Annotated in this window: 42 protein-coding genes (1 of these 42 running past the window's edge); 20 read left to right on the top strand and 22 right to left on the bottom strand. The window is 61.6% G+C overall.

Going from position 1 to position 57,671, the window contains the following annotated elements:
• The 8 genes from ACYVKQ_RS20010 to ACYVKQ_RS20045 form a co-directional block, all read left to right on the top strand.
• Positions 1-360 (top strand): hypothetical protein (locus tag ACYVKQ_RS20010; RefSeq protein ID WP_460677132.1); only part of this gene is annotated, 360 nt, incomplete at its 5' end.
• Between the two features lie 32 nt (positions 361-392).
• Positions 393-896, top strand: a complete 504-nt coding sequence (locus ACYVKQ_RS20015) for a hypothetical protein (protein ID WP_460677133.1) — start codon at positions 393-395, stop codon at positions 894-896.
• Positions 897-912: 16 nt separating this feature from the next.
• Positions 913-1,380, top strand: coding sequence for an HAD family hydrolase (locus ACYVKQ_RS20020; RefSeq protein ID WP_460677134.1), 468 nt, complete (start codon positions 913-915; stop codon positions 1,378-1,380).
• Entirely contained in the window at positions 1,368-1,859 is a 492-nt protein-coding gene (locus ACYVKQ_RS20025) for a hypothetical protein (protein WP_460677135.1), read from the top strand. The genes ACYVKQ_RS20020 and ACYVKQ_RS20025 overlap by 13 nt, the downstream gene beginning before the upstream one ends.
• The gene (locus ACYVKQ_RS20030; RefSeq protein WP_460677136.1) at positions 1,852-2,298 is read left to right on the top strand and encodes a 3-oxoacyl-ACP synthase; all 447 of its coding nucleotides are present in this window, start codon (positions 1,852-1,854) and stop codon (positions 2,296-2,298) included. Before ACYVKQ_RS20025 ends, ACYVKQ_RS20030 begins: the two co-directional genes overlap by 8 nt.
• 175 nt (positions 2,299-2,473) lie before the next feature.
• A complete protein-coding gene (locus ACYVKQ_RS20035; RefSeq protein ID WP_460677137.1) occupies positions 2,474-3,640 on the top strand; it encodes a 1-deoxy-D-xylulose-5-phosphate reductoisomerase in 1,167 nt (388 codons plus the stop codon).
• A 148-nt stretch (positions 3,641-3,788) separates the two neighbouring features.
• Positions 3,789-5,114, top strand: coding sequence for an RIP metalloprotease RseP (rseP, locus tag ACYVKQ_RS20040; RefSeq protein ID WP_460677138.1), 1,326 nt, complete (start codon positions 3,789-3,791; stop codon positions 5,112-5,114).
• Between the two features lie 104 nt (positions 5,115-5,218).
• A complete protein-coding gene (locus tag ACYVKQ_RS20045) occupies positions 5,219-5,716 on the top strand; it encodes a DUF6702 family protein (protein ID WP_460677139.1) in 498 nt (165 codons plus the stop codon).
• Positions 5,717-5,805: 89 nt separating this feature from the next.
• On the opposite strand, the gene ACYVKQ_RS20050 is transcribed toward ACYVKQ_RS20045, so the two are convergent.
• Entirely contained in the window at positions 5,806-6,483 is a 678-nt protein-coding gene (locus ACYVKQ_RS20050; protein WP_460677140.1) for a hypothetical protein, read from the bottom strand.
• Between the two features lie 91 nt (positions 6,484-6,574).
• Positions 6,575-8,584, bottom strand: coding sequence for an OmpA family protein (locus ACYVKQ_RS20055; RefSeq protein ID WP_460677141.1), 2,010 nt, complete (start codon positions 8,582-8,584; stop codon positions 6,575-6,577).
• 260 nt (positions 8,585-8,844) lie between these two features.
• Between ACYVKQ_RS20055 and lon the strand changes: the two genes are divergently transcribed.
• The 4 genes from lon (at position 8,845) to ACYVKQ_RS20075 (ending at position 15,114) form a co-directional block, all read left to right on the top strand.
• Positions 8,845-11,349: an endopeptidase La gene (gene lon / locus ACYVKQ_RS20060; protein ID WP_460677142.1), complete on the top strand. Its 2,505-nt coding sequence runs from the start codon at positions 8,845-8,847 to the stop codon at positions 11,347-11,349.
• A gap of 150 nt (positions 11,350-11,499) precedes the next feature.
• Positions 11,500-12,564 carry a type IX secretion system protein PorQ gene (gene porQ / locus ACYVKQ_RS20065; RefSeq protein WP_460677143.1) on the top strand — a complete coding sequence of 355 codons (1,065 nt, stop codon included), beginning with the start codon at positions 11,500-11,502 and terminating at the stop codon, positions 12,562-12,564.
• A gap of 308 nt (positions 12,565-12,872) precedes the next feature.
• A complete protein-coding gene (hslU, locus tag ACYVKQ_RS20070) occupies positions 12,873-14,288 on the top strand; it encodes an ATP-dependent protease ATPase subunit HslU (RefSeq protein ID WP_460677144.1) in 1,416 nt (471 codons plus the stop codon).
• Positions 14,289-14,382: 94 nt separating this feature from the next.
• The gene (locus ACYVKQ_RS20075; protein WP_460677145.1) at positions 14,383-15,114 is read left to right on the top strand and encodes an SDR family NAD(P)-dependent oxidoreductase; all 732 of its coding nucleotides are present in this window, start codon (positions 14,383-14,385) and stop codon (positions 15,112-15,114) included.
• Between the two features lie 58 nt (positions 15,115-15,172).
• On the opposite strand, the gene ACYVKQ_RS20080 is transcribed toward ACYVKQ_RS20075, so the two are convergent.
• The 5 genes from ACYVKQ_RS20080 to ACYVKQ_RS20100 form a co-directional block, all read right to left on the bottom strand.
• Positions 15,173-15,760 carry a hypothetical protein gene (locus tag ACYVKQ_RS20080; RefSeq protein WP_460677146.1) on the bottom strand — a complete coding sequence of 196 codons (588 nt, stop codon included), beginning with the start codon at positions 15,758-15,760 and terminating at the stop codon, positions 15,173-15,175.
• Positions 15,761-15,799: 39 nt separating this feature from the next.
• Entirely contained in the window at positions 15,800-17,377 is a 1,578-nt protein-coding gene (locus ACYVKQ_RS20085; protein WP_460677147.1) for a SusD/RagB family nutrient-binding outer membrane lipoprotein, read from the bottom strand.
• A 58-nt stretch (positions 17,378-17,435) separates the two neighbouring features.
• Entirely contained in the window at positions 17,436-20,657 is a 3,222-nt protein-coding gene (locus ACYVKQ_RS20090; RefSeq protein WP_460677148.1) for a SusC/RagA family TonB-linked outer membrane protein, read from the bottom strand.
• Positions 20,658-20,845: 188 nt separating this feature from the next.
• Positions 20,846-22,384 carry a RagB/SusD family nutrient uptake outer membrane protein gene (locus tag ACYVKQ_RS20095; RefSeq protein ID WP_460677149.1) on the bottom strand — a complete coding sequence of 513 codons (1,539 nt, stop codon included), beginning with the start codon at positions 22,382-22,384 and terminating at the stop codon, positions 20,846-20,848.
• Positions 22,385-22,407: 23 nt separating this feature from the next.
• Positions 22,408-25,596 carry a SusC/RagA family TonB-linked outer membrane protein gene (locus tag ACYVKQ_RS20100; RefSeq protein WP_460677150.1) on the bottom strand — a complete coding sequence of 1,063 codons (3,189 nt, stop codon included), beginning with the start codon at positions 25,594-25,596 and terminating at the stop codon, positions 22,408-22,410.
• A gap of 1,018 nt (positions 25,597-26,614) precedes the next feature.
• Here ACYVKQ_RS20100 and ACYVKQ_RS20105 point away from each other — a divergent pair.
• Together ACYVKQ_RS20105 and ACYVKQ_RS20110 are read left to right on the top strand one after the other, a co-directional pair.
• Entirely contained in the window at positions 26,615-29,851 is a 3,237-nt protein-coding gene (locus ACYVKQ_RS20105; RefSeq protein WP_460677151.1) for a SusC/RagA family TonB-linked outer membrane protein, read from the top strand.
• A gap of 29 nt (positions 29,852-29,880) precedes the next feature.
• Complete coding sequence (locus ACYVKQ_RS20110; RefSeq protein ID WP_460677152.1) at positions 29,881-31,350, top strand: SusD/RagB family nutrient-binding outer membrane lipoprotein; 1,470 nt, start codon at positions 29,881-29,883, stop codon at positions 31,348-31,350.
• A 101-nt stretch (positions 31,351-31,451) separates the two neighbouring features.
• On the opposite strand, the gene prfB is transcribed toward ACYVKQ_RS20110, so the two are convergent.
• The 8 genes from prfB to ACYVKQ_RS20150 all read right to left on the bottom strand — a co-directional run bounded on the left by prfB (position 31,452) and on the right by ACYVKQ_RS20150 (position 39,726).
• A protein-coding gene (gene prfB, locus ACYVKQ_RS20115; RefSeq protein ID WP_460677153.1) for a peptide chain release factor 2 occupies positions 31,452-32,529 on the bottom strand; the annotation gives its coding sequence in 2 pieces (ribosomal slippage) (positions 31,452-32,477 and positions 32,479-32,529; 1,077 coding nt in all).
• Positions 32,530-32,685: 156 nt separating this feature from the next.
• On the bottom strand, positions 32,686-33,750 hold the full coding sequence (locus tag ACYVKQ_RS20120; protein ID WP_460677154.1) for a branched-chain amino acid aminotransferase: 1,065 nt from the start codon (positions 33,748-33,750) through the stop codon (positions 32,686-32,688).
• A gap of 67 nt (positions 33,751-33,817) precedes the next feature.
• A complete protein-coding gene (locus ACYVKQ_RS20125; RefSeq protein ID WP_460677155.1) occupies positions 33,818-34,372 on the bottom strand; it encodes a cob(I)yrinic acid a,c-diamide adenosyltransferase in 555 nt (184 codons plus the stop codon).
• A 144-nt stretch (positions 34,373-34,516) separates the two neighbouring features.
• Positions 34,517-35,239 (bottom strand): ABC transporter ATP-binding protein, encoded by a 723-nt coding sequence (locus ACYVKQ_RS20130; RefSeq protein ID WP_460677156.1) that lies wholly within the window; start codon positions 35,237-35,239, stop codon positions 34,517-34,519.
• Between the two features lie 10 nt (positions 35,240-35,249).
• Positions 35,250-37,967 (bottom strand): tetratricopeptide repeat protein, encoded by a 2,718-nt coding sequence (locus ACYVKQ_RS20135; RefSeq protein WP_460677157.1) that lies wholly within the window; start codon positions 37,965-37,967, stop codon positions 35,250-35,252.
• A 3-nt stretch (positions 37,968-37,970) separates the two neighbouring features.
• The gene (gatC, locus tag ACYVKQ_RS20140) at positions 37,971-38,258 is read right to left on the bottom strand and encodes an Asp-tRNA(Asn)/Glu-tRNA(Gln) amidotransferase subunit GatC (RefSeq protein ID WP_460677158.1); all 288 of its coding nucleotides are present in this window, start codon (positions 38,256-38,258) and stop codon (positions 37,971-37,973) included.
• A 34-nt stretch (positions 38,259-38,292) separates the two neighbouring features.
• On the bottom strand, positions 38,293-39,108 hold the full coding sequence (locus ACYVKQ_RS20145; RefSeq protein ID WP_460677159.1) for a lysophospholipid acyltransferase family protein: 816 nt from the start codon (positions 39,106-39,108) through the stop codon (positions 38,293-38,295).
• 51 nt (positions 39,109-39,159) lie between these two features.
• Positions 39,160-39,726: an NUDIX domain-containing protein gene (locus ACYVKQ_RS20150; protein ID WP_460677160.1), complete on the bottom strand. Its 567-nt coding sequence runs from the start codon at positions 39,724-39,726 to the stop codon at positions 39,160-39,162.
• 530 nt (positions 39,727-40,256) lie between these two features.
• Between ACYVKQ_RS20150 and ACYVKQ_RS20155 the strand changes: the two genes are divergently transcribed.
• The 3 genes from ACYVKQ_RS20155 (at position 40,257) to ACYVKQ_RS20165 (ending at position 49,261) form a co-directional block, all read left to right on the top strand.
• Positions 40,257-48,155 (top strand): T9SS type A sorting domain-containing protein, encoded by a 7,899-nt coding sequence (locus tag ACYVKQ_RS20155; protein ID WP_460677161.1) that lies wholly within the window; start codon positions 40,257-40,259, stop codon positions 48,153-48,155.
• Positions 48,156-48,312: 157 nt separating this feature from the next.
• Positions 48,313-48,561 (top strand): hypothetical protein, encoded by a 249-nt coding sequence (locus ACYVKQ_RS20160; protein ID WP_460677162.1) that lies wholly within the window; start codon positions 48,313-48,315, stop codon positions 48,559-48,561.
• 124 nt (positions 48,562-48,685) lie between these two features.
• Positions 48,686-49,261, top strand: a complete 576-nt coding sequence (locus ACYVKQ_RS20165; RefSeq protein ID WP_460677163.1) for a ribonuclease HII — start codon at positions 48,686-48,688, stop codon at positions 49,259-49,261.
• 134 nt (positions 49,262-49,395) lie between these two features.
• On the opposite strand, the gene ACYVKQ_RS20170 is transcribed toward ACYVKQ_RS20165, so the two are convergent.
• From ACYVKQ_RS20170 to ACYVKQ_RS20180, 3 genes are all read right to left on the bottom strand, one after another.
• Complete coding sequence (locus tag ACYVKQ_RS20170; RefSeq protein ID WP_460677164.1) at positions 49,396-49,854, bottom strand: response regulator; 459 nt, start codon at positions 49,852-49,854, stop codon at positions 49,396-49,398.
• A 71-nt stretch (positions 49,855-49,925) separates the two neighbouring features.
• The gene (locus tag ACYVKQ_RS20175; RefSeq protein WP_460677165.1) at positions 49,926-51,461 is read right to left on the bottom strand and encodes a sensor histidine kinase; all 1,536 of its coding nucleotides are present in this window, start codon (positions 51,459-51,461) and stop codon (positions 49,926-49,928) included.
• 22 nt (positions 51,462-51,483) lie between these two features.
• The gene (locus ACYVKQ_RS20180; RefSeq protein ID WP_460677166.1) at positions 51,484-51,852 is read right to left on the bottom strand and encodes a CZB domain-containing protein; all 369 of its coding nucleotides are present in this window, start codon (positions 51,850-51,852) and stop codon (positions 51,484-51,486) included.
• Positions 51,853-52,008: 156 nt separating this feature from the next.
• Between ACYVKQ_RS20180 and gcvT the strand changes: the two genes are divergently transcribed.
• Both gcvT and ACYVKQ_RS20190 read left to right on the top strand, forming a co-directional pair.
• Positions 52,009-53,115, top strand: a complete 1,107-nt coding sequence (gene gcvT, locus ACYVKQ_RS20185) for a glycine cleavage system aminomethyltransferase GcvT (protein WP_460677167.1) — start codon at positions 52,009-52,011, stop codon at positions 53,113-53,115.
• A 123-nt stretch (positions 53,116-53,238) separates the two neighbouring features.
• Entirely contained in the window at positions 53,239-53,958 is a 720-nt protein-coding gene (locus tag ACYVKQ_RS20190; protein WP_460677168.1) for a 2-phosphosulfolactate phosphatase, read from the top strand.
• A 28-nt stretch (positions 53,959-53,986) separates the two neighbouring features.
• Here ACYVKQ_RS20190 and ACYVKQ_RS20195 read toward each other — a convergent pair whose 3' ends face one another.
• Complete coding sequence (locus tag ACYVKQ_RS20195) at positions 53,987-54,313, bottom strand: nucleotide pyrophosphohydrolase (RefSeq protein WP_460677169.1); 327 nt, start codon at positions 54,311-54,313, stop codon at positions 53,987-53,989.
• A gap of 124 nt (positions 54,314-54,437) precedes the next feature.
• Positions 54,438-54,893: a D-aminoacyl-tRNA deacylase gene (gene dtd / locus ACYVKQ_RS20200; protein WP_460677170.1), complete on the bottom strand. Its 456-nt coding sequence runs from the start codon at positions 54,891-54,893 to the stop codon at positions 54,438-54,440.
• Positions 54,894-54,985: 92 nt separating this feature from the next.
• Between dtd and ACYVKQ_RS20205 the strand changes: the two genes are divergently transcribed.
• Positions 54,986-56,476: a hypothetical protein gene (locus ACYVKQ_RS20205; protein WP_460677171.1), complete on the top strand. Its 1,491-nt coding sequence runs from the start codon at positions 54,986-54,988 to the stop codon at positions 56,474-56,476.
• Between the two features lie 3 nt (positions 56,477-56,479).
• Here ACYVKQ_RS20205 and mltG read toward each other — a convergent pair whose 3' ends face one another.
• Together mltG and ACYVKQ_RS20215 are read right to left on the bottom strand one after the other, a co-directional pair.
• Positions 56,480-57,493 (bottom strand): endolytic transglycosylase MltG, encoded by a 1,014-nt coding sequence (gene mltG / locus ACYVKQ_RS20210; RefSeq protein WP_460677172.1) that lies wholly within the window; start codon positions 57,491-57,493, stop codon positions 56,480-56,482.
• A gap of 119 nt (positions 57,494-57,612) precedes the next feature.
• Positions 57,613-57,671: the 3' end of a helix-turn-helix domain-containing protein gene (locus ACYVKQ_RS20215; RefSeq protein WP_460677173.1), read on the bottom strand. It continues 1,420 nt past the right edge of the window; the window shows 59 of its 1,479 coding nt (coding positions 1,421-1,479); its start codon lies beyond the right edge, outside the window; the stop codon is at positions 57,613-57,615.

Raw genomic sequence — 57,671 nt, forward strand, 5'->3', positions numbered from 1 at the left:
CTTGCATCTACATGCTTACGCAGTGTCTCCACTAGCAGCTACACCGTTCTCGAATCCGCTATAGAACGGGGTATGGTATCAGTTGACAGGAACCAAAGGCCATTTGTTATCAGATGCTCACCTGAAGGTGCTACTGCTTATCTGCAGAAGAAACTACTATCTGAGGGCAAAGAGAAAGGATGGGCTAATTTCTTAAGATGGACTCAAATAGCAGGAATCTTAATAGCTTCAATAATCGGATTAATTACATTTGCAATGAATATTGTCAAGACTGATAGCAATTCAACCAAGATACAGCAGCTTGAGTCAGATGTTAGGTTATTAAAAGCAAATTATAAGATTGATAGATCCTCTCAATAAATACATTCTTATTGTTTGGATAGGGTCATAATATGCCAGAAAAAACCTCTTTTATCGGCTCCGATGCTGGGAACAATTCCTGGCAACTGGTCAATCCGCGCAGCTACGGCCGGCAGTGGCGCCGCGAACTGCCCCTGTTGCTGCTGGCCCTCGGGCTGCTGATCTGGGCCGGCCTGATCGGCTACCTCGGGCCGGTGCTGCTGATTGCCGCGCTGGGGCTGCTGTACCTGGTGCAGGAGCGGTACCCGCGGTGCATTACCCTCACGGCCGACACCATCACCATCGAGTACTACCAGCAATTCCGGCCCCGGCAGTTCGTCTGGCCCCGCGCCGAAACGGTGGTGGGGGAGCTAAGCAAGCCCGGCAGCCTGCTCTCGTCGCGGCAGGTGTATGAACTGCGGCTGGCCTACGCGGAGAAGGCCCTCACCCTGAGCACCGCCGACGGCTTCAGCCAGGCCCAGCTGCAGGCGCTGTACGACGAGCTGGAGCCGCCGGTAGAGCTGGACGAGGAGTTAAACGACCCACTGCCGGCCTGATTACTTGCCTAAAACAATGCGCGTTGCCTTTGACCTCGACAATACGCTTATCCGCGGGGCTCACCCCTTTGCGCTAGAAACCCCGCGGCTGGGCTGGCTGGCGCGGTTGCTCGGCCATGAACAGCTGCGGCGCGGCACGGCGGCGCTCATGCGGCACTGCCAGCAGCAGGGTTGGGAGGTGTGGGTATATACCACCTCGTACCGCTCGGCGGGCTACATCCGCCGCCTGTTCGGGCTGCACGGCATCCGGCTGGCCGGTGTCGTCAACCAAACGCGGCACGAGCGGACGGTAACGGCCCGTTGCTCCAAGCACCCGCCTAGCTTCGGCATCGACGTGCTGGTGGACGACTCGGAGGGCGTGCGGCTGGAAGGGGAGCGGCACGGGTTTCGGGTGCTGCTGGTGCGGCCGGAGAATGAGGAGTGGGTGGAAAGCCTGTCGGCGCTGCTGGCGCCGGGGCCAGCAGACGGCGTATGGAAACATTAGGCTGGCTCAACAGCTACGAAGTACACTACCTCCCATTTGTACCTGGTACACAATGGGCCGAGGCGCTACCAAGCCGCAACTGGGTGCTGTTCGTCACGGTTGGCGGGCCGGACCGGGTGGGGTTTGACGAACTGACGAAAGAGTGCCTGCAGCACCATCCGCTCGGCATCGGCTGCGCCGGACCTAGTGCCGCTCTGCTGGAAGATTGGTTTGACGAGGAAATCGTCATGCGAGCGGTGCGCTGGGAAGAGCAACACCAACAACCATTCGATTATGGCCAGGCACCTGTAACCGTTTCTGACGCTGATATTGCGGCAGGCTTCTGGTTTACCACGTTGAACTCGCCCAATCTGTGCGCGGAGGCCGTAGAGCGGGTAGTTTGCGTTGACGTCACCGGCACCCACCACGACCAGTTGGTCGAACTACTGCAGCTGATCAAAGCCGGCTGGCTGCTACCTGATGAACCCGAGCATGATTAAAGAACAACTCCACGCCGCCTGCCTCGCCTTTGTCGAGCAGCGCATGGCTACTTGCCAGGCCGCCATCAACGCGGCGCAGGAATCGGCCAACTCCGAAACCAAGAGCAGTGCCGGCGACAAGTACGAAACCGGCCGCGCCATGGCCCAGAACGAGCGGGACCGAAACGCCGTGCAGCTGCACGAAGCCAAGCAACTGCTCGGCGAGCTGCAGCGCATCGACCCCACGAAGAGCTGCGACGCGGTGCGGCCCGGTGCCCTGGTCGTCACCAGCATGGGCCGCTTCTACGTGAGCATCAGCGCCGGCAAGCTGCTGGTCGATGGGCAGGACTACTTTGCCGTGTCGGCGGCCGCGCCGGTGGCGCAGGCGCTCAGCGGCAAGCGGGCGGGGGAGCAGGTCGTGTTCAACGGGAAAGCCGTTCGGGTGGAAAGCGTGGCCTAAGCAGCGGTTGCCGGGCGTCGTGTCGCGGCCTTAGCTTGCCCCAACCTATCTGGCTCAAGCGGCGGCTAGGAGCCGGGTGCCGGCGCGACCCCGGCGGCTGGCGCGTGATGCCTCGGCCGAAGCGCCTTACCTTTGCCCAACGCCCTTCCCCGGGCGGGCCGCCGAACTCTCCCGCATGACTGCTTCCCATCCCCGCTCCCTGGCCCTGCTGGGCTCCACCGGTTCCATCGGCACCCAGACGCTCGACGTGGTGCGCGCCCATCCCGGGCGCTTCCGCGTGGCGGCACTCACGGCCCAGCGCAGCGCCGATCTGTTGGTGATGCAAGCCCGCGAATTCCGCCCCGCCGTGGTCGTCATTGGCGACGAGGCGCAGTACGCCGGGGTGAAAGCCGCCCTGGCTTCGCAGCCCGAAACCACCGTCATGGCCGGGGCCGCGGCCCTGGCCGAAGTAGCCGCCCGCCCCGACGTGAACGTGGTGCTCACGGCCCTGGTAGGCTACGCCGGGCTGCAGCCCACGGTGGCCGCGCTGCGGGCTGGTAAAACCATTGCCCTGGCCAACAAAGAAACGCTGGTGGTGGCCGGGCAGCTGGTCACGGCCCTGGCCCGGCAGCACGGGTCGGCCATTTACCCGGTCGATTCCGAGCACTCGGCCATCTTCCAATGCCTGGTGGGCGAGGCCCCCGAATCGGTGGAAAAGATCATCCTGACGGCTTCGGGTGGGCCCTTCCGCGGGCGCTCGGCGCAGGAGCTGGCCCAGGTGACCCGGGCGCAGGCCCTGAAGCATCCGAACTGGGAGATGGGCGCCAAAATCACCATCGACTCGGCCTCCCTGATGAACAAGGGCCTGGAGGTGATTGAGGCCAAGTGGCTGTTTGGGCTCCGCGACGAGCAGATCGAGGTGGTGGTGCACCCGCAGAGCATCATTCACTCGCTGGTGCAGTTCCGGGACGGCTCGCTCAAGGCCCAGCTCGGCCTGCCCGACATGAAGCTGCCCATTCAGTACGCGCTGGGCTTCCCCGAGCGCCTGCCCAACGACTTCCCGCGCTTCAGCTTTCTGGACTACCCCACGCTCACGTTCGAGCAGCCCGACGGCGACACGTTCCGCAACCTGCCGCTGGCTTTCGAAGCCATGCGCCGCGGCGGCAACGCGCCCTGCGTGCTCAACGCGGCCAATGAAATAGCCGTGGCCGCCTTCCTGCGCGAGCAGATCGGCTTTCTGCAACTGCCCGAGGTGGTGGAAAGCTGCCTGAGCCGGGTTTCGTACCTTGCCGAGCCATCGTTGGAGGACTACGTGCTGACCGATGCCGAAACTCGGCGGGTAGCTTCGGAGTTGGTGAAGTAACATTCCACAAGGTCCTGCTGTCATCCTGAGCGCAGCGAAGGACCTTAGCCCGTGTGAACGATCAGTACCGGATGGTAACTATCCGGTGTGCCAAGGTCCTTTGCAAGCTCAGGAACACAAACAGAATCAACTGACAACTAAGTAACGAATGGATATTCTGGTAATGGCCGGCCAGCTGCTGCTGGCACTCACCATCCTGGTGGGCCTGCACGAAGCAGGGCACATGCTGTCGGCCAAATGGTTTGGGATGCGGGTGGAGAAGTTCTCCATCGGTTTCCCGCCCAAGGTGTTTGGCAAGCAGATCGGCGAAACCGAGTACATGGTCGGGGCCATCCCGCTGGGCGGCTTCGTCAAGATTACCGGCATGGTGGACGAGTCGCTCGACACCGACGCGCTGAGCGGGCCTCCGCAGCCCTACGAGTTCCGGGCCAAGCCGGCCTGGCAGCGCCTGATCGTGATGCTGGGCGGCATCATCGTGAACGTCATCACGGGCATCATCATCTTCGCCCTGCTCACCTTCAAGTACGGCGAGGAGTACATTCCCGCTTCCGAGGCCCGCTACGGCATCATGCCCAACAAGCTGGGCGAGCAGATGGGCTTCCGCCTCGGCGACCGGATCGTGAAGATCAACGGCAAGCCGTTCGAGAACTTCGATGAAGTGTACGCCCCGCAGGTGCTGCTCGGCAACGGCAGCTACTACACCGTGGAGCGCGGCGCCCAGCTGGTGGACATCAACGTGCCCACCAACATGCTCGACAAGCTCAACGACCCCGCCCAGCGCGACTTCGTGGTGCCGCGCCTGCCCTTCGAGGTGCGGCGCGTGGCCCCCGGCGGCCCGGCCGCCGAAGCCGGCGTGCAGGGCGGCGACAAAGTCGTGCAGATCGGGGAGGTGCCCGTGCAGTTTTTCTACGAGCTGCAGGGCGCACTGAAGCGTTATTCCGGCCAGCAAACCACTGTGGTGGTGCAGCGCGGCGCCGAGCGCCTCACGCTGCCCATGAAAGTGACCGAGCAGGGCAAAATGGGCATCGAGCAGAAGCCGCTGGTGCGCATCGGCCACCGGCAGTACTCGTTGCTGGAGTCGCTGCCGCGCGGCGCCGAAAAGGCCTACGAGTTCATTAGCCTGCAGGTGCAGGCCTTCGGCAAGATGTTCCGCCGCGAAGTGTCGGCCGTGGATTCGCTCGGCGGCCCCATCGAAATTGCCCAGCAGTTTGGCGGCGCCGACGATTTCAGCTGGGAGCATTTCTGGCAGATGACCGGCGCCTTGTCGCTGGCCTTGGCCTTCATGAACCTGCTGCCCATCCCGGCCCTCGACGGCGGCCACGTGGTGTTCCTGACCTACGAAATCATTTCGGGCCGCAAGCCTTCGGACCGCTTCATGGAAAACGCCCAGAAAGTGGGCATGCTGCTGGTGCTGAGCCTGATGGCCTTCGTGCTCTTCAAAACGCCCATCAAGTGGCTTATTAGTAAGTTCTAAGCCGCTGGCCTTTTGATGCCACCTGCTGGTAATGCCGTCTTCCTGACCGAAGATGGCATTACTTTTTCTCAGGCGTTGTTGCCTGTCCGAAACCCTCTTTCTCTATGCGTCGTTTTGCTGCCCTGCTGGGCTTTCTGCTGCTGCTCGTTACCGCGGCCTGGGCCCACGCCTACCACGCCAGCATCATGGAGGCACGCCTGAATGCCAAGACCCAGCAGCTGGAAGTGTCGCTGAAAGTCTTTACTGACGACCTGGAAACGGCCCTCAGCCACGGGCAGCCGCGGCCGGTGAGCATTGCCGAAACGCCGGCCGCCCAGCTGACGCCTTTGCTCAGCGGCTACCTGCGCCGCACGGTGGCCGTGGGCACCCGGCCCGGCGAAGCGCTGCCGCTCAACTACCTGGGCCTGCAGCAGGACAAGGACGCGTATTGGCTGCATTTCAGCGTGAAGCTGCCCGCCGCCACCCGCAGCCTCACCCTGCGCCACCGCCTGCTGATGGAGCAGTTTGCCGATCAGATGAACATCGTGAACCTGGAGGCCGGCGGTAAAAAGCAGAGCGCCTTGTTTCGCGCTGGCAACGAAGAGCAGCAGCTAAGCTGGTAAGCCCCTGCCCCTGAACGGCCGGAAGCCCAGCAGCCGCCCTAGCATGGGGTGGCTGCCGGGCTTCCGGCCGTTCAGGGGTACCAGCAGGGCTACTCGCGCATCCGCTCGCCCAGGCCGAGGCTCAGGCCCAGCGAGAATTCGAGGCCGCCGGGAGCGTACACACTGCGGTAAACGGCCTGTTCCAGCTTGTCCGGCTTGTCGAAGCTGGGGTCCATGTGGTACACCATCGGGTCACCGCCGAGGCGGATGCCGTAGCCGACGGTACCCAGTACCCCCACGCGGCCGGGGCGTTTGCCCGGCTGCCAGCGGACCCCGTAGCGCAGGTGGGCCACCGTGGAAGCCTTCACGGTAAGGGTGCCGATGCGGTACCCATCCTCGTACCAGTCGTCGCCGCCACCCTCGCGCATTTCTACCTCGTTCCAGCCGCCCGAGCGCACGAGGTTCAAGCCAAAGTAAGACGAGACCCGCTTGTTGGGCGCCAGAAAGTAGCGGGCCCCCAGGCCCAGCTTGCTCCCGCTTAGGCCGATGCCCACTCCGGCGTTGAGGTCTAGCTGGCGGGTGACGAAGTGGCTAAGCTCCAGGCCAACGCCATAGGGCGCGCCCCAGCCCGTGGATAAGGACAGCGCGGTGGCGCGGTAGCGGGTATTCAGCGGAGCGGCGGTCGTTTCCGGGGCGGTGGTCTGGGCCTGGGACGTCAGGCTAAGCAGCAGGGCGGCGGCAACCAGGAAGCCGCCGGCCGGCCGGCTCGTAGGGTAAAAACTAATCATGCGGGGAAGAGGATGACGCGGGGCACGGTAAGCTCGGCCCGGTAACAAGTGGGGCCGGGGGCGCGAAAGGTTGTATGGCGGGGCCGAACGGCTAGTTCCAACCGCTGCCCGCGTCCTTGGCCTGTTTCTGCTCCGTTTCGGGCTTTACCAAGCGGAACTCCACCCGGCGGTTGGTGCGCATGTCTTCCTCCGTCACTTCTTCCTTTAGCGGCACAGTGCTGCCGTAGCCCCGGCTTTCGATGCGGTTGGGCTTAAGCTTGCCCTTGACTTCGATGTACTTGCGGATGGCGTCGGCGCGGTCCTGGGAGAGCTTCTCGTTCACGTCCGGGTCGCCGGCGGCGTCGGTGTGGCCGGCAATGCGCAGCTTGGTGTCGGGGTGGTCCACCATGAACACCACGATGCGGTCCAGCGTAGCGTGCATCTCCTGCCGGATGTTGGACTTGCCCGCGTCGAACTCGATGTTGCGGAAAATGAGCGGGATGTTGTAGTCGATGCTGGTCGTCATGATCTTCATCACCGTGTCTGCTTTCAGGTCGAACTGCTTTTCCACCGTAAAGTAATCCGGGCTCTGAATCAGCATCACGTATTTCGAACCGTCGATGAGGTCGAAGTCGAAGGAGCCGTCCGGGCGCACGTACTTGGAGGCTACCTCGATGCCGTTGTCCACGTCGATGATGCTGATGATGCCGTTCAGGGGCTTCTGCGTGACCGAGTCGATGAGCGTGCCTTCCACGTGGGTGGTGGCCAGCGGCTGGGCCTCCATCGGCAGCGGAAAGGAGTAGAGGTCCAGATTCTTCATCTGCTTTTCCTCCGAGCGGGCATAGTACAGGTTCTTGGAGTCCGCGTCGATGGTGAAGTAGTACTCCGAGCCCTTGCCGTTTACCAGCGGCCCGATGTTGATGGGCTCCTGCCAGCGGCCCTGCATGCGGTAGGCTTTGTAGATGTCGAAGTCGCCGAAATTCAGCAGCTGCCCGCGCGAGGAGAAGTACAGCACGTTGTAGAGCGGGTGGTAGAAGGGGCTCACCTCACTCTCGCGGGTGTTGATGATGGGGCCCATGTTCTGGGCCTTGGCCCACTGTCCGTTCTTGAGCTTGTGGGTAAACCAGATGTCGGACAGCCCGAAGCCACCGATGCGGTCGGAGGCGAAGTACAGCGTGTCCTCGGTGCGCGAGAGGGTCGGCTGCGAGTCCCAACCCGTGGAATTCACGTTCATGCCCAGGCTTTGCGGCACCGTCCACTGCCCGTTTTTCAGCCGCGACACGAACAGGTCGCAGTTGCCGTGGCAGGTGGGGCACTCGCAGCGCGAGAAGTACATGGTGGTGCCGTCCTTGCTCAGGCAGGCCGAGCCCTCGTTGTAGGGCGAGTTGATGGGCTTGGGCAGCGGCTCGGCGTCCAGCCACGATTCGCCCTGGCGCTTGGCCACGTACAGGTCCTCGTCGACCACGTTGTGAATGCCGCGCACCTTGCGCTTGGAGGAGAAAATCAGCTGCTCCGTGTCGTCGTTGTAGCTCGGGCCGTAGTCCTCCACCTGGGAGTTGACGCCCGCACCCATGTTGGTGTACACGCCCTTGGGTGGCCGGAAGGTGGCGATGTTCTTCCGGTACTCCACGATGTCGTAGTACGTCTTGAGCGGCACGTACAGGTCCTGGTCCTTCTGCTCCAGCGAGTCGTAGTAGAGCTGAATTTTGGTGACGTCCTGGCGGTGGTGCTTCAGGGCGAGGCGGTAGTAAGCCCTGGCTTTTTCCTCCGCGCCGGTGCGCTCGTAGAGCTGCCCCAGGCGCCAGAGCATCATGTTGTTTTTGTAGAAGTTCTCAATGCCGAACTGGGCCACGTAGCGCTCCAGCAGGTTGCGGGCGGCCGTCCAGTTCTTGCGCTTTTCGGCCTTGGCAATTTCCCGGAGCTGTTTTTTGTCCTCGAAAAAGGCAAGGCGGTTGACGTTGACGAAGTCGGGGGTGGCGTCGGGGCGCACGCGCAGCTGCCGCGTGATTTTGCCGGACAGGGCCCGCTGGCGGTTAGGCGTATTTTTCTGGGCCAGTACGGGGCCAGTCAGCCACAGAAGCCCGAGAAGCAGGAAAAAGAGTAGTCGTATCAAACGAAACATAGTGCGAACAGCGCAGGAGCCCGGCGTGGGAAAGCCAAGGACTCCAAAAATATAGCTTTTCGGTGACGCACCGGCAAATACTTGCCGCCAACGCGCTTAGCGCCGCCTGACAGGCGCCGCCGGCCGTGTGCCGGGCTGGCCGGAGCCGCGCGCGCATTTTGGCGTGGCACGGCACTTGACAAAAGGGTATCTTCGTCCAGCGGACGGCACCTGGGCCGCCTTGGCCTGCCATTCTGGCGCTGCTGACCCCTCCTTACTCTATGCCAAAAAAATCTGATCCGCGTTTGCCCGCCGGCCTGGTCCTCATGACGGATGGACCCGACGAACTGGTGCAAGTCGTGTCGGCCGACCCTGAGCAGGCTGGGCCTGAGCCGGGCGATACGCCGGAACTGCTGCCCATCCTGCCCGTGCGCAACACCGTGCTCTTTCCCGGCGTGGTGCTGCCCGTCACCGTCACGCGCAAGAAAAGCATCCGCCTCGTGCGCAAGGCCTACAAGGGCGACAAGCTGGTGGGCGTGTTGGCGCAGAAAACCGGTAACGCCGAGGACCCCGCGCTGACCGACCTCTACGAGGTGGGCACCATGGCACGCATCCTGAAGCTGTTGGAGCTGCCCGACGGCAACACGACCATCATCATCCAAGGGCAGCAGCGCTTCCGGCTGGCCGAAGTGGTGCAGAGCACGCCCTACTTCACCGCCCGCGTGGATTACCTGCCCGAGCTGATGCCGGTGCGGGCCAACAAGGAGCTGAAAGGCCTGGTGTCCTCGCTGAAAGACGCGGCCACTAAGATGCTCAAGCTCAACCCGGAAATTCCGCAGGAAGCCCAGGTGGCGCTGGACAACATCGAGTCGCCGGCTTTCCTGATTCACTTCCTGGCCTCTAACCTCAACGTGGAAGTGGGCCAGAAGCAGCGGCTGCTGGAAACCAACGAGGGGGTGCAGCGTGGCACCCAGCTGCTGGAAATGCTGCTGAAGGAAATCCAGCTGCTCGAAATCAAGCACGAAATCCAGAGCAAGGTCCACACCGACCTCGATCAGCAGCAGCGCGACTATTTCCTTCGCCAGCAACTGAAGGTGCTGCAGGACGAGCTGGGCCAGGATGGCCCCGACCAGGAGCTGGATAAGCTGCGCGTGCGCGCCAAGGACAAGCAGTGGCCGGAGTCGGTGGCCAAGCACTTCCAGAAAGAACTTGACAAGCTGGGCCGCATGAGCCCCATGGCCGCCGAGTACCCGGTGAGCCTGAACTACGCCGAGTTTCTGCTGGACTTGCCTTGGGGCGAATACACCAAGGACAACTTCAACCTGAAGCGCACCCGCAAAATCCTCGACCAGGACCACTACGGGCTGGAAAAGGTGAAGGAGCGCATTCTGGAGTACTTGGCCGTGCTCAAGCTCAAGCAGGATCTGCGCGCGCCCATTCTGTGCCTCTACGGCCCGCCCGGCGTGGGCAAAACCTCGTTGGGGCGCTCCATCGCCACTTCGCTGGGCCGCAAGTACGTGCGCCTTTCGCTGGGCGGCGTGCGCGACGAAGCCGAAATCCGCGGGCACCGCAAAACCTACGTGGGCGCCATGCCCGGCCGCATCATCTCGCAGATCAAGAAAGCTGGCGCCTCTAACCCGGTGATGATTCTGGACGAGGTGGACAAGCTCAGCTCCGACTTCCGCGGCGACCCGCAGGCCGCCCTGCTGGAGGTCCTTGACCCGGAGCAGAACTCGACCTTCACCGACAATTACCTGGAGGTGGAGTACGACCTCTCGCGCGTGCTCTTCATCGCCACCGCCAACTCGCTCGACAGCATCCACCCGGCCCTACGCGACCGGATGGAAATCATCGACCTGACGGGCTACACGCTGGAAGAGAAAACCCAGATTGCCAAGAAGCACCTTTGGCCCAAGCAGGTCACGGAGCACGGGCTCACCAGCAAGGACGTGAGCATCAGCACCGCGGCCGTGCAGCGCGTCATCGACGACTACACCCGCGAGTCGGGGGTGCGCAGCCTGGAGCGCAAACTGGGGGCCCTGGCGCGCAACGTGGCCAAGCACAAGGCCATGAAGGAGCCCTTCCCGGCCAAGCTGGAGCCCGACGACGTGAGCAAAATCCTGGGCGCCGCCATCTTCGACCGCGACCTGTACCAAGACAACGAAACCGCCGGCGTGGTGACGGGCCTGGCCTGGACGAGCGTGGGCGGCGACATTCTCTTCATCGAAAGCCTGCTGAGCCGCGGCCGCGGCAAGCTCACGCTTTCGGGGCAACTCGGCGACGTGATGAAGGAATCGGCCGTGACGGCGCTGTCGTACCTGCGTAGCCGGGCCGAGGAGCTGGGCATTGACTACCGCGTGTTCGATCAATACGACCTGCACATTCACTTCCCGGAAGGCGCGGTGCCCAAGGATGGGCCGTCGGCGGGCATTGCCATCTTCACCAGCATTGCCTCGGTCTTTACGCAGCGTAAAATTCGCTCCCACCTGGCCATGACGGGTGAAATCACCCTGCGCGGCAAGGTGTTGCCGGTAGGGGGCATCAAGGAAAAGCTATTGGCCGCCAAGCGCGCCGGCATCCGCGACGTGATTCTGTGCCAGAAGAACCGCAAGGACCTGCAGGACATTCCGGCGGATTACCTCAAGGACCTGACGGTGCACTTCGCCGACCGCGTGGACGATGTGCTGCAGGTAGCGCTGCTCGACGAGCTGGTGAAAAATCCGCTGAAGCTCACCGTGCGCGAAGAACCGACCCCGGTACCTTCGCATGAGGTGGAAGTGCAGTAACCGCAAGGACACTCGCACTGGCCGGCCCGGCCCGGGATTTCCCGGGCCGGGCCGCTGCTTTTCAGTTCCGGCCGAAACTCGTCGCGGCCGCATCATAAAACCCGGCCCCGGTGCGTTAGGCTCGCACTTCTCTGTTGTATCTTAGCTACAATGATTCGACCCGTACGCTGCCTGTTCCGTGCTTTGTTGGTATTGCCGATTCTCGGCGGGGGCGGCGTCACGGCTGCGCACGCCCAGATTGGCGGTCAGCACGTTTTTTCGTCGCTGAACCTGCCGCCCACCGCTTACCTGGCCGGGGTAGGGGGCATGAGCGTGTCGGGCCGCAACGCCGACCCGGGCATGCTCTACGGCAACCCGGCCCTGCTCAACGCCGACATGGACGGCCGCCTCGCCCTTAGCTACGGCGGCTACCTCGGCGATATCAAGCAGAGCACCGCCGCGTACGTGCGCAACTCCCAGAAGCTCGGCCGCTGGGGTTTCGGCCTCTCGTACCTCAGCTACGGCGACTTCGACATGTACGACCCGGCCGGCAACCCGCTCGGGCAGTTTTCGGTGAATGATTACCACCTGAGCGTGAGCAACGCGCACACCGTCGGGCCGTTCACGCTGGGCGCTACTGCCCGGCTGGCCGTGGCGGGCATTGCCGGCAACCATTCCCTGGCGACGCTGGTGGACGTGGGCAGCGTGTTCAAGCATCCCGAGAAAGACTGGACCGTGGGCCTGGCAGTGAAGAACCTCGGTTACCAAGTCAAGCCTTTCGACGGCAGCAGCCGCGAGCCGCTGCCGCTGGATGTGCAGCTGGGCACGTCCATCAAGCCCGAACACATGCCGGTCCGCTTTACCATCACGGCGCATCACCTGCAGCAGTTCGACATCGTGTACCTCGACACGATTCGCAGCCGGACCCAGAGCCTTGATGGCACGACGAAAGTGCCCAAGAAAACCATCGGCGACAAGATTGCGCGGCATTTCACGGTGGGCGGGGAGCTGATTCTGGGCAAGGGCCTGAACCTGCGCGTCTCTTACAACCACCTGCGCCGTCGGGAGCTGCGCCTCGACAACACCTCGGGCGGGGCGGGCCTGGCTTTTGGGGCCATGCTCAAGCTCGGGGCCTACCAGTTTGAGTATACCCGCGCCATGTACCACGTATCCGGCGGCGCCAACTACATTACCCTGAGCCGCAACGTGGACGAGCTGTTCGGCAAAAAAGACTAGCCGGCGCTAGCACTGACACTTACTGCGGAGGGCGAAGAGCAAGCCACGCCGTCGACCTGACCAAGGTGGCCACCCCCCGGCCAGCGCCGCCTGAAACCAAAGTCGCTGGTTTTGGGCGGCATGTCTTGTACTGTTTCTGCAGCTGGAGAAAAAGGAAGCGTCGGCTAACTCCTCACACGGAGGCTGCCCGCCGCGTCTGCCAGAACGGCACGGCGCGGGTTTCCGCCATCATTTTTGCAGCCGGGCAACCCTGCCGCAGCCGCGCAGTATCTAGTCGGCAGCGGCGCTTCCTCGTCGCTTCCAGCCCTATGCTCGATTCCGCCACCTTCCTCACGCCGGCCCAGATTGTGGCCGAGCTCGACAAATACATCATCGGCCAGCACGATGCCAAGCGCAACGTGGCCATTGCCCTGCGCAACCGCTGGCGCCGTCTGCACGCGCCCAAGGACATGCAGCGCGAAATTGTGCCGAACAACATCCTGATGATCGGCTCGACGGGCGTCGGCAAAACCGAAATTGCCCGCCGCCTCGCCGCCATTGCCGATGCGCCCTTCACCAAGGTGGAGGCCTCCAAATTCACCGAAGTAGGCTACGTGGGCCGCGATGTGGAAAGCATGGTGCGCGACCTGGCCGAACAGGCCGTGAACCTGGTCAAGCAGCGCCGTAAGGAGGCCGTGCGCGTCCAGGCCGAGCAGGCCGTCGAGGACACCATCCTGGATGCCCTGATTCCACCCATTGCCGGTGTCGGCAGCTCCGTCGTCAAGCCCGGCGTGGGCTTCGGCGGCGCCACTGGCCCCGACGACATGCCGCAATCCGACGCGGAACTGAACGAGCGGACGCGCGAGCGGTTCCGCGAAAAGCTGCGCCGCGGTGAGCTGGAGGAGCGCCACATCGACATCAAGGTGCAGCAGGGCGGCAGCCCCGGCATCGGGCTGATGGGCGGGCAGGCCGGCTTGGACGAAGCCTCGCTACAAGGGCTGCAGGACATGCTCGGCTCGATGATGCCCAAGAAGACGCGCAAGCGCAAGGTCACCATCGCCGAGGCCCGCAAAATTCTGCACGACGAGGAAGCATCCAAGCTAATCGACATGGACGAGGTAAAGGACGAAGCCATTCGGCTGGCCGAAAACGCCGGTATCATCTTTATCGATGAAATTGATAAGGTTGCCTCATCCAACGCCAGCAAAAGCGGCCCCGATGTGAGCCGTGAGGGCGTGCAGCGCGACCTGCTGCCCATTGTGGAAGGATCAGCAGTGAGCACCAAGTACGGCGTCATCCACACCGACCACATCCTGTTCATCGCCGCCGGGGCATTTCACGTGAGCAAACCCTCCGACCTGATTCCGGAGTTGCAGGGCCGCTTCCCCATCCGGGTGGAGCTGCAGAGCCTGACCAAGGAGGACTTTTACCGTATCCTCAAAGACCCCAAAAACGCCCTGACCAAGCAGTACGAAGCTTTGCTCAAGGCAGAAGACGTAGAGCTGTCGTTTGACGACGCTGCATTGGAGCAGCTGGCTTCCATTGCGTTCGAAGTCAACAGCGAGGTGGAGAATATCGGTGCCCGCCGCCTGCACACGGTGATGAGCCGGCTGCTCAACGACATTCTGTTCGACGTGCCCGACCGCATCGGCGCCAATGCCCACATTCAGATAACACGCGAGCTGGTGGAAGAGCGTCTGCAGGGCATGATTCGCAACCGCGACCTGAGTCAGTACATTCTTTAAGCCCGTTCAGCCCAACCGCAAAGCAAAAGAGCAGTCGTTTCGATTGCTCTTTTGCTTTTTACGTACCTCTCGCATCAACTCGTTCTTCGCACGCATGCACTATTACATCATTACCGGCGCGAGCCGCGGGCTGGGCAGGGCGCTGGCCGAACAGGCGCTGTCGCAGCCGGACACCGTTGTTTTGGGCGTTTCGCGGCACGCCACCCTCGACCATCCGCGCTACCAGCACCAGCCGCTGGACTTCTCCGATACCGTAGCGGTGCAAAACAACCTGCACAAGCTGTTCCCGGCCCGCCCCGATGCCCGCAGCCTCACGCTCATCAACAACGCCGGTGTGGTGGGCGAAATCGGCTACTGCGGCGAGCATACCAATGAGCATTACGAGTTCGTGTTCGATGTCAACGTCATCGTGCCGGCGATGCTCATGAACACGTTTCTGAGCGCCTACGGCCACCTGCCCTGCCCACGCCGGGTGCTCAACATCAGCAGCGGCGCGGCGCAGCGCCCTGTCGATGGGTGGGGGGCGTACTGCGCCTCCAAAGCAGCCCTGGATATGCTGAGTCAGGTGGCGCAGAAAGAGCAGGACCTGCGCAACAGCGGCATCCGCATCCATAGCTTGGCGCCCGGCGTAGTCGATACCGATATGCAGGCTCACATTCGCGAGGCTGATCAACACCAGTTTAGCGAGGGGCAGAAGTTCGAAGCATTTTACGCCGATGGGCAATTAGCCGCCCCCGAAACCGTGGCCCGCAGAATAGCGGCGTGGCTGAAGCAGCCAACACCTGCCGATACCCCCGTTGTGCTTCGCATCAACGACCTGCCTTAAAGCAAAAAAGCCCCGGCCTAAATGGCCGGGGCTTTTGTTAGCTGGTAAGCAGCAATGCTTACTGAACGATGGTCACAATGCCTGCGTAGGGAGCTGCTGCTTGCGTACCGCTTACGATGCCACCCGAAGTCGGCGTCAGCACCACACGACGGCCGTCTTTCATCACCAATTCATACGTGAATACGAAAGACTCTTGGGCCGTCAGCGAAGCACGCGTCAGCGGCGCCAGGGGCGCGTCAAATGCCGATCCGGAGCTGGGGCCCCGGCGCTGCATGTTGGCTACCAGATCGTTGAAGCTAATCTCGGTAGTCGTCGGCGCCGGCGGAATCGTGCGCACCAAAACGCGGGGCAGCGTCTGCAGGGCCAGCTGGCCCTGCGCATTGCGTACGATGTTGCGCAGCGACTTATAAATCTCAACCGATTCTACTTTGTCGAGATTGGGGCCGGTTACGTTCGTGGTGAGCGAGATAACCGGATTTGCAGTGGTGCTGCGCGCATCGGCCTGCGTGTACGTAGCCGTCGTCAGAGCCGACAGCACGAGCGGAACTTCCTCAAATTTCGGAAGCGGATCCTTGTCTTCGTCTTTGCAAGACGTCATCGACACGGCAGCGACGCCGAGCCACAAGGCAAACAGTATTTTTTTCATGAAGTCGAAAATTAGGCTGTTAACAAACCGAACAGTTGCTTAGCTCGGGTCCCAGAAAACACGCTCGGTGTTGATGTTGGGCTGAGCCGGAGCATTGGGGTTGGTCAACAAATCATTCAAGCGGTAGGGCAGGCGAACCGGGAAAGGACCGGTCTGCGTGGTTTGAGCGTCTCCATCCGTGTCGGCCAGCGTGATGCGCGGGTAGCCCGTGCGGCGGTAGTCGGTGTAAATGTCGATGCCGTAGCCAAAGCTCGAGATGTACTTCTCGGTCATGATAACTTCCAGCTTGCCCTCAGTCGACGTAGCCGCGTCGTAGCGAGCCAGCGCCGCCGTGATGTAGGCTGTGCGGTCAGCCGTCAGCTGGGTTTGCTGCGCCGTCGTCAGTACCACGCCCGCCGAGTTGGCAATGGCAGCTACTTTGTCGAACGAAGCATTCAGAGCGGCTTGGAAGGCCGTCTTAGCATCCGCCGGATTGTTCAACACCGTCAGGTGCAGCTCGGCCTCAATGAACTTGCGGGCAAAGAACGTCAGGAAGCGCTGCGGCACATCACCCGTTCCCGAGTTCACGTTGGCCACGCCGCCCGCGCCGTTGTCGAAGCGTCCACCGATGGGGTAGAGACCTTGCAGCGTGCGGATGGAGGTATTGTTGGCGCTGGCCTGCGGGCCTACGCTACCGAAGCGAACCGTAACGAAACGGCCATCTTGGTAATCCGCGTTGAGTTCCGCAGCCGTCGTAGCCTTCTGGTTGTAGAAGTAGTACGGAATGCGCGGATCAGTCGGACGGTTTGCGGTGGTGCTGCCCTTCATCAGGTTGAAGAAGTACACCCCAATGTTGTTTTCGCGGCCCGAGTTGGCGTAGTCAGCCGAGTAGCCCGGATGCTGGTTCTGCGGGTTAGTGCTGCGGCCGTAGCGGAATTCAAAGTCGTCGGCCGCCGTAATCAGGTTAGCGTTAGCTGCCAGCAACGGAGCTACGCTCGTCTGCACGTTTTGCACCAAACGAACCTGGTTGTAAAGCTTCAGCTTAAGGGTGTTGCCCAACCGGATCCACTTGGCTGTGCTGCCGTTGTAAATCAGGTCGTCAACGCCCGGACGCTGCGTGTCATCGGTCCGGTTCAGGTTGGCAATGCCCTCATCGATCAGGCGAAACAGGTCGGCATAAATGGCCGCGTCGTCGTCAAACTTGGGCGCAATGTTCTCGATACCCTGGCCTTTGAAAGCTTCAGAGTACGGAATATCACCCCACACATCAACCATTTCGCTGAACATGTAGGCCTTCTGGATTTGGGCGATGCCCACGTAGCGCCAAGCGCGCAACGCCGTCGCCTTGTTCAGAACCTGCTCGTTGTTGACCAGCGCACCGGAGTACAGACCCAGCCACTGGTTGTTGAAGCTGCTGCCGTTCAGGTCGAAGGTGCCGACACGGAAGTTGTTCAGCTGCTGCACAATGGCCGACGTAGGCTGGCTCAGGCCCAGGGTGCTATGCCCCAGGTTGGTAGCCATTGCCGCCTGAGAGGCCGGCAGCACCAGGTTAATGTCGGCATCAGCCGGGTTGATCGGGTCCTTGTTGACGTCAAGGAACTTGTCGCAGCCCGTACCACCTGCCAGCAGCGCCAGCATGGACAAGGTAACGGGGACTTTATTTATTCTCATGGTAATTAAGACAAAGAAAGGAGGATTAGAAATTCACGCGCAGGTTCACGCCGTAGCGACGGGACGTCGGTGCGTTGGTGAATTCAAAGCCTTGAGCGTTAGCAGAGCCGTACGTGCTGGTTTCCGGATCGAAGTTGCTGTGCTCCGGAATGTTCGGAGAATACCACCAGAGGTTACGGCCCGACAAGCTCAGGTTCAAGCCCCGGATCGGGGTTTTAGCCAAAAACTTAGCAGGCAGATCGTAGCCCAGCGTTACTTCGCGCAGGCGCAGCGTCGTACCGTCGAATACCGAGAATTCCGAAGCGCCGTTGATACCAGCAGAACCCGTACCGAAATAGTAATCGTTCAACGAGATGGCGACATTGTTCGGAATCTGCGAACCGTCGGGGTTTACCAGCGGAGCGTTCGTTGCCGGGTTGCCCAGGAAGCCGTTGATGATGACGTTCTTTTCGCGGTCTTCCGTGTCTTTCGTCACACCGCGGCCCAGGTAGGACTGCAGCGTCGTCGAGTACAGGTCGCCACCCTTGCGGAAGTCCAGTACTCCCTCCAACGTCAGGCCCTTCCACGTAAAGGTGTTGATGAAGCCGATGGTGTAGTCCGGGTTCGGATTACCAACGAGTTGCGGATCAATGGCACGCAGCATGCCACCGGTGGTCGGGTTGATGAGCAGGTTGCCGGCGGCGTCGCGCGCGGCTACCGAACCGATCAACATACCGTAGGGCTGACCAGCGCGGTGAACCGCCTGAATGTCACCGAAGTTAGCAGCAATTACCACCTGCTCTACACCTGGACGCAACTCCTCTACGATGTTGCGGTTGCGGGTGAAGTTGGTGGTGCTCGACCAGCGGAATCCACCGGCGTCCACCGGCACCAAGGTCAGGCCTACTTCCACCCCTTTGTTGGAGATGGCCCCGAAGTTCGTGACGAACGTAGTGAAGCCCGTAGCCGACGGCAGCGGAACGTTAGCAATCTGATCGGTCGTACGCTTGTCGTAGTACGTCGCGGCCAGCGTAATCCGGTCATTGAAGAAATTCAGGTCGGTACCTACTTCGAATTCCTTCGAGAATTCCGGCGTCAGGTTCGGGTCGCCCACGAAGCCACCGATGGCCGCACCTGATACCGTGCTCTGGTTGCCCGTGCTCGGCGTAATCGGGAACTGGGTGCCGCCTACGTTGTTGCCGTAGAACGGCTGCAGGCCATACGTGGTAATGAGCGAATACGGAGCCGCATCGTTACCAGCTTTGGCGTAGCCGGCACGAATTTTACCCATGTTCAGGATGCTCGACTGAATACCGAATGCTTCGGTGAAAATCAACGAGGCGCTGACGCTCGGGTAGAAGAAGCTACGGTTGGCCTTCGGAAGGGTCGACGACCAGTCGTTACGAGCCGTGGCGTTCAGGTACACAAAGTCCTTGTAGCCCAGCGTAACGTCACCCAGCAAACCAAACAGGCGACGCTTGCTGAAGCTCGTGCCGTTGTTGATTACCTGGCGGGTGTTCTGAATATCATCGATATCGAACTGCAGGTAAGTATTGCCCGAAACCGAGGAAGACTCAAACTGGCGCTGGTTGATGTTGGCACCAATAATAGCTTTCAGGCTAATGTCTTCTGTCAGATTTTGGTCAGCCGTCAACAGGGCAGTCGATTCCAGTTCCGTGTTGCGGAGATAATCCTGGATTACGTTACCAGCACCTTGGAAGGCCACAGAACCCGGACGTACCGACGTAGTGCGACGGTCACTAAACGTGTTGATACCCCCGTTGAAGCTAAAATTCAGCCACTTCAAGATGTCATAGCCGATATTGGTGGTTGCTGCCACACGGTCGACATTAGACCGATAAGCGTTGTTAGCTACTGACCAGTAAGGGTTGTCGGCTTGGCCGGTGAGCCAGCCGAAAACAGGGGCCCGGGTAACGGGGTTCGTGTTCGGCAGGCCCGTCAGGTCCAGGTTGCGCGGAATGAACATGATCCGCGAGAAGGCCGAGGCGTTACCAATGGCGTTGTTGGCACCGAGTTGCGGACCCTGCTGGTTGCTGTTGATGTAGGTAACGTTACCGCCAACGCGCAATTTGTTGAACTGACCCGAGCCACCGGCGCTGAGGCTGGTGCGGTCAAACTTTGAGAACGGAATCATGCCGCTCTGATCCGAGCGCGAAAGCACCGCCGTGAACGAAGTGTTTTCGTTGGTCGCCGACAGGTTTACCGAGTTTTCGACCAGCTTACCGGTTTCGAAGAAGTCCTTTACGTTGTTCTTGAACGCCTGGTAGGGGTAGCGAGCCGTTGCAAATTCCGGGAAAGCGGCAATGGTGCGGTTGGGGTGAGGCACATCGGCCGGAGCCAGCGAGCTACCGAATGCCGGTCCCCACGAGCCGTTAGCCTCTTGGAAGGCAAATTGGCTGCCCGAGCCGTACTTGTTCTGGTAGTCGGGCAGGTTGGCAATCTTCTCGAACGAGTAGGACGAGTTATAGCCTACGCGGATGCCTTTGTCGCCACGGTTGCGGCTGCCGGTTTTCGTGGTAATCACGATAACCCCGTTGGCTGCACGCGAACCGTAGAGGGCCGCAGCGGCCATGCCCTTCAGCACGTTGATCGACTCGATGTTGTTCGGGTCAATGTCAACCGCACGGTTGGAGTAAGCGGAGCCACGCACCAACTGGCTTTCGGAGTTGCTCTGCGAGTTGTTGAACGGTACCCCGTCGACAATGTACAGGGGCTGGTTGTTGCCCTGCAGCGACGTGTTGCCGCGGATGGTCAGGCGGGTCGAAGAACCGGGAGCACCGTTAGATCCGATGATGTTCACACCGGGGACTTTGCCCTGCAGTGTCCGGAGCACATCCGGTTCCGACTTTTGAACGACGGCAGCGCTTTGGATTTCCGTAACGGCGTAACCCACGGCGCGCGCCTCGCGCTGGATGCCAAGGGCGGTTACCACTACTTCCGACAGCTGCTTGGTGTCGCCGGAAAGACCGATGTTGATCTGGCTGTCCGTGCCGATAGCGCGCTCAACGGTCAGGTAACCTACCGAGCTGACCTGCAGCGTGCCTCCTTCGGCCGGCGCGTTCAGGGAGAAGGTACCATCGGAATTCGTGGAAACCCCGTTGGTCGTTCCTTTTACAAGGACAGTAGCCCCCGGCAAGCCTTCGCCGGTAGCTCTATCCGTAACCCGCCCGGAAATCTGGCGAGTCTGGGCTTCCGCTTGGTGCACAATGGCCGCCAAGGGGATAAGCCCCAGTAGAAGTTTGTTCATGCGACTGTGTAAGTGAGTGAGGTGAGTAAATCTCATTTAAATGTACAAAGGATGCGCTGAATATGTAGGGCGGGTATAAATTTTTAATCAAATTGGCCGCCTTCTAAAGGGGTGCTGGAGCTTTGAAAAGCAAAAAGCCGATCCAGAAAATGGATCGGCTTTTTATTTATAATCAAGTTATTGAAGTCCTAGTAACCGTCGTTTTGTTCAAGTTTGGGGTTACGGGCAATTTCATTGGGCGGAATGGGCAGTACGGCACGCGTACTGCCATAAGGCAGTTCAGGTACCTGGGGGTTGTTCAGATCGTTGCCGCCGTGCGCGGGAACGTTCCGCCCGCGCCGGAAGAGGTCAAATAAACGGTGCCCTTCAAAAGCCAGCTCGTAACGCCGCTCCCGCAGGATGGCTTCAATGAAATCCTGCTTGCTGCTGAAGCTGGCGACCGTGTAAACCGGCGCTGAAGTGGGCTTTGACCGGTTACGTACTTGGTTCAGGGCAGCCAGTGCATCAGCATCGATGCCGTTGGCTTGCTCGGCTTTAGCTTCGGCATAGGTCAACAGCATTTCGGGGTAGCGTACGATGGGAATCCAAGCGGCTACGTTGGACGTGCTGACGGCCGTGCTGCCTTCCAGCAAAGAGGCATACTTGCGCGTCCAAAAGAATTGTCCGCGCCGCTCCAGCAGCTGCAGGCGCCGCAGGTCGGTGTTGGCCGCCGTGTTGGTCGGGTTCGGGTTCGTGGGCGTCGGAGCGGGCCCAGGCAACTGGTTGCGGAACCACGAAACCGAAATATCCCCCGTGCCCGGCGCGTAGTGGTTGCCAATGGCGTGGTTGGTATTCGGGTTGTCGCTCTGCGACATGGCAATGGCGAAAATGGCTTCGCTGGTGAAATACTTGCCGTCGGTCAGCGGCACCATGGTGCGAAACTCGGCGTAGGCAGTGGTATTGAGTTGGTGACGTCCACCGTTGATAACCTGCTCCGCGTACTGACGTGCCTTATCGTATTCGCCTTTGTAGAGGTACACGCGCGAGAGCAGCCCGCGGGCCGCATCCTTGTTGGCACGCATGATGTCGCCTTGCGGATTGGATTCGGGCAGTTGCTGTAGCGCCGCTAGCAGATCCTGTTCCACTTGGTTGTACACTTCGGCCACGGTGGCGCGGGGTGTCAGCAGATTAGGGTCGTAGGCTTCCGTGCCGTCGAGAGCGGTTAGCTGCAGCGGAATGCCCGGGTGTGCACCGTTCGGCTTAAACTTATACGGCTGGGCGTACATGTTCACCAACGTGAAGTGGCAGAGCGCCCGGATAAACTTGGCCTCGCCCATGTACTGGCTGTATGCTTCGGGGGTGAGGCCGCCGCCGCCGCGCTTATCTACTTCGCGCATGAAGTAGTTGGCCATGTACATGCTCTGGTAGCCGCCGGTCCACGCGTCGGCTGCGAAAGCGTCGCTGGTGGTGATGTTGCCGGTAGCCAGGCTGGAAAAGCGGCCGGGTGGATCGACGTCGTCGGAGCGAACATCGTTGTACACGAGGGCCCGGCTACCCAGAAAATCCCGGTTTTGCAGGGCGTCATACATGCCCGTAGCCGATTGGGCAATGCGACCCGGCGAACTGAACGCCTCGTCCGGCGAGAAAGCCGAGGGAGAATCTTGCTGCAGCAGGTCGCAACTGCTGGTACCCGTCAGCAGCAGGCCCAGCAGGGACAAGTGAAAAAAGGAACGCGGTATGGAACGCATGGAAGAAAAAGCGAAGGTCAATATTAAAAATCCAGGTTAACACCCGTGGTAAACGTGCGTACCTGCGGGTTGGCGCGGTTGTCGATGCCGTAGCCGACGTTGCTGGCCAACCCTTCATTACCCGAGGAATTTACCTCCGGATCGGCGCCCGAGTACTTCGTAAATACCCAGGCGTTCTGTACCATGGCAAACACGTTGGCGCGCGACGAGCCAAACTTCTGGCTGACGGTAGCCGGCAACACGTACGACAGGCGCACTTGGCGTACCCGCAGGAAGTCGGCCTTCTCCACAAAGCGTGTGGAAGACTGGTTCACGGTGTTGTCACCTACGTAGAGACGCGGCACCGTGGTCTGCTGGCCGGGTGTCGTCCACCGGTCTTTGATTTCCACGAAGTTGTTGCTGACAAAACTGGTCAGCATGCTTTGACGTGTCTGGTTGTAGAGGTAATTGCCGCCCGAGTATTGTAGAAACACTTCCAGCTGCAGGCCCTTGTAGGAAACGGTGTTGTCGAGGCCGCCAAACCACTTCGGGAAGCGTTGCTTGCCAATCCAAGTGCCGTTGGTCTGCGAGTTGATGGCGCCCACGGGCTTGCCGTCAATGGTGTTCTGGCCGTTGATGGACCAGCGCCTTGCGGCTTCGGCGATGCTGGGGTCGTACTCCCGTACCACGCCGTTTTCGTCGTAGAACAGCGGGTTGCCCGTGTTGGGATTCACCCCGCCGGTCGGCAGAATGCGGTACTCCGTAATGGAGTGGCCCACGCTGGCCCGCGAAAACGGGTTGTATATCACATCGCCGGCCGTAGAAAGCTCGGTGATGCGGTTGACGATGTAGCTGTAGTTAAAGGAAGACGTCCACTTCAGGCCCCGGGGCGTTTCCAGGTTCACCGTGTTCAACGTCAGCTCGATACCACGATTGTACATCTTGCCCACGTTGCGGAACAAGCCCGGAGCCCCGATATTGAAGTTGATCGGAATACCGGTTTGGGCAGCGGCGGGCACGCCCAGTAGCAAGTTGTCGATGTTGTTGCTGAAGTAATCGAAGTTGATGCTTACCCGGTCTTTCATCACCGAGGCATCGAAGCCAATGTCCAGTTTCTTACCTGTTTCCCAGCGCAGCGTCGGGTTGTTGAGCTGATCAATGCCGAAGCCCGGTTGGTTGGTGTACGGCTGCCCGCCGATCAGGATGGCACCGGCGTAAGAGCCGATGCCGGCACTGTTGCCCACCAAGCCGTAGCTGGCTTTCAGCTTCAGGTCGTTGATGAAGCTGAAGCGGCTCATGAACTCTTCGCGCGAAATGCGCCAGCCTGCCGATGCCCCCGGGAAAAAGCCCCACCGCTCGTCGGTGCCGAAGCGTGAGCTACCGTCGCGGCGGGCCGTGAATGTGGCGTAGTACTTATCCGAGAAGGCGTAGTTCAAGCGACCAAACACCGACTGCCACGCCGTCACGTCGCGCGAGCCGCCCTGGTTGGAGCGCTCGGCGTCAAACAAGCCTGAGTAAACGTCCTTGAACTTCGGGTCCGAGATGTACGCGGCCTGGTTAAACGACGATTCGTACGTTTCCAAGTTCTGCTCGTAGCCCAACGTCGCGTCGATGTTGTGATTATCGCCAAAAAGGCGAGAGTACGCTGCGTAGTTCTGCCAAGTGGTCAGGGTATTATCAGCGCGGTTCTTTTGGACTAAGCCCCCTTTGCCTTCTTTACCCCCAAACTCGAAGCCCAAACCGGCGATGCTGGGGTCACTGTATTGATACTCGTAGTTGTTGAGGTAATCGAGGCCGAACTTGGTCGTTACGCTAAGACCCTTTAGCGGGGTGAGTGTAAAGTAGCCGTTGCCCAGCAGGCGGCGCTGCGTGTTGTCATTACGCTGCAGGCTCAGGTTGGCAATGGGGTGGAAGAAGCGGTTGAGCACAAAGGGGTCCATCACCGCCGTGACGTTCCTGCCGTCGCCCACGTACAGCGAAGGGTTCAGGTAGTAGTTGCCGTCGGCGTCGAACGCTGGCACGTTCGGGGGCGCGTTGTAGGCGGCCACGGTGGCGCCGGCCAGGTATTTGTCGGTGAGCACGCCCTGGTTCAAAGCGTGGTTGTATCCAATATTGATACCCGCTTTAACCCACGACTTGGGCGTTACTTCCATGTTCAGGCGGCCGTTGGCGCGGCGCAGGCGGTTGCGGATCAGCGAGCCGTTCAGGTCGGAATAGCCCAGCGAGCCGTAATAGCTGCCTTTGTCGCTGCCGCTGGATAGGGCTATCTGGTAGTCCTGCATGCGGCCGCGGCGGTAAACCTGGCTCAGCCAGTCGGTGTCGTCCTCCACGCCGTCGCCGTCGGAATCCCCGTTGACGATCGGCTCTGGCTTGCCGGCGTTGCGGAACTTCTCGTTGGTGATGTCCCGAAACTCGGTTGCGTTCAGCAGCTTGGGCAGCCGGACGGCTTCCATGAAGCCCGTCGACGCATTAACCGTCAGCTTGGCTTGGCCGCTCTTGCCCTTTTTGGTCGTAATCAGGATGACGCCGTTGGTCGCGCGCGAGCCGTAGATGGCCGCCGCCGAAGCATCCTTCAGCACCGTCATCGATTCGATGTCGTTCGGGTTGATGTCGGCGAGCGGGTTGTAACGCACCCCGTCGGTCATGATGTTCATGTTGCCGAACTCCGTCATCGGAATGCCATCGACTACGAACAGCGGCTGTGAACTGCCGTTGATGGAGTTGATGCCCCGGATGCGCACCGTTACGGCGTCGCCCAAGGTGCCACTGGTGTTGGTGATTTGCACGCCCGCAATGCGGCCGGCCAGGGCTTGGTCGGCGCTCGATACCGGCTGCGACGTCAGCTTACTTTGGTCCAGCTTGGCGAAAGAACCCGTAATGTCCTTTACATCTTGCGACCCGCCGTACCCGGTCACCACCACCTCGCTGGTCATCTTGGTGTCGGTGGCCAGCGCGATGTTGATTTTGGAGTCGTTGCCGACGTTCTTCTCCAGTGTTTCGTAGCCCACGGAGCTGACTCGAATGGTCTTGCTTCCGCCTGGAAGGTCAAGAACGAACGTGCCATCAGCGTTGGTGGATACGCCGATGGTCGTGCCTGGCACCACAATCGTAACGCCGGGAATTCCTTCACCGGTGCTACGGTCAGTGACGCGTCCGGAAATGTTCCGGGTTTGGGCATGTGCTTGGTGCACCAGAGCCGCCAAGGGTAATAGGCCCAGTAAAAGTTTGTTCATGCGGTAAAAAAATGGTTGACGGGTGTGTTGTTAGGGAGGGAGTTGTGTGTGGGTGGTGTCGGTACTTAGGAAACTGAGCGGAGCATGCAGGAGCATAGTCAGCTAGCAAGGTACTTGGATAGGACTAGTAATAAGTCTGCTAATATAGGCAGTTCGAGTGCAATGTCACCAACATGTGAGTCGTATGGTTTGGTGCAGACTTAATCACAGCAGGTATGACGAAAGAGGGTGTTATCGGTAACAGAAATATTATATAACTAATTATATTTCATATTGAACTAATTCGTTCTATGCTTTTGGATAGGAACTTCTTTATCAACTGATTATTGGGTACGTAGTGGCTTCAAATAATTTGACATCTATAAGTATTGGCTAAGAGCTGTACAACTATCGTAATTCTAGTGCGTATAATTGGCCATTTTTGCTTGACGCGGCTGCGTTTCTTGGAATAAGTAAAGTATTGTTCTTGGAATTTAGCACGGGCGATTTGTGGGAATAATTCAATTTATGATCCTGTTCAGCCCTTCTGGCGCGATGAGACATCGAAATAGCTAAGGGATTTGCGGAATTAGCAATATGAACGCCTTTATTACGAGTATTTCTACATGAAATGCGTGTAGGAGCACTAAGAGTAGTAAATGGACTCATAAGCTGTGCTCAAAGCAGATGGGTCTCTTCCGTTGGTGTATTTCAATGATGAATCAGCTCTGTATATGATTTTTATATGCTGTATTATTGTATTAAAATTATAACCCAAATTGGTTGTTGCCGGCGATAATTCATTGATAAAAAAAATATATAATGTTAAGTGATTGATATATAGTGGGTTGTAAAAAAAATTGTTTGGTACTCTGCACCATGGCTTAATACTTAATAATAAGGCGTTTGTAACATCGTAAGAACTGAAAATTCTCTTCCAGAGGGATGAAAAACGGGTTTTGTTGATGGGCATTTATCGGTCGAACATAAAATTGATTATGTTTGGCCACACTCATTCACCATCACTCACATTCTTCAAATGAAAAAACTTCTAGTGGCGTCGCTGCTGGTGGCACCTTTGGTGGTGCACGAAGCGGCAGCGCAGGGCCGATCCATTACGGGTCGTGTTCTTGATGCGTCTAGTGGGCAGGGCCTGCCTGGTGTGACGGTTCTGGTAAAGGGTACCACGAATGGGGCTACGACGGGCGCCGATGGTACCTACACGCTGAACGTAGCTGATGGGGCTACTACACTCGTCTTTTCATCAATTGGTTACTTACCAATAGAGCGGGCCATCGGTAGCAGTTCAACCCTGGATGTTAGCTTAAATACCGATACCAAGCAATTAAGCGAGGTAGTGGTAACGGCTCTGGGTGTTGAAAGAACCCGCAATTCCTTGCCGTACTCAGCAACCCAAGTGGAAGCGGAGACCATCACCAAAGCTCGCAACACAAACTTCATCAACGGGCTATCGGGTAAGGTAGCCGGTGTGCAGATTCGGCAGAGCAATACGCTCGGCGGCTCGACCAACGTAACAATCCGTGGCACGAAGTCGCTGTTTGGCAACAACCAGCCACTGTTCGTGGTGGACGGGGTACCCATCAGCAACGCCAATACCAACACCAGCGACCAGCAGACCGGCCGCGGGGGCTACGACTACGGCAACGCTGCGGCCGACATCAACCCGGACGATATCGCTTCGACCACCGTGTTGAAAGGTGCCGCTGCCACTGCGCTGTACGGCGAGCGGGCTTCGAACGGGGTAATCCTGATTACGACCAAGAAGGGCCGCAAAGGTCTGGGCGTGACTATCAACACAGGTGCTACGGTAGGTCGCATCGACAAGAGCACGTTTATTAAGTACCAGAAAGAGTACGGCGGCGGCTACGGCGCTTACTACGAAGATGCTAGCGGCCGTTTCCTTTCGCGTGACGTAAACGGCGACGGAATCGATGACTTGGTGGTGCCGACTTCGGAAGACGCTTCTTACGGGGGGCGCTTCGATCCGAACCTCATGGTCTATCAATGGGACGCCTTCGACCCGGAGTCGCCCAACTTCGGCAAAGCCAAGCCGTGGGTAGCCGCCAAAAATGGTCCGGAGAGCATCTTTCAGAATGCACTGTCGCTTAATAACAGCATCCTGATCGACGGGGGAAGTGACCGAGGGTTCTTCAAACTAGGCTACAGCAGCATCCGCGACGGTGGTATTCTGCCCAACAGCCAAGTCAACAAGAACATCGTTAACCTCTCGGCTTCGTTTAACATCACGCCGAAGCTGACGACCAGCGGCTCGATCAACTACACGCGCGTAGACGGCCGCGGCCGCTACGGCACGGGTTACGGGAGCAGCAACCTCATGACCAACTTCCGTCAGTGGTGGCAGACCAACGTAGACATCAAGGACCAGAAAGCTGCCTTTGAACGTACGGGCCGTAACCTGACCTGGAACTACACCGACCCGGACGAGCGCACCGCTATTTACTGGGACAACCCTTACTGGACCCGCGAGGTAAACTTCTCATCCGACTCGCGTAACCGTTATTTCGGTAACGTGGCCGCCACCTACAAGGTGACCGACTGGTTCGACATCCTGGGCCGCATTACCCTGGATACCTACGACGAAATTCAGGAGGAGCGCCAGGCCATTACCAGCACCAGCGCCTCGGAGTCGCCTTTTTACAAGCGCTACAACCGCACTTCGCTCGAAGCCAACTACGACCTCATCGGCAATTTCAACAAGCAGATTACCGATCAGATCAGCTTCAAAGGGTTGATCGGCAGCAATATCCGGCGCCAGGAGTTTAACTCGATCCGTTCCAGCACCAGCGGCGGTCTGGCCGTGCCGAACCTGTTTTCGCTCGACAACAGCTTGCTGCCGCTGATTCCGCCCACCGAAAGCCAGGTGCGCATCGGGGTAGATGGTATTTTTGCCAGCGCCACCTTGGGCTACCGCGACCTGTTGTACCTGGACCTGACGGCCCGCCGCGACAAAAACACGGCCCTGCCTTCCAAGAACAACACCTATTACTACCCCTCGGCCGCGTTGGGCTTCGTCTTCTCGGAGCTGATGAAGGACACGCCCTGGCTGTCGTATGGTAAGGCACGCATCAACTACGCCAACGTAGGTGCCGGTCCGCAGACGTACGTGGTGTTTGACCAGTACGTGAAGCCGACGCCGTTCCCGGCCAACAACACGTACGTGCCGCTGTTTTCGGTAAACAGCATCAAGAACAACCCCGACCTGAAGCCCGAAAGAACCCGTGGCATCGAGGCCGGCGTGGAAATGGCGTTTCTGCAAAGCCGCGTAGGTTTCGACCTGACGGTGTACGAGCAGAACACGGTGGATCAGATCATCCCGGCCAACGTATCGGTGGCTACGGGCTACAACCAGCGCTACATCAACACCGGCGAGGTGCGTAACCGCGGTGTGGAGCTGACCGCTTTTGTGACTCCGGTGAAGACCAATAACTTCTCGTGGACTGTCAACGCCAACTGGACCCGCAACCAGAATGAGGTAATCTCGCTGGAAGGCGGCGTGGACAACATTCTGATTGCCAGCTACCAGGGCGGTATTTCGACCAACGCCACCGTAGGCCAGCCCTTCGGTACCCTGCGCGGCTCGGATTACATCTATAAGGATGGGCAGCGCGTGGTGGGCGACGACGGTTACTACCTGCAGACGGCTACTTCCAACAACGTCATCGGCAACCCCAACCCGAAATGGAATGGCGGCCTGGCCAACACGTTGAACTACAAAGGCCTGCAGCTGTACTTCCTGGTGGATGTACGCAAGGGCGGCAGCGTGTTCTCGCTGGACCGCTACTACGGCCTGGCTACGGGCCTCACGCCGGAAACGGCTGGCCTGAACGACCTGGGTAACCCTTCGCGTAACGACCTGGATCAGGGCGGCGGGGTAATTCTGCCGGGTGTGAAGGAGGATGGTTCGCGCAACGATATCCGCGTGGACAACAGCGAGTACGGCCTCTACGGCTACGTGCACAACCCCACGGCTGGCTTCGTGTACGATGCCAGCTTCGTGAAGCTGCGCGAGGTGGCGCTGACCTACTCGCTGCCGTCGTCCTTGGTTAACAAGGTGTCGGCGCTGAAAGGCATCGACCTCTCGCTTGTGGGCCGCAACCTTTGGATCATCCACAAAAACCTGCCCGACGCTGATCCGGAAGATGCTCTGAGCTCGGGCAACTTGGGCCAGGGTTACTCGTCGGGCGCGTACCCCGCAGTGCGCACCATCGGGGGCAACATTCGGTTTAGCTTCTAGTCGAAACCGGCGTTATTCAGAAGACCAACATGAAAAAGATACTTCTTGCCATCCTGCCCGCGCTGCTGCTCACGACCTCGTGCGTAGACTCGCTGGATGATTACAACATTGACCCCAAGGCCGCTACGAAAGTAACCGGAGCCACGCTGGTGGCCAACGCGGAGCGCAACTTGGTGCGCACGGTGGTCAGCACCAGTGTTAACCTGAATCCGTTCCGCCTTTACGTTCAATACTGGGCCCAGACCACGTACTTCGACGAGAGCCGCTACGACATTGAAACTCGTCAGATCAACACGGCTTTCTGGAACGCGCTGTACCGCGACGTACTGCGCGACCTGCAGGAAGCTCGCAACATCGTGACGGCGGATCCGCTGATGTCGGCGGCGGATAAGAACAGCCAGCTGGCCGTCATTGAGGTGCTGGAGGTGTACACCTGGGCTACGCTGGTGGATACTTACGGCGACGTGCCCTACAGCCAAGCGCTAAACATCAACCAGAGCCAGCCGTCTTACGACAAAGCGGCTACCATCTACACCGACCTGTTTGCGCGGTTGAACTCGGCTATCACCAAGCTCAAGACGGCTTCCGGCGAAGGCTTCGGCTCCTCGGACTTGGTGTACGGCGGCGACCTGCAAGGCTGGTTGAAAATGGCCAACTCGCTTAAGCTGCGTATGGCCATGACCACCGCCGACGTGGATGCCGGCCGGGCCCGCACCCTGGTACAAGAGGCGGTGAACCCAACCAACGGCGGCGTGTTTAGCTCAAACGAGGATAATGCCGATGTGGCATTCTCGACGGCCCTGCCCAATACCAACCCGCTGTACGAGGACCTGGTGAACAGCGGCCGCCGCGATTTCGTGGCCGCCAATACGCTGCTCAACCGCCTGCAATCGACGAACGACCCGCGCCTGGACGATTACTTCCAGCCGACGCTCAACAGCCAGGCTTCCAATCCGCAGGTGCTGGTGTACACGGGTGGCACGCCGGGCGGCAGCAACAGCGGCCGCAGCCGCTCGCTGCCGGGCATGAAGCTGATGGATCCGACGCTGCCGGGCGTACTGCTCTCGTACGCGCAAGTGGAGTTCCTGCTGGCCGACGCGCTGGACCGGGGCTTCACGGGCATCACCGGTACCGAGGAGTCGCACTACCGCGCTGGCGTACGGGCCTCGTTGGAAGAGTGGGGCAACTCAGACGCGGAAATTGCCACTTACCTGGCCCGCCCGGATGTAGCCTACGCCACCGCCACCGGCACCGACCGCCAGAAAATCGGTACGCAAGCCTGGCTGGCGCTCTACAACCAGCCGGTGGACGCCTGGCGCGAATACCGCCGCCTGGACGCGCCCTCGCTGACGCGTGCCGCCAACGCTCTGTCGGAGCTGCCGGTACGCCTCCCGTACCCGGTGCAGGAGCAAAACCTGAACACGACCAGCTACAACGCAGCTGCCTCGAGCATCGGCGGCGACGCGGTAACCACCAAGATCTTCTGGGACGTGCGCTAGTAGCATCCCGGTAGTAACCCACAAAAAAAGGCTGTCAGCAATGACAGCCTTTTTTTGTGCGGCGGAGAACTCACCGGGCAAAACAGATCGGGTATTTTCGCTTAGTTCTGCATCAGCCAAGCCTTGATGTAATCATCCAAGTCGCCGTCCAGTACATTTTGCACATCCGTGCGTTCTACGCCGGTGCGGATGTCCTTGATGAGCTTGTAGGGGTGGAGCACGTAGTTGCGAATCTGGGAACCGAAGTCAATGCGCTTCTTGCCCGCTTCCACCTCGGCCCGGGCGGCGTTGCGCTTGTCCATCTCGATCTGGTACAGGCGCGACTTGAGCATGCGCAGCGCGTGTTCCTTGTTCATGAGCTGGCTGCGCTCAATTTGTACGGCGATGATGATACCGGAGGGCGCGTGCGTAAGGCGCACGGCGGTTTCTACCTTGTTCACGTTCTGCCCACCCGCGCCACCGGCCCGGAACGTGTCCCAGGTGATGTCGGAAGGGTTGATGGTGATGTTGATGGTATCGTCCACCACGGGATAGGCAAATACCGATGCAAAAGAGGTATGACGCCGTCCGCTGCTGTCGAAGGGAGAGATACGCACCAGGCGGTGCACGCCGATTTCGCTTTTCAGGTACCCGTAGGCAAACTGGCCCTCAATTTCCAATGTGGCCGACTTGATGCCGGCGCCTTCGCCCGGCTGGTAGTTCACCTCGCGCACCGTATAGCCGTGTTTCTCGCCCCACATGATGTACATGCGCATGAGCATCTCGGCCCAATCCTGGCTTTCGGTGCCGCCCGCGCCGGGATTAATGTCGATGATGGCGGAGAGCTGGTCCTCCTCGTTGGATAGCATGCGCTTAAATTCCAACTGCTCCACCACCTGAAGGGCGTGGTCGTATTCCGTTTTGACTTCGGCCTCGGTGGCTTCGCCTTCCTTGTAGAAATCAAAGAGCACGTCGAGGTCGTCCACCGTTTTTGCGGCGGTGTCGAAATCATCCGTCCACACCTTGATGCCCTTGAGCTCTTTTAAAGTAGCCTCGGCCTTCTTGGAGTCGTCCCAGAAGCCCGGCGACTGGCTTTGCTGTTCCAGGGTGGTTACCTGGGCTTTGCGGTTATCGTAGTCAAAGGTACCTCCTCAAGGCCTCCACACGGCCTCTCAGGTCTTTCACTTGGTCTGCAGTCATGTCTGCGCGGAAAGGGTAGCGGGTGAGAAAATGCAGGCGCTTTGGGCCACGCCTGGGCTGCCGGCGCGGCAGCAGGTAAGGGCAAAGGTAGGCCGATAAACGGCGTTGCCCGCCACCGGTCGGGCCGGCAGCGGGCAACGCTTGGAAAGTAGCCCGTTATACGCGCACCATCCAGCTGTGCGGATCGGGAGCCTGGCCGTACCGGATAGCATCCAGTGCCGTGCCTACGCGCCGCGAAAACGACTCATCGGTCAGCGCCGGCAGGGTATAGTCGGTGCCTTCGTAGCCCATGACGGCAATGGAGGCGATGGTAGCGGCAGTGCCGACGCCGAAAGCTTCGGTGAGGGTGCCGTTCTGCAGGCCCTCGACGATTTCGTGCACCGATACTTTGCGCTCCTCCACGGGCAGGCCCCAGTCGAGGGCCAACTGCAGCACGCTCTTGCGGGTAATGCCATCGAGGATGGACGAGCTGGTCGCCGGGGTTACCACGCGGCCATCGATGACGAAGATGGCGTTCATCGTGCCCGACTCTTCCACGTAGCGGTGCTCGGAGGCGTCGGTCCAGATCAGCTGGTTGTAGCCTTCCTGCTGCGCCAGCTTGGTGGGGTACATGGCCGCACCGTAGTTGCCGGCATTCTTGGCAAAACCAGCGCCGCCTTCAGCCGAGCGTACATATTTCTCCTCGAAGCGTACCCGCAGCGGCTTGTTGTAGAACGCGCCGGCCGGGCAAGTGATGATCATGAACCGATACGTATCGGAGGGGCGCACGCCGAGCAGGCCGTCGGTGGCGAACATGAAGGGACGGATATAAAGCGAGTAGCCTTCCTGCGAGGGCACCCAATCTGCATCGAGGCGCACGAGCTGCGTGAGGCCCTGCATGAACAGTTCCTCGGGAATTTCCGGCATGCACATCCGCACGGCCGAGAGATTCAGGCGGCGGCAGTTGTCCTGCGGGCGGAACAACTGCACCTCGCCGGAGACACTGCGGTAGGCTTTCATGCCTTCAAAAATGGACTGCCCGTAGTGTAAGGCCGAGTTGGCCGGGCTCACGGCAATGTCGCCGTAGGGCACTATCTGCGGCTCCTGCCATTCGCCGTTGGCGTAGTCTACCACGAACATGTGGTCGGCGAAGGTTTTGCCAAATTCGATGTTGGCCGGATCCAGCTCGCCCAGGCGCGAGGCCGGGGTGCGCTGCGTGCGAATCGTCAGCGTATCTAGCATGACTGTGGGGGAAAAGCGGTGGGGGGAATGCAGGGGAAAAGGCGAAAGGGGAGGGGCTGCTGAAACGCTACGCCTGCTGGCGGGGTTGCCAGGTTACTTCTTCGGCGCCGAGGGCCTGGGCCATCCAGCGTGCTAACACAAACAGGTAATCGGAAAGTCGGTTCAGGTATTTTACCACCAGCTCGGGCACGAACGAGTCTTCGCGCAGCGCAATAGCCAAGCGCTCGGCCCGGCGGCATACGCAGCGCGCGACGTGGGCCTGTGAAACGGCCGGGTGCCCGCCGGGCAGGATAAAGTTGCGCAGCTCCGGCAGCACCTCGTTCAGGCGGTCCATTTCCAGCTCCAGCTCCAGCACGTCAGCCTCCAGCAGGTCGGGCAGTTGCATGCGCGAGCGTTCCGGATCAGAAGCCAAGGTGGCGCCGATGGTGAAGAGGCGGTCCTGCACGTGCTTGAGCAAGCTTCGGTGTGGAAGGTTGGCTTCCTGGTCGCGCACCATGCCGACCCAGGAGTTCAGCTCGTCCACGGTGCCGTACGCCTCAATGCGTAAACTAGACTTGGGTACGCGGGTGCCGCCGATAAGCGAGGTAAGGCCTTGGTCGCCGGTGCGGGTGTAGATTTTCACGGAAACGGTACAGACGCAGTAGGGAAGAAAAGCAGCCACCGAGCCGGGGCTGAATACACCGAAAGTTACGGGAAAAGAAATGCCCCGACCAGGGGCCGGGGCACGTCGTTGAAAGCCAATAGACTACAAAAAAGGGTTTTCGTCCTACGAGTGCGCAATTACGCGGTGGGACAACACGTCCTGATTGGGCAGGTCGGTTTCGATTTCCCCGTCGCGCAGGCGCACGATGCGGTGCGCGTAACGGGCAATGTCCTCTTCGTGCGTCACCATAATAATGGTATTGCCCTTGGCGTACAACGCCTCGAACAGCTCCATAATTTCGTAGCTGGTTTTGGAGTCGAGGGCACCGGTGGGTTCGTCGGCCAGCAGCACGCTGGGGTTGTTGACGAGGGCCCGGGCAATGGCCACGCGCTGCCGCTGTCCGCCCGACAGCTCGTTGGGCTTGTGCTTGGCGCGGTCGTGCAAGCCCACGGAGCGCAGCGACTCCATGGCCCGCTCCTCACGCTCCGACTTGGAGTAGCCCGCGTAGATCAGCGGCAGGGCTACGTTGTCGAGGGCCGTGGCGCGCGGCAGCAGGTTGAAAGTCTGGAAGACGAAACCGATTTCGCGGTTGCGCACGTCGGCCAGCTGGTTGTCGGTCATCCGGCTTACGTCTTTGCCGTTGAGGATGTAGCTGCCGGTCGTGGGCGTGTCGAGGCAGCCGACAATGTTCATCAGCGTCGACTTGCCGGAACCGGACGGGCCCATGAAGGCCACGTACTCGCCGCGTGGGATGCTGATGGTCACCGAGCGCAGGGCATGGATTTCCTCGGTGCCCATCCGGTACACCTTGGAGATGTTAGAGGTTTGAATGACAGGCGGCAGCATGGGTTTGGGGTTAGTTCCAGGGTGCTACGGCGGCCTGGTGGATGGCGCGCCGCTTGTCGTATTGGCTACGAAAGATAGTATATTCTGTGGATGGAAGCAACGTGCCAAGTTTGGTTAGTGCATCGGCCGCATATTCGGCTAATCCAGCGTCGGCGGCCAGCATGACAAAGCTTTTCAGCAGTGGTACCGACTCCGGATTGTAGGACACGGCCCGGCGGGTCAGCTCGTAGGCGGTGAGGGGTTCTTGGTGGCGCACAAAGAAATCGGCAGTCTGCAACGTTCCCGCTTCGTCGAACGGATCAAGCTGAGCCAAGCGACGGTACTGTACGGCAGCCGCCTTGGGGTTTTGCCGGGCTTGCGCGGTAGCCCGGGCGTAAGCGGTAGCCGAGGGGCGGGCCGGGGCGGGCGGACGCGGGGCGGCACCGGTGAGCAGCCGCTGCAGCACCGGTGCTGCGGCCGGCATGGCCCGCGCGGCTCGTTGCGCCGCCAAGCGGGCCGAATCGGGCTGCCCGGCCCAGTAGTATGCGTAGGCTTCCGGCAAGGCTGCTTCAGCGTGGCCAGTCAGCTCGGCATCGTGCAGCCGCGCTGCTGCGCTCGGGTAGAGGCCCCGCTCCAGCAGGTAAAGCCCCAGCACTTGTTGGTAGTAGCCAGCCGATGCACCCGCTGCCAATGCTTCAAGCTGATCGAAGCCCAGGGCGGGGCGGGTGCTGCGTAGCAACTGCAGGCCCCGCAGAAACGCCAGCTGATCGGCAAAGGCGTCGTTGCCACGCACGCGGCGCAGCTCCTCCACGAGGGGCAGCAACGTGGTGTCACGGCGAGCGGCTTGCGCCAAGCCCACGTGGTACAGCTGGGCAAACTGGGCTACCGTCAGTACGGAGTCGATGGCCGGTTTGGCCGCGGCAACCGGCTGAAAGCGGCCTTGCTGCAGATCCAGGAGCCAAGCGTTGTTTTGCCAGGCGGGCCAGGCTGGGCGCGCGGCTTCCGTTACCGATTGACGTGCAGCATCCAGCTGCTGGTTCTTGAGCAGGAACGCCAGCCAGTTGGTGCGGGCCACCGGGTTGTCTTCGTCGGCCACGAGGGCCCGCCGCGTGTAGTATTGTACCGAATCGGAGAGTGCCGAGCGGGTGTAAAGCTGCGCCATTTCCGCATTCAGCCGGGGGCTGATCGGAAAGGCGCGCAGCGCTTGGCGAAGCACCTGCTGCCGGTCGAAAAAGTCGGAGGGCTGATCGAAGCGTGCGGCGAGGCGCAAGAAGGCTTTTTCGTTCGGCGCGCGCAGCAGCGTCGTGCGCAGAATGTTGATTTCATTCTGGCGCTGGGAACGGGCCTGGTACAGCGCGGCCCGGCCGAAGGCGGCCCGGGCGTTGCGCGGGTCCAGTTGGTCGGCTTCGGCGTAATAGCGCTCGGCCAGCGCCGCGAGGTAAAAATTGTCAGGCTGCTGCTCGCTCTGGTAGCGGGTCAGGTCGCCGAGCTGAACGTACTCGCCGGCGCGGGCGCGGTACACCACGTCGAAACTGTTGCGCACGAGCACCGCCGCAATGATGCCAGCGCCAAGCAAGTACACGGTAAAAAACGGCATGCGGCGCGGATCGTATGCCACACGGTGCACCTGCAGTTTTTGCTGGATGAGCGGGGCAAAGTTCAGCAGCACGTAAAGGAAGAAAGCCGTGCTCAGCGCCACCAGAATCAGGTTGACGGCTTCGCGGCCGGCTTGCAGCAGCGGCGTGTTGGCCGTAGCCGCGGTGTAGGCCACGGTGGCCATGGCCAGCAGCACCAGCACCAGGTACAGCGGGGCAGCCGCACCCAACGACAGCCAAGCCTGGTAAGTGGGCAGGCGCCGCGGCAGGCTCCACCAGCCCACCACTGCGGCCAGCAACAGCAGCAAGAAAGGGTCCAGGTGTACGCCGGGCAGTACGGCCAGTTCTCCGCCGTTCCAGTAGTACAGACCCATAATGCCCAGCAGCAGCCCGCTCGACAGCACAAAAGGAAGCAGCCCAAACCGGCCGCGCGGGCTAGCACCCTGCGTGTTGAACCATAGCAAGCCGTAAACCAACTCACTGCCCAGCCACAACGCCAGCAGGGCTACGGCTGACGCGCCCGCCACCGTACCCGAAGCCGCCAGGTGCAGCACCACATACGAGGCCGACTGCGGCGAGCGGGCAAACAACGTTGCGGCCAGCACGGCTGTCAGCGCGGCGAACAGCAGCAGGCGCCAGCCCAGCCCGACGCGCTCAAAGAAGGCATGCAGGAAAAAGGCGGGCAGCAACAGGGCGGCCAGCGTCAGGATCAGGAAGTATTGCTGCTGCTCCCCAAACACGCCCAGCGCATCCAGGTTCAGCGACATCAGCAAGAAGATAACCGGCACGGTGCCCGCTACGAAGGCCGGCCGGGCCTGCTGGCTGACCACGGCCAGCCACGCCACCAAGCTCAGGGCCAGCACGGCGCACCAGCCCGCCGCCGCGGCCGGCCACAGCTGCGGACCGCCCACGTCGTAGGTTTGCGTAATGGTGTAGCCATTGGCCTGCAAAGGCAGGCTGTCGGGGCCGGCTGGCAGCCGGGCTACGGTAACGGGAACCGGCGCCAGTTGGGCCACCGTGCCCACGGGAAGGGTATGCTCGTCGCCGACTACGTAGCTGTACAGCGTCAGGCCCAGCAGCAGCAGCACCAAGACGCTGAGGCCACCGAGCAGAAAGCGGCGGGCCAAAGGGCGCGCCGAGGAGTCTACGGCCACGCGCTATTCCAGAACTTTGGGTACGCGGAAGTAATCCGAATCCTTGCGAGGAGCATTTTTCAGGCCCTCGGCGTGACTGACGGTGTTGCGCGGCTCATCCGAGCGCAGCACGTTTAGCTCGTGCGAAAGGTGAATCAACGGCTCGACGTTGCTCGTGTCGAGGTTATTGAGTTGCTCTACCCAGTTGAGAATCTCGTTGAGGTCGGCGAGCATTTTCTGCTCGTTGCCTTCGTTGAACTCGAGGCGGGAGAGGTGGGCCAACTGGCGCAGGGTATTCAGGTCGGTGCTCACGGGAAGCGGAAAAGGAGGTCAGAAGGGATGCAAGCTAGCGAACAGCCGGGGTTTTGGGAGAGTTCAGGGCAGGCGCGGGTCGCATCAAGCTGGCGGGCGGAATGCCGGCCGCGGCCGGGTCAAACTCGCTGGTGATGGCGCGGGCCACGCGCTCCTTGAGGGCCGGGATATCGGCTACGGTAAGGCCCGCCGTCGGAATGGGCTCGTGCAGCACGATGCGCAGCTTGCTGTAGCGCACGCGCAGGCCTTTCACGTCGGGCATGAAGCGGTGGTTGTAGGGCATCGTGACGGGTACCAGCGGCACGCCCGCGGCAATGGCGAGCTGAAACGGGCCGTCTTTGAACGGCAACAATTCCTCGCCGGGCTTAGGAGCAATGGCCCCTTCGGGGAAGATGACCACCGAGCGCCCGGCTTCCAGCGACTGCCGCGCCAAGACCAGCGAGCGGCCCCGCGAAACGGCGCTGGTGCGGTCGACGCTGATATAGCCGCGCCCGAAGATCGGACCCCAGAGCGGTACCTTGGTCAGGGAGCTTTTGCCCATAATGTTCAGGTGCCCCGGAATGGCTTTGAACAGCAGCGGAATGTCGATGTAGGAACTGTGATTGGGTACGTACACGACGGGCTGCCCCGCCGGCCAAGTGCCCCGCCGCTCCACGGACACGGGCATGCCCCACATGCGGATGAAGAGGATGGACCACCAGCGGTTTAGCCCGTGTAGGTAGCGGTGCCACCGCGGCTGCCGCGACAGTGCCCATTGCAGCGGGTACGTCACAAGAAACGGGAACACAAACCAGAACGTGGCCCAGGTAGTGTACAAGCGGTGACCGAGAAAGTGAAGCAGCCGGCGCATGCTTACAAAGGTAACAGGCGACTCCTACATGCTGCGGGCCGCTGCCGACAGCTAGCGGCGGGTCAGCAGGACGCGCTCGGCCTTGAGCAGGCCGGCCACGCTGATGGCATCGGTGATGCGGTTGTCCATGACCATCTGCACGGCTTCGGCCAAGGGCAGCTTCCAAAGGTGTAGCTCTTCGGTCTCTTCCGGCTCCACGGCGCCGTGCTCCAAGTCTTCGGCCAAGAACACGAAACCCTCCTCGTCGGTGACGGAATTGGACGTGTGCAACCGGGCAATGTTGGTCCAGCGGCGGGCCGTCAGGCCCGTTTCTTCTTTTAACTCCCGCTGGGCCGAAGCCAGGATATCCAGTTCCACCGGGCCGCCGCCCATCGGAATTTCCCAAGAATACTCGTCGAGCGGGTAGCGGTACTGGCCAACCAGCCACGTGTTGCCCTCCGCATCGACGGGCACAATGCCCAAGGCCTTGTTTTTCATCGTGACCACGCCGTAAATGCCGCGGCCGCCGGCCGGGTTCAGGACTTGGTCTTCCCGCACGCTGATCCACGGGTTCTGGTATTTTACCTCGGAGCTTAGAATCTGCCAAGGGTTGCGGGTTTCATCGGGTAGGGGGCGCATGTTTTTGCAGGAGGATACAGCAGCAAATCTACATTCTGCTGCGGAAGAGGATTCTTTACTTATACAAATATTTATATGAATTTTTGAATAAACGATCAGGCTTAAATCCACGTGCATAGCACACGCGTATGTGACTTATTTTGCATGTATAAATTATGATTATTTCAATTATTATATGATTATTCTTTGGCTTGTGGCTGGTTTGTATCGTAAATTTGCATTGTGTTAGCCTGAGGTAGTCAGGCATCTATGCCTTGAGGCATAGGTATTTTAAACGTCGGCGAGTTGATCGAATTGCACTTGGCAAGTACGGGCGTCCAGTAAAGCTGCCAGTACTCATAGCGTAGTTGCTCACCAACTGGAAGGCGTCGTTCGGCAAGTAAAACCAGCTATTAAGCCAAAGCGGCCTCGACAGGGCTTGGCCTTGAAATAGTTTCGTGGCGCCAAATCTGACGCGCAAGCGCTCCTCCTGGAATTCCATCCACACTAATAAATCCCAAATGAAAACAGCCTTACGCTTACTGGCGTTAATGGCCTTGCTCCTGCCGCTGAGTAGGACGGCGGCTGCCCAGTCAACGCCGGGTTCAGCCGGCAGCGCATTTTCCTGCGACGGCACCTTCTACATTATTCGTCAGGTTTCGAATGCCAACGGCACGACAGGCCTGGACCGCTCGCAGCTGTTTCGGGTAAACCGCAACGTAGTTCCCGCTGCCGACCCGACTACTACGCAGTATACCAATACGCTGGTGTACGATCTAGGTACTGGCGCTAACGTCGGGGCCACCACCGACTTCGTGGTAAACGCTTTGGCATATAACCCCCGCGATGGGTATTTGTACGCGCTGACTTACCCGGTTGGCAACACGGGTTTTCCGACGGTCAATCTGTACAAAATTGGTCAAGGCGGTGTTGAAAACCTTGGTACCATCACCCTTGGGGGAGCTGCCCCGGCGGGCAACTACCCGCAGTTTGCGGCCGGCGTTATCGACAAGGACGGCTTCTACTACGTGGCGCCGCGCAACCTGGCCGATGCCTCCTACCGCTCCTCGCTGTTTCGGTTCGACCTGAACCAGGCAACCAACGCCGCCAAGCGCAATGCCACGGTCATTCCGATGCAGTTTTATGTATCGACGGCGCCGACCACGGCTGTTACGCCCGCCAACACTACGGACTTTAGCTTTATCGACCTGGGTATCAACCCGGCCGACAACGCGCTGTACGGGGTATACGGACTTGGCACGATTTACAAATTTGACTTCGCTACCACGCCTGGAACGGCCCGCGTGACGCGCACAGGTCCCGTGCCCGATGGCACGGTCAACTTGGGTTCGGCCAGTTTCGACGTATCGGGCAATTTTTACGCGTACTCCAACGAAGGCAACTTCTACTCCATCAACATTGCCACCGGCGCTTCTACCGACATCGGGGATGTGCCGACTGCGGCGGTAACCGACGGAGCAAGCTGCATCAACCCGGAGCAGCGCTTGGACGTGGTGAAGGAAGTGACGGCCGTCACACCCATCAACGCCACCACCTACAACGTAAGCTTTGCCATTCGGGTGAAGAACACGGGCACGGTGACTACCACCAACGTGCAGGTAAGCGACTTCCTGCGGGGCTCCGCGACCAACAGTACCTTCCCGACTTCCTCTTCGGTAACCATTGTGGGTACGCCCACCATCACCAACAACGGCGGTGCGCTGGTACTGAACAGCGCCTTTACCGGGCAGGGCGCCAACGCCGACCTGCTCTCCGGTAATCAGCCGCTGACGGCGGGCCAGAGCGCCGTAATCAACTTTACGGTGCAGGTGGTATTTCCGACCGGCAGCGTTCCGACTACGGCTCAGAACAACACCGCTTACGCCTCAAGCGTAGCCGGCACTACTGCCAATCCCGGCTACTCGCTGCAAGGCAGTGGTACGCTGGTAGTACCTCCCGGCGACCTGCTGGCTGTGGATGCTTCGACCAACAGCGGTACCCTGCCCACGACGGCCAACGGCGACGTGGCCTCGCCCACGCCGGTGTTCCTGACGGCGGCTATTCTGGGTAACATCTTTGAAGACTACAACTACGGCGGCGGCGCCGGCCGCGCCCGTCTGGCCAGCCAGGGCTTGGCCGTGGAAGCCGGTGCCCGCGTGGAGTTGTACAGCAACGGCGCCACCCCGGCCTTGGCCCGCCTGATTGCCGTCGCGACGACCGACGCCGACGGCAGCTACCGTTTCGTGAGCGGCCAGAATGGGGTACCTACCCTGTCGGGTGGAGGCCAATACATTGTGCGCGTGGTCAACTCCACGGTAGCCAGCCAACGCCTGAACGCAGGGGTGACGGCCTCGACCGTGGTGCCGGTGCAGACTTTCGTCAGCAACGGCCAAACGGACGATACGGAGCGCGTGGGTGGTGAAAACAACACTTTAGCTGAAGCAGCCAACGCGGGCACCACGGGCAACGGCAGCACGACCGGTACCTTGCTGACCTCGCTGACGACTTTGGCGGCCACTCCGCTATCCATTACCACGGTGACGCTGCCGAGCAGCGGCCCGCGCCTGGGCGTTGATTTTGGCTTCAACTACAGCACCATCATCAACACCAACGACACGGGGCGCGGCTCGCTGCGCCAGTTCATCACCAACGCCAACGGCCTGAGCAACACCGGTCTGGCCCAAGTAGGCCAGCCCGCCGGCCAGGAAACGAGCATTTTCATGCTCTACGACGGAGTCGACGTAGCGGGCTACACGGCACCGCGCCTGGGTCTGACGGACCTGATCAACGCCGACGGCGTGGCGGTATTTACGCCGGCCAGCATTCTGCCGGCACTGACCGATGCTAATACCGCTATCGACGGTACCACGCAAACCACCAACATGGGCAACACGAACACGGGCACGCTGGGCGCGGGCGGCACCACGGGCACGGCCGGTACGGCCCTGGGCGTGGTGAACCAGCCGGAAATCCAGATCGTCGGCACCTCGACGCGCGCCATCGGTATTGACGTGACCAGCACGGCTACGCAAACGCTGATTGAGGGCATTGCCATCTACGGCTTCGGCAACGTAACCAACGCCAACACCAACGCCAACATCCGCGTGGCGGCCAACAATACGACCATCACCGGCAACGTGATTGGCGGCAGCGCCACGGTCTTTTCGACCGCGCTGACGACCAACTCCGACAACATCCGCATCACGGCGGGCACCGGGGTGCAGGTGAGCAATAACCTCATCGGGTTTGCCAACGGCTACGGCGTGCGCGTGAACAGCGGCGCGACGGCCACCATCACGGGCAACGAAATCAACACCAACGGCCGCGGCACCAACCTGGACGGGGTTTCTATCCTCGCCTCGGGCGTTACGGTGAGCAACAACCGCATCAGCGGGCACGACGGTAACGGTATTGAAACCGCGGTAGGCGGCGACGGGGTCATTGTCAGCGGCAACACCATCAGCGGCAACGGCCTAGGCACGGGTGCTACTTCGGGCATTCGCCTGGCGGCCGACAACGCCACCATTAGCAGCAACGTGATTACGGCCAACTACGGCGCCGGCATCCGCGGCCTGAACGGGGCCGACAACAACACGTTCAGCCAGAACTCGATTTACGACAATGGCAACGTGACCAACAACGCCAACGCTGGCGCCAGCGGCCAAATCGGCATCGACCTGCTTTCGAGCGGGGAAACCTCGGCTACCAACCAAAACAACGGCGTGGCTCCTTACGTGACGCTGAACGACATCGGCGACGCGGACAACGGCGCGAACGGCTTGCTCAACATGCCGGTCATCACGCAGGCCACGGTGCGCAACGGCAATCTGCTGATAGCCGGCTTTGCCAAGCCCGGCGCGGTGCTGGAATTCTTCACGGCTAAGTCCAATCCGACTTCGGCCAACGCCACGGCTGCCAATTTCGGGCAGGGTGAGACCTACCTGTTTAGCCGCACCGAAGGCGCGGCCAACGACCTGCTGGCCACGACCGGCAGCTACAGCGGCAACATCAACGGCTTCAACCAAGGCGCGGAAAACGGGCAAAACCGCTTTTCCTTCTCCATTCCGGTGGCGTCGCTGACGGCCGCGCAACAAACGGCCATCAGCAACGGCACGCTCGTGCTGACCGCCACGGCTACCATCAGCGGCGAGGGTACCTCGGAATTCTCGGGCAAAGCGCCGGTGCTGCTGGCGCCGGTCGCCACCAACGACTTCGCGCTGACGACGCCGGGCACGCCGGTGACGCTGCCGGTGACGGCCAACGACCTGAACAACATCGACGCGGCCACGGTAAACCTGGCAACCCAAGGAATTGGCAACAGCTACACGGTAGCAGGCCAAGGCACCTTTACCTGGGCCAGCAACGGGCAGATCGTTTTCACGCCGGTAGCAGGCTTTACGGGTATCGTCACGATTCCGTACACGGTCAACAACCCCTCGGGCGTGACGTCGAACACGGCTTTCATCTCGGTGGAAGTGAAGGCACCGACCATGGACCTGGCCACGACCTTCCTGGCTCCGGCCAACAACTCGACGGCCGGGGCTTCGCAAACCTACTCGCTGCGTTCCTCGAACAACAGCGGCACGGCCGTGAGCGGGATAGTGCAGACGCTGCAGCTGCCCGTTGGCCTGACCACGGGTGGCGGTACGGTAGCCGTAACGGGCGGTGCGTACAGCAACAACACGACCTTCTACGACAACGAAACCGGTCTGGTAACCATTCCGGTGGGCACGCTGGGGGCCGGTGCCTCCACGCCCTACGACGTAATCGTGTCGAACATGCCCGGCAGCGGCCCGGTGACGGCTACGGCCAACATCACGGGCACGGGCATCGAAACCAACCCGGCCAACAACGTAGCGACGCTTACCCTGAACATCGCCGCTCGCTACGACGTGGCGACGACCATCACGGGCCCGGCCACGGCTGTGACGCGCGGCAACGAGGTGACCTACACGGTTACCACCACTAACCTGAGCACGACGACCGGTTCGGTGTCGCCGGCCCCGAATGTGGTGCAGAAAGTGTCGCTGCCCGCAGGGCTGAGCGGGGTGTTTGCTTCCAACGGCGGCACCTACGATTCGAGCACGGGCGTGGTGACCTTCCCGGCCATCGGGGCGCTGCCCCTGGGCCAGACGGTAGTCAACACCATTAGCTTCGCGGCTCCGGGCGTGGATTACATCATCCCGACGGCCACGGTAACGGCCGGCGCCAGCAACGATAACGCCGGCGACTTGAATGGTCCGAACAACTCCGCTACGCTGAACGGCCTGACCTTTGGCTCGGCGGTGACAACGGTGGCGGGCACGGCTGCCGTGAACGTGTACACGACCATCACTGCCTCGGCCACCAACGTGGCTCCCGGTGCTGCCGTGACGCTGAACGTGGTAGCCGCCAACGCCGGCTTCAACCCCGCTACCTCGGTGGTGGAAACGCTGCAGCTGCCCGCTGGCCTGACCCGCGGCGGCACGCAGACGGTAAGCGTGACCAACGGCAGCTACAACGACGCTACCGGCCTGGTGACCTTCAATGCTCTGGGCACGCTCCAGGCAGGGGCTACCAGCACCAGCATCGGTACCCCGTTGAGCGTGACCTTCAACGCGCCGCAACAAGGCTTCGTGCTGGCCACGGCCACCGTGTACACGGCGTCGGCTGACCAACTGCCCGCCGATAACCTGGTGCAGACCAAAGTGGAAGTAAACCCACTGACGGACCTGGTTACCACGCTGGCTGGCCCGGCTACGGCCGCTACCGGCCAGGCAGTGGTGTACACCGTGACGACGAGCAACACTGGCGACGCCCCGGCCACTGGGGTGGTGCAGCGCGTGAGCCTGCCGGCCGGCCTGACGGGTGTGCAGGTGTCCAACGGCGGCACCTACGACTCGAACACGGGCATCGTGACCTTCACCATCGGCGGTACGCTGGTGAAAGGCGCTGTCCAGACCAACTCGATTACCTACACGGTGCCCACCGGCGCGACGAGCTTCACGGCCGCCGCCAGCGTGAGCAGCAACGTTCCCGAGACGGTGCTGACCAACAATACGGCTGCCGTGGCTACCACGGTGCTGGCCTCCACCGACGTGACGGTGGCCGTGACCAGCCCCGCTACGGCGCCGGTTGGTACACCGGTGACCTTCGCCGTCTCCACGCGGAACAACGGCCCGGCCACGGCTACTTCGGTAGTGCCCACGCTGCAACTGCCCGCCGGCCTGACGTCGGTGGCCATTACCAGCGGCGGTAACTACGATGCCGTCACCGGCCTGGTGACCTTCGGTACGGCCACGCTGCCCAGCGGCAACGCCGTGACCAACACCGTGACCGTGGTGATGCCCGACGTGGCCTCGCTCAACGGAGTGGCCCGCGTAACGGCTGCCGGCGTAGAAACCAACTACGACAACAACGTAGCCAGCACGGCTATTACGCCGAGCAACGCGCCCACCACGACGGCTGAGCTGAGCACCACCATCATCTCGTCGGCATCGACGGTTGATCCGAACGCCAGCACCATCGTGGCGGCTAGCTACACCAACAACGGACCCAGCGCCGCTACCAACGTAGTGCCCAGCATCGCACTGCCCGCCGGCCTGACGGCTTTCGGTACTGTGACGGTAAGCAACAGCGGTAGCTACAACCCCGCCACCGGCGTGGTGACGTGGCCCGTGGTGGCTAACCTGGCCGTAGGCGCCACGCTCCCCACAACCTCGTACTCGGTAACGTTCACCTCGCCGACCAGCGGCAGCATTCTGGCTACCTCGTACGTGGCTTCGGCTAACCTCGACGGCACGATGTCTAACAACGTGGCTTCCACGACGGTGAACGTGGCGACCAAGGCCGACGTGGCAACCGGTATCAGCGGTCCGGCCAGCACCCAGCCGGGCGCCTCGGTGACCTACGCCGTGACGACTCTGAATAACGGTCCTTCGCCGACTTCCTCGACGCAGACGGTCACCATCCCGGCCGGCGCGACGAACATCAGCTACTCGGGCCCCACCGGTCCGGTGAGCGTGACCAACGGCACGACCCTCATTACGTTCCCGGCCATCAGCAACCAAGCGGTGGGGGCTGCCGGGGAAGTGACCAACTACGTGACCTTCGCGGCGCCGAGCACGGGCTACACCGTGACGGCCAACGTGACGCCGGCCAACGTGTACGGCGACGTGACGGGCAACAACGCGGCCTCGACGAATACCGTCATCAACCGCGCTCCGGTGGCTTTCAATGTGGTGAACAGCCTGCAAACGCCGGAAGCCAACACCGCCGGACGCCTGCTCATCTCGCCCCTGGTGGCCACCGATGCCGACAACAACACGCTGACCTACGCCATTACCTCGCTGCCCAATGCTACCCAGCAGGGCACGTTATACCTGGGCACCACGGCCATCACGGCCCTGAGCCAGGTGCAGGCGCTGTCGGCTGGCCAGATCAGCACCCTGCGCTTCGACCCGGTGACGGGCTACGTCGGCAACGTGTTCTTTAGCTACACGGCTACCGACAACGCCACGACGCCCCTGACGTCGAACACGGCTATCTACACCATCGCCGTCGGCCAGGACGTGAACTCGCAGTACACGGCTGCCCCGACCCGGGGTGGTACCTTGGCCAATGCCTACCAAAACGGTGACCTGATTACCAGCGTGTACGACGTAAACAGCGGCCGCTACACCAATAACGGCACCGCCACGACGGTAGCAGACAACGGGGTGCGCTCGGCCACCACCGACGTCGCCGGCACCAACACCCTCACCGGTCTGGGCCTGACGCTGGACCCGACCACGGGTGCCATCACCGTGCAGAACCGTACCCTGCTGCGCGCCGGCAACTACTCGCTGAACGTGACGACGATCGACGCCAACGGCGGTACCAACACGCAACTGGTGAACTTCACCATCGGCTTCGGCCCGCTGCCGGTTACGTTGGTGGAGTTCGGCGTCAAAGCCCGCAACAGCGACGCCGTGCTGAACTGGAAGACGGCCATGGAGAAGGATAACGACCACTTCGACGTGGAGCGCTCCACCGACGGCCTGACCTTTGTGAAGGTAGGCGAGGTGAAAGGCCACGGCACGACGAACGTAGCCCAGCAGTACGGCTACACCGATGCCAACGCCGCCCGCCTCGGCACGCAGGTGTACTACCGCCTCAAGCAGGTGGACCTGGATGGCACGGCCACCGTGACCGACGCCCGCGCGGTGAGCTTCGACAAGCCGACGCAGGTGGAGTTGACGCTCTTCCCGAACCCGGCTACCGAGGTGCTGAACGTGCGCCTGGCCGGTGAAAAGGCCCTGAGCGCCACCGTGACGGTGTACTCGGCCACGGGCAGCCTGGTGCAGCAGGTGCAACTCGGCAGCTCGCTGAGCACCCAGCTCGACGTGCGCGCACTGCCCGCTGGAACGTACCTAGTGAAGGTGCAAGCCGCTGGCGGCCTGCCCCTGACCCGCCGCTTCGTGAAAAACTAGGGTGGATGGAACCCACGAACGGCAAAGGCCGCTGCTCCGCAAGGGGCAGCGGCCTTTTTTCGCTTAAGCCTTTAACATAGAGTTAACTTCATATTAAGTAAAGCCGTAACTTCCAGTAAGCTGGTCGCTGACATTCCGGCCGGCCTTCCGCACTACTATGGCCAACTCGCAAAAAAACTCCGCCAACCAAAACGCCAACACCCCGGGAGACCCGCTCTTCAACCTCAAACACGCCCAAGCCGAAGCCGAGCTGCAACAGCAAACCGGCGGCCTCGGCCCCCTGACCAACGAATACATCAGCACCGACGAAGACGCCGAGCTTGACGAGGGCCCGCGCGACAGCCAGGGCCTGCGCCGCGGCGAATCAACGGATAACATCATCGGCAGTACGGCCGGTAAGCACTAGGCAGCCTCCTTTCTTGCCTATTTCGAGGAGCCGCTCGCCGTGGAAGTCAGACACCACGGCGGGCGGCTCTTTTTTGTGCCGAAGCGGCAGGCGGAGCGAAGCCCTGCCTAGCTTTGCGGCCGATATGCTCCCTGTTTCCTTTACCGATCAGCCCCTCGAAGCCGGCCTCGACGAAGCGGGCCGCGGCTGCCTGGCCGGCCCCGTGTTTGCCGCCGCGGTGGTGTTGCCCCCCGACTTTGAGACTTCCGGCCTCACCGATTCCAAGCTGCTCAGCGCCAAGCGCCGCGAGCAGCTGCGCGACATCATCTGCCAGAAGGCCGTGGCCTGGGCCGTGGGCGAGGCTTCGCCGGCCGACATTGCCAGCATCAACATTGCCCAAGCTAGCTACTTGGCCATGCACCGGGCCGTAGCCCAACTGGGCCTCGTGCCCACCCACTTGGCCGTCGATGGCAACCGGTTCCGGGCCTACCCAGGCATCGAGCACACGTGCATCGTGAAGGGCGACGGAAAATACCTCAACATTGCCGCCGCCTCGGTACTGGCCAAGACTTTCCGCGACGAGCGGATGCGCGAGCTGGCGGCCCAGCACCCCGAGTACGGCTGGCAGCAGAACGCCGGCTACCCCACCGAACTGCACCGCGCGGCCATTCGCCAGCACGGCCCCACTGAGCACCACCGCATGGGCTTTCGGCTCCTGTAGAAGGGGGGGAGCCGACGTGGTGGTACCGCAGAAAAGCACAAAAGCCCCGGCAGCCTAGGTTGCCGGGGCTTTTTGATAGGATGGCGCGGCGGCAGGACCGCATTGCGCGCCCGCTTTAGCTGGTTCGCCAAGGGTTATCGTGGGGCCTGCTCCTTGAGCTGCAGCAGGTCCAGGAACAGGCTGAAGCCGTCGACGGTGGAGCCGCCTTCACCGAAGTTGTCGAAGTTCAGCGGCTTGATGATGTAGCCGCTGACGGCCAGGTCACGGGCCTTGAGGCGGTCGGAGTCCAGGTCGGAAGTGGTCATGATGAACACATTCAGGCCGACAAAATCCGGGTCGGAGCGTAGGACCTCCAGTAGCTCCAGGCCATTCATGCGGGGCATGTTGATGTCGAGCATGACGACACTAGGCTTCGGAATCCGCTCCCGGTCGCCCTCGCCGCGCAGCAGCGCCAGGGCCTCGCGGCCGTTACGGGCCACAAACAGCGGGACGGTGATATTATGCTTGCGCAGCTCGCGCTGCACATTCATGATGTCCATCTGGTCGTCTTCGACGAGCAGAATGCTAGCTGGGGTCGTGAAATCGGTAGGCATGGAAAAGCAGTAACGGACGAGGGGCAGAGTGGGTGGCGGAGCTGCCCGCCGTCGTATACGCACGTCACGGGTTATTGGGTGACGCCGGCCGGTCGTGCGGCGGCCGATACAGTCGGCGACACCGGGGCTTTGGGCCAGGTAAACGTGAAGGTGGCGCCCGCTCCCTCACTGGATTCCAGGCGAATAGTGCCGCCGTGGCGCTCCACGATTTTTTTGACAATGGCCAGTCCCACGCCGGTGCTTTCCAGCGTGTCGCGCTCGGTTAGCGTCTGGAATAACACGAAAACCCGCGCGTGGTACTCCGGCGCGATGCCCGGACCGTTGTCCTGCACGGTGAAGGTGTACTCCTCGGTGCTTTCGCGCAGCCCGATGCGCACCAGCCCGTGGGCCGGGTCGTGGTGATACTTCAGGGCGTTGCTGATCAGGTTGCTGAAGACCTGCTGCAGCTCCACGCGCGAAGCCGTGAGCACCGGCAGGTAGGGCGGCAGCGTCACGCGGAAGCCCTCGGGCGGCGCCAGCGAATCAACGATTTCGGTGAGCAGCTCGCGCACGTTCACGCGCTCCTGCTGCTGCTGCACCCGCCCGATGCGGGCCAGCTCCAGAATGCCGCTGATCAGGTTTTCCATGCGGTGGGTGCGCGTGCGCATCAGCAGCAGAAACTCCCGGATGTGCTCGGGCAGGGCGGCGTCCATGTCTTCCTCAATCCAGCGCGAGGCGCTTTCGATGCCGCGCAGCGGGGCCTTCAGGTCGTGCGACACCACGTAGGCAAACTGGTCCAGCTCCTGGTTGCGGCGCTCCAGCTGGCTGATGGTCGATTCGATGGTGCCGGCCATGGAGTTCAGCGAGGTAGCCAGCTCGCTGAGCTCGTCCTGCGCCTCGTCGGTCAGGCGCACGTGGTACTCGCCCTTGGCAATGCGGGTGGCCAGTTGCACCATGTGCCGAATGCGCCGCGACAGCAGCCGCGCCATCAGGAAGGCCCCGATCAGCCCGAGCACCAGGGCCAGCAGCGTGAGCACCACCGAGAGGATGCGCGTTTCGTGGATGCTGGCGGCCAGCTTCTCGCGCTGCTTGTCGCGGGAGGCCAGCTCGTCGCGGTCGAAGCCCCGGAAAATCACCCGGATCTGGTCCATCAGCTGCTTGCCGGTGCCGTCCTCTACCAGGTTGCGGTGGGGCATCCCGTCGAGGCCGTCCTGGCGGGCGTTGCGCTGGCGGGCGGCCCGTTTCTCCGCGATGAGCAGGTGCGAATAGGCCGACCACCGCTCGTACAGGGCCTGGGCCCGCACCATGCGGGCGTACTGCGGGTCGTCGAGCTCGAACTGGTTGCGCAGGTTAGCAAAGGAGCCCAGCAGCTGCCGTTCGCCGTCGTAGTACGATTCGAGCAGGCTTTCATTGCCCACCAGCAGGTAGCCACGGAAGCCGGCCTCCATGTCCACCACGTTGCGCAACATGCGCGTGGCCTGGGCCGTGCGGTTTTGCGAGTAGGCGATGCGCTCGGAGTTGCGCAGCACCTGCCGCGAGAGTTGGTAGTTGACGATGCCGACCATCACGAAGAGCATCGCAATGGCCAGGAAGCCGATGAACAGGCGGGTAGAAAGCTTGAGCTTCATGCAGGGGAGCCGCGCCCGGGCGCTAGCCCGCCTCTTTACGCAACTTTCGCTCGATGGTGTTCAGCAGGTGCAGCACTTCATCGGTGAGGGCGTTGGTGCGGCGCAGGCCGCGCATGGCTTCCTCGGCCCGGCCGGCCAGGCGCAGGTCCATCAGCTCGTTGGCCAGCGCGTGAACCTGCCGGTGCGCGGCGTCGAGCTGGGCGGTTTCGGGCAGGTAGCCGAAGCGCGCCACGGCCACCTCCCGGATCCACTGGCCCAGCGGGCAGATGTCGGCGTCGCGCACGGGCGCTTCGTCGCTGCCCACCCCGTAGAGAAAGGAGCGGAGCCGGGCCTTGAAAAGAATATGCTTGAGCCGGGCAGCGTCGAACTCCCGTTTGAGGTCTTCATCCATGCGGTGGGCGCCCGGGCCAGCGTGCGGCCGCCGGTTTGGGCGTAGCCTAATACCGGATTGGGTGCCGCCGGGTTTTGGGCTACTTTTGCGCCGGCTCGGCGGCCGCCTCCGCCCGCCGCCGTATTCCCCCTTTCCCCGAACCGCAAGCCCCTCCCCATGAGTGACCTGAAAACCGTCGTGCTGAACGACGTCCACCAGCAGCTCGGCGCCAAGATGGTGCCCTTCGCCGGCTACAACATGCCCGTGCGCTACTCCTCCGACCTCGACGAGCACCACACCGTGCGCCGCGCCGTGGGCATCTTCGACGTGTCGCACATGGGCGAGTTTCGGGTACGCGGCCCCCGCGCCCTGGACCTGATCCAGCGCGTGACCAGCAACGACGCCAGCAAGCTGCAGGACGGTAAGGCCCAGTATTCCTGCCTGCCCAACGAGCAGGGCGGCATCGTGGATGACCTGCTGGTGTATAAGCTGGCCGACGAGGACTATCTGCTGGTGGTCAACGCCTCCAACATCGAGAAGGACTGGAACTGGATTCAGCAGCACAACGCGGAGTTCGGGGCCGAGATGGAAAACGTGTCGGACCAGCTGAGCCTGTTTGCCGTGCAGGGCCCCAAGGCCGCCGACGCGCTGCAGAGCCTCGCCCCGGATGTGGACCTTCAACGCATTCCGTACTACTCCTTCGTGCAGGGCACCTTTGCCGGGCAGCCGAACGTGATTATTTCGGCCACCGGCTACACCGGCGCCGGCGGCTTCGAGCTGTACATTCCGAACGAGTCGGCGCAGGAAGTGTGGAACCAGATTCTGGAAGCCGGCAAACCCTACGGCCTGAAGCCCATCGGCCTGGGCGCCCGCGACACGCTGCGCCTGGAAATGGGCTACTGCCTTTACGGCAACGACATCAACGACGAAACGTCGCCGCTGGAAGGCGGCCTGGGCTGGATTACCAAGTTCACCAAGGACTTCGTGAACTCGGCGGCCCTCAAGCAGCAGAAGGAGCAGGGCGTGCAGCGCAAGCTTGTGGGCTTCCTGATGGACGGCCCCGGCATTCCGCGCGCGCACTACCCGCTGGTGAACGAAGCCGGGGAGCCCATTGGCGAAGTAACCTCCGGCACCCAGTCGCCGAGCCTGAGCAAAGGCATCGGGCTGGGCTACGTCACCACGGAGCTGAGCGCGCCCGGCAGCAAGATTTTCGTGCAGGTGCGCGGCAAAAACCTGCCCGCCACCGTCACCAAGCTGCCCTTCGTGAAAGGCACGGAGGAATAATCTTAAGTTGTCAGTTGGCAGTTGCCAGTTGTCAGGCCCCGCGGCTGGCAGCTGGCAACTGCTTTTTACTACACGCACAACCCGCCGCTAACAGCGGGCAACTTTCCACCGACAATTTCAATCATGCCCTCCATCGACATCTGTTTCTCGCCGGAACTGCTGCCGCTCTACGACCTGCGCGGCCGCGTGGCCGTGGTGGTCGACGTGCTGCGCGCCACTTCCAGCATCGTGACGGCCCTGGCCAGCGGCGTCACCCACGTGTTTGCGGTGGCTGAGCTGGCGGAGTGCCGTGCCGTGGGCCAGGAGCACGGCTGCCTGACCGCCGCCGAGCGCGACGGCCGGCAGGCCAAGGGCTTCGACCTGGGCAACTCGCCCTTCGGCTACCTCGACGGCCAGCTGCCCGTGCGGGGCCGCGCGGTGGCCATCAGCACCACCAACGGCACGCAGGCGCTGCGCCGCTCCCTTGGGGCCGATGCCGTGGTCATTGGGGCCTTCCTGAACCTGCAGGCCGTGGCCGACTTTGCCCGGCAGCAGCAGAAAGACGTGCTGGTGGTGTGCGCCGGCTGGAAAGGCCAGTTCTGCTTGGAGGACACCCTGTTCGGCGGCGCCCTCGCCGAGCGCCTAGCCGATGCGTTCGACACCACGCACGCCGACGCGACGCTGGCAGCGCTGCACCTCTGGCAGCAGGCCAAAACCGACCTGCAGGGCTACCTGCTGCAGTCCTCGCACGTGCGCCGGCTGAATTCGCTCGAAGCCAACAAGGATTTCGAGTTCTGCCTGCGCCTCGACGAGTATCCCGCCACGTTGCCGGTGTGGCGGGAGGACCGGCTGGTGAACCTATAGCGCGGATGGAAGTCTGCGCTACACCGTGCTACTGCAGCTTTTCGTTCTGGCGGTGGCGGTCGGCGTCGCGCTGGGTTTTCTTGTCCAGGTTGCGCCGCAGCGCTTCGGTCAGGTCTACCCCGGTCTGGTTGGCCAAGCAGATGACCACGAACAGCACGTCGGCCAGCTCGTCGGCCAGCACTTTGTCGCGGTCCGAGGCTTTAAATGACTGCTCGCCATACTGCCGCGCGATGATGCGCGCCACCTCGCCGACTTCCTCGGTGAGCATGGCCATGTTGGTCAGCTCGTTGAAATACCGCACGCCGGTGGTTTGAATCCACTGGTCGACGGTCTGCTGGGCTTCTTCGATGGTCATGGGGTAGGTAGGAGGGTGTGAGGGTAGGAGTTTAGGAGGGGGTTGTGAGATAAGAAAGTATGAGGGTCGGAGGGCAGGAGTTGTCACAACCGTAACTTCCATCCTCACACCCCCCCATACCCTCTTATCCTAACCCCGCTTCGCGGTCGAGCACAATGGTAACCGGCCCGTCGTTGAGCAGGCGCACTTTCATGTCGGCGCCGAAACGGCCGGTGGCCACGGGGCGGCCCAGCAGGGCTTCGAGCTGACGCACGAACTCCTCGTAGAGCGGAATGGCGACGGGCGGCGGCGCGGCCTGCACGTAGCTCGGGCGCGTGCCTTTGCGGGCGTCGGCCAGCAAGGTGAATTGGCTCACCACCAATAGGTCGCCGCCCGTGTCCTGCACCGAGAGGTTCATTTTGTCGTCGGCATCGGAGAAGATGCGCAGCTGCACCAGCTTGTTGGCCATCCAGGCCAGCTCCGTAGCCGTGTCGGTATGAGTGAAGCCGGCCAGCACCAGCAGGCCCGGCCCGATCTGGCCCGTGATTTCGCCGTCGACGGTTACGGAAGCTTCCGCGACGCGCTGCACAACTACGCGCATGGGGTAGGGGGTAAGAGGTAGAGTAGCGCAAAGAAAAGCCACAAATGCCCATCTTCGCCGCCGTGTCGTTGCGCCCCGTTTCTCCCGCCGCTGTGCCGTCTGCCCCCGCCGCGCCGGGCACTACGCGGCTTTGGCTACTGCCAGCGCTGCTGGCCGTGGCCGGCCTGCGGCTCTGGCGTCTGCCCGCGGCGGGCCTGCCCGATTACGACTCGGTGCGCAATTGGCAGATCGTGCAGGAAGTAGCCCGCTTCGACTTCACGCATCTGTTCCACCACGGCAGCCCGGTTTTTTACCTGCTGTATGCTCCTGCGGCGTGGCTGAGCACCGATTTCCGTGTGTACCTGATTCTGAACGCCCTGGTGGCCGTGGTGGCGCTGGGTCTGTTCGTGGACTGGGTGGCGCGGGTGGCCCGGCTTCCCGGCCCCGAAACCGCCCTGCTCGCGTTGCTGACCGGCTCCTCGGTGTTTCTCACCTTTTCAGGCCGCGACTTCACCATGAGCTCCTGGAGCCTACTGCTGCTGGCGTTGCTGCTGCGGGCGCATTGGCAACGGCTGCAGCAACCGGGGCGAGGTACGCTGCTGCGCACGGCGGCCGTGCTGGCCCTGGGGCTGAGCGTAAATTACAAGTTTCTGCTAGTGGTGCCCATTCTGGCCGTGTTGGAACTGCAGCAAGCCGATGGCGTGGCGTGGCGGGGTAGTAACTGGTGGCGGGTGCTGCTGCTGCTCGCCGCTCCTTTTGTGCTGCTGGGCGGACTGGCGTGGCTGGTGTCGGGAGTGCCGCTGTACCGTTGGCCGGCCGTATACGCCGCGGTCCTGTTTCCAGCCGCAGCCAATGCGGCAGGGCGCCACGGCACGTTGCAGGTTGATTTCGCCTATTACCTGCGCTACCTAACGGCGTTTGAGTCGCCGCTGCTACTGCCGGCGCTGGCGGGCGCCTTGATTTGGTTTGGCGGCGGCTTGCGGCAGCGGCCTTTGCCCCTGGCTGCTTACCTGTTGGTGTGGGCCGGGTGCACGCTGCTGGGCATGTCGTTGCTGGTGAAAGCGCCGCGCGGGCTGCTGTTTGCCTACGGGCCACTGTACGCCCTCGTGGTCCTGCTGCTGCGCCAGTGGGCCCGGCCGGTGGCGCTGATGGTGCTGCTAGCGGCGACGGGCTACAACGGTTGGCAGGTGCAGCAGCAGATTTATGCGTATCTGCCCAGCGCGCACCCGCAGGCGGTCCAGTGGCTGCGGCAGCACGGCGTGTCGCGCGTGGCCACCACCGTGGGCACGGGGCTGGTGTCCTTCGCGCAGCCGCAGGGCATAAAAGTGGCCGGAGCCAAGACCCTGGCCGAACTGGCGGCCCTGCGTCGGGAGGGCTACCGCTACGTGCTGCTCGATGACTACTACCGCGTGGCGAGCGTGCTGGCTTTTGATTCGTTGCGCCGGCTGCCGGCCGTGGCGGCCTGGGCTTCGCCGCCGCTCACGTCGCCGCTGCTGTACCTGGAGCACTCCGAATTTACGGGGCTGGGCTACCAGGCCACGCTGCAGCGTCAGCAGCAGGCCGCGCAAGACTCGGCGCAGCTGCGGCTGCTGCGGCTGCCCTGAGGCTCAGCGGCGGATGTTCAGGCTGTCGAGCCAGCGCTGGTAGCGCCGGGCGTTTTTTCTGTGTTCAGCAAACGTCGCGGCGAAATCGGAATAGCCGCTGCCGCCGGCGCGGGCGCAGAAAAACAGGTAGTCGTGGCGGGCGGGCTTGAGCACCGCGTCCAGGCTCTGGCGGTTGGCGGAGGTGATGGGTCCGGGCGGCAGGCCTTTGTGCTTGTAGGTGTTGTAGGGCGAGTCAACGAGCTTGTCTTTGTTGAGTACCCGCCGCACCCCGAAGTTGCCGATGGCCCACAGCAGCGTCGGGTCGGCTTGCAGCCGCATGCCGCGGTGCAGCCGGTTCAGGTACACCCCCGCAATCAGCGGCTTGTCCTCTTTCTTGGCCGTTTCGCGCTGCACGATGCTGGCCAGCACGTGCACTTCGGTGGGGGAGAGGCGCAGCGAATCGGCGCGGCGGCGGCGCTCCGGGCTCCAGAAACGGCGGTGCGCGGCGGCCATCGTGTCGGTAAACTGTCGGGCCGAGGTGTTCCAGAGCAGCCGGTAGCGGCCAGGAATAAACAGCGTCAGCACGGCGGTGGTGTCCACGCCGTAGCGCTCCTGCAGCCAGGGCTGGCGGTTGAGCAGCAGCCGCAGGGAGGTAGAGTCGGCCTCCAGCTGCTTCTGCACCTGCCGGGCCAGCTGCGGCTTGTATTTGAAGGCGTCGAGCACGAAATCCACCGTGTCTTGCTCGCCGCGTAAAAGCCGGTCGAGCAGGGCCTGGTTGCCCAGGTCGAAATCGAGGCGGTAGCGGCCGGGGCGCACCTGCTGCGGGTAGCCGCGCCGCTCGGCCAGCCACTGAAACGTCTCAGGCTCCTGCAGCAATTCGTAGCGCTGCAGTGAATCGAGCACGTTCTGGTACGTGCCGCCGGTGCGGATGTACAGGTACGCCGGGCCGTAGGGCGACTCCGTCACATTGGGCTTCCACAACACCCGCCACGCCACATACAGGCCCGCGCCGCCTAGCAGGAGCAGCGCCAAAGACACGGCCAGAAGTACACGCGGCCATAGGCGCCGGGAAGCAGGGGAGGAAGCAGGAACTGGCAAGGCAACGCAGCAGGTGGTGGATAGACGAAGATACGGCGTGGAGGGGCCTTCGCCTGCTGCTACTGCCCCTGCACTAGCGCCTGCACCGCCGCCGCCAACTGCTGCCGCCGCGCCTGCC

Source organism: Hymenobacter coalescens, from assembly GCF_054783195.1.

Bases quoted from the DNA above. Each gene is read 5' to 3' on its own strand.
- ACYVKQ_RS20015 (WP_460677133.1), top strand. From the start codon at position 393: ATGCCAGAAAAAACCTCTTTTATCGGCTCCGATGCTGGGAACAATTCC.
- ACYVKQ_RS20020 (WP_460677134.1), top strand. From the start codon at position 913: ATGCGCGTTGCCTTTGACCTCGACAATACGCTTATCCGCGGGGCTCAC.
- ACYVKQ_RS20025 (WP_460677135.1), top strand. From the start codon at position 1,368: ATGGAAACATTAGGCTGGCTCAACAGCTACGAAGTACACTACCTCCCA.
- ACYVKQ_RS20030 (WP_460677136.1), top strand. From the start codon at position 1,852: ATGATTAAAGAACAACTCCACGCCGCCTGCCTCGCCTTTGTCGAGCAG.
- ACYVKQ_RS20035 (WP_460677137.1), top strand. From the start codon at position 2,474: ATGACTGCTTCCCATCCCCGCTCCCTGGCCCTGCTGGGCTCCACCGGT.
- rseP (WP_460677138.1), top strand. From the start codon at position 3,789: ATGGATATTCTGGTAATGGCCGGCCAGCTGCTGCTGGCACTCACCATC.
- ACYVKQ_RS20045 (WP_460677139.1), top strand. From the start codon at position 5,219: ATGCGTCGTTTTGCTGCCCTGCTGGGCTTTCTGCTGCTGCTCGTTACC.
- ACYVKQ_RS20050 (WP_460677140.1), bottom strand. From the start codon at position 6,483: ATGATTAGTTTTTACCCTACGAGCCGGCCGGCCGGCGGCTTCCTGGTT.
- ACYVKQ_RS20055 (WP_460677141.1), bottom strand. From the start codon at position 8,584: ATGTTTCGTTTGATACGACTACTCTTTTTCCTGCTTCTCGGGCTTCTG.
- lon (WP_460677142.1), top strand. From the start codon at position 8,845: ATGCCAAAAAAATCTGATCCGCGTTTGCCCGCCGGCCTGGTCCTCATG.
- porQ (WP_460677143.1), top strand. From the start codon at position 11,500: ATGATTCGACCCGTACGCTGCCTGTTCCGTGCTTTGTTGGTATTGCCG.
- hslU (WP_460677144.1), top strand. From the start codon at position 12,873: ATGCTCGATTCCGCCACCTTCCTCACGCCGGCCCAGATTGTGGCCGAG.
- ACYVKQ_RS20075 (WP_460677145.1), top strand. From the start codon at position 14,383: ATGCACTATTACATCATTACCGGCGCGAGCCGCGGGCTGGGCAGGGCG.
- ACYVKQ_RS20080 (WP_460677146.1), bottom strand. From the start codon at position 15,760: ATGAAAAAAATACTGTTTGCCTTGTGGCTCGGCGTCGCTGCCGTGTCG.
- ACYVKQ_RS20085 (WP_460677147.1), bottom strand. From the start codon at position 17,377: ATGCTGGCGCTGCTGGCAGGTGGTACGGGCTGCGACAAGTTCCTTGAC.
- ACYVKQ_RS20090 (WP_460677148.1), bottom strand. From the start codon at position 20,657: ATGAACAAACTTCTACTGGGGCTTATCCCCTTGGCGGCCATTGTGCAC.
- ACYVKQ_RS20095 (WP_460677149.1), bottom strand. From the start codon at position 22,384: ATGCGTTCCATACCGCGTTCCTTTTTTCACTTGTCCCTGCTGGGCCTG.
- ACYVKQ_RS20100 (WP_460677150.1), bottom strand. From the start codon at position 25,596: ATGAACAAACTTTTACTGGGCCTATTACCCTTGGCGGCTCTGGTGCAC.
- ACYVKQ_RS20105 (WP_460677151.1), top strand. From the start codon at position 26,615: ATGAAAAAACTTCTAGTGGCGTCGCTGCTGGTGGCACCTTTGGTGGTG.
- ACYVKQ_RS20110 (WP_460677152.1), top strand. From the start codon at position 29,881: ATGAAAAAGATACTTCTTGCCATCCTGCCCGCGCTGCTGCTCACGACC.
- ACYVKQ_RS20120 (WP_460677154.1), bottom strand. From the start codon at position 33,750: ATGCTAGATACGCTGACGATTCGCACGCAGCGCACCCCGGCCTCGCGC.
- ACYVKQ_RS20130 (WP_460677156.1), bottom strand. From the start codon at position 35,239: ATGCTGCCGCCTGTCATTCAAACCTCTAACATCTCCAAGGTGTACCGG.
- ACYVKQ_RS20145 (WP_460677159.1), bottom strand. From the start codon at position 39,108: ATGCGCCGGCTGCTTCACTTTCTCGGTCACCGCTTGTACACTACCTGG.
- ACYVKQ_RS20150 (WP_460677160.1), bottom strand. From the start codon at position 39,726: ATGCGCCCCCTACCCGATGAAACCCGCAACCCTTGGCAGATTCTAAGC.
- ACYVKQ_RS20155 (WP_460677161.1), top strand. From the start codon at position 40,257: ATGGCCTTGCTCCTGCCGCTGAGTAGGACGGCGGCTGCCCAGTCAACG.
- ACYVKQ_RS20160 (WP_460677162.1), top strand. From the start codon at position 48,313: ATGGCCAACTCGCAAAAAAACTCCGCCAACCAAAACGCCAACACCCCG.
- ACYVKQ_RS20165 (WP_460677163.1), top strand. From the start codon at position 48,686: ATGCTCCCTGTTTCCTTTACCGATCAGCCCCTCGAAGCCGGCCTCGAC.
- ACYVKQ_RS20170 (WP_460677164.1), bottom strand. From the start codon at position 49,854: ATGCCTACCGATTTCACGACCCCAGCTAGCATTCTGCTCGTCGAAGAC.
- ACYVKQ_RS20175 (WP_460677165.1), bottom strand. From the start codon at position 51,461: ATGAAGCTCAAGCTTTCTACCCGCCTGTTCATCGGCTTCCTGGCCATT.
- ACYVKQ_RS20180 (WP_460677166.1), bottom strand. From the start codon at position 51,852: ATGGATGAAGACCTCAAACGGGAGTTCGACGCTGCCCGGCTCAAGCAT.
- gcvT (WP_460677167.1), top strand. From the start codon at position 52,009: ATGAGTGACCTGAAAACCGTCGTGCTGAACGACGTCCACCAGCAGCTC.
- ACYVKQ_RS20190 (WP_460677168.1), top strand. From the start codon at position 53,239: ATGCCCTCCATCGACATCTGTTTCTCGCCGGAACTGCTGCCGCTCTAC.
- ACYVKQ_RS20195 (WP_460677169.1), bottom strand. From the start codon at position 54,313: ATGACCATCGAAGAAGCCCAGCAGACCGTCGACCAGTGGATTCAAACC.
- dtd (WP_460677170.1), bottom strand. From the start codon at position 54,893: ATGCGCGTAGTTGTGCAGCGCGTCGCGGAAGCTTCCGTAACCGTCGAC.